Source organism: [Flexibacter] sp. ATCC 35208, from assembly GCF_001975825.1.
In the GTDB taxonomy this organism is placed as follows: domain Bacteria; phylum Bacteroidota; class Bacteroidia; order Chitinophagales; family Chitinophagaceae; genus Chitinophaga.
This window is the reverse complement of the sequence record NZ_MTKN01000017.1, coordinates 1-57,671: the sequence shown is the minus strand read 5'-3', so window position 1 is coordinate 57,671 and position 57,671 is coordinate 1. Positions and strand designations below refer to the sequence as shown.

The window sequence follows — 57,671 nt, the reverse complement described above, 5'->3', positions numbered from 1 at the left end:
GCGCGATGTATGCTTTGTTTTTGTAGAATGGAACAGGTTCTGCAACGGCTACGCCTTCTTTGTCAGCAGCAAGTTTGTTCAGGTTGCTGTTGATCTGGAGGAGAATTAATGCAACTACTGCGAGGATCAGGGTAATAATACCAAAAAGGAGGCTGTTGTTAGCGCTTCCTTCTTCAGGGTTAGTACCTGGATTGCCAGTTGGATTGGTAATTTTATCAGTAGTACCACCTTTAGCTTCTTCCTGCGCAATGAACGCCAGGATATCATCGATATCGGCGTCAGAGAAAGAAGGGAAAGCTGGCATCGCAATATTGTACTCTTTGTACAGAGCATTTGCATATTGGTCTCCAGAAGCCAGTACAGATGCTGAATTATGGATCCACTGGTGTAATAACTTCTTATCACTCCAACGGCCTTCAACACCCGCCAGGGCAGGACCAGTTAGTTTCTTTTGGACATTGTGGCAAGATGCGCAGTTATCCTTAAACAATGCTTTCCCTTTGGAAGGATCGGCCGCCTTTACAGAGAAGGAAGCAATCAGACCAACGCATAGGACAAGAACACTCACAAAATGCTTACGCATACGGATGGAAACACGACGATACACAGCCTATTTAGTTTAGATTTGACCTTAAGTTTCTTTAAAAAGTGCCAGCAAAAATAAGACACAATATTGACAATTTATCAACAATTATAAAAAAATCTTACTTGCTTCACTAATTCCTTTTCCCTATATATGACGCGGCAAAGCGCGTATTGATCAGATACTTTTACATAAGAAAAAACATGATAAATGTCATAAACTACACATTGGGTTCTTAGCTTCCTTGCAAACCTATATATTATCATGTATTGTAATATGGCATAGGGAGGGGATAAATTCCAGAGCTGTGTCTTGCCTTAATTAACCTCTTTTCCCTGTGAATGGTTCAAATATACTCCGAAAATTTTGGGATCAAAACAGGCCCTGCCAGACATCTGCCGATATTTATCTAATTTTGCAACTTCTTCCTTTAAAAAGCAAACAAACTTCAACTTGAAAAATATAGCCATCTTCGCTTCCGGTGCAGGTAGTAACGCGCAAAAGATCATCGACCACTTCAGAGGCTCCGACAAAGCCGCCGTTACACTCATCCTGTGCAATAAACCAGGAGCCGGTGTTTTTACAATTGCAGAGAATGAACACATTCCTTCTATATTAATAGATAAAGAAAGATTTTTCAAAAGTGATGACTATATTCAGACATTAAAGGAAGCAAACATAGACCTGATCGTACTGGCTGGTTTCCTCTGGAAAGTACCTGGCAACCTGGTACAGGCATTTCCAGAGCGTATTATTAATATACATCCGGCATTGCTACCGAAATATGGGGGCAAAGGCATGTATGGTCACTTTGTGCACGACGCCGTGATCTCCGCAAAGGAACCTGAAAGTGGCATTACTATCCATTTTGTCAATGAAAAATATGATGATGGAGCTACTATCTTACAGGAACGTTGTACCATCACCCCGGACGATACCCCGGAGACCCTCGCAAAGAAGGTACAGGTGCTGGAACACAAGTTTTATCCACTAATTGTGGAACGATTATTGACTTTATAATCAGTCATACTTTCAGCTAAGAAGCTGGTAACTAAACTTTATGAAACGACCACTGCTTGTTACATGCCTGTTACTCCTGGGGATGCTTTCAGCTATTGCCCAGGATAGCAAATCCCCTTTTCGCAGGTCTACCTATATCAAGGTAAACCCTACTACGCTTATTAATGAACTGGATGTATCGATCGAGCAGGAACTGAGCGAAAAGCTGAGCCTCGAAATCGGTGTATCAGCTATCTATACCGATTACCCGGATTATCTCCTGTCTAAAAAAATCGACGTCGGACAGAAAAAACCGGATATCACTACCGAGCAGTTTGTAGATGGGAGAGGACTGGGATTCAGGGCTGGCCTGAAGTGGTACCTGTTTTCTGCAAGAGATGGTTTATACAGGGCAATGGGTACTTACTTCGAACCCGTCTTCTTATATAAGAAGGTATTCTACCCCAACCAGGATGTAGCCGTCAATGACAATAATTATCAACGCTCTGCCAGCAAAAATGTATATGGCTTCCAGATCCTGCTGGGCCGGCAGATCACAAAAGATAAAATCGTTTTTGATCCATACATAGGACTGGGTATCCGTACCAAAGTCTATCGCTACCAGAATTTTTCAGATAATAATGGAGCTACCGAGACGAATGATGGCAGACTGGTGAGTGTACTGCCAAGCATTCAGCTGGGTATTAAAATTGGACTGAAACTTTAATACTGCAATTCCTACCTATATTATATATACCTGATCGCCCATTCGGCGAGGCAGCGAAATACTCGAAATATTTTAACCGGTTCATATTGGCCTGGTAAACCGTATTCAATACATTATCTACCTGGAAAAACAGGTCAAACTTTTTTGCAATGGTGCCGCCTGCCCCCATATTTAATAATACATACCCATCCGTCGCCGTCTCTGTATTGTCTACGCCGTAAAAGTGGTTTTGTCTTGCGTAGCCGTCTACTTCTATTTTACCATACATGTTCGGGAACACCGCTTTCCATTCTGAACGCGCATGCAACGGGGGAATAAAAGGAAGATACTTTGCCTGATCACCATGCTCCCTGATGGATGCTGCGTTTTGGTTTAAACCAACTGTATAGGCGAGGCTATTGTTAATTTTCAACCAGTTAATAGCACGGGGGTGAAGGTTAAGGCTGAATTCTCCACCATAGAGCCTTGCTCTTGATTGCTGGTATTGGTAGGTCGCATTGCCAGGTACGATCACCACATCATTGAGACGGGCCTGATAGATGTAATTGGTAATATTATTATTAAACAACTCCACACTGATATCCAGGTCGCCCAGGTAGGCGAGAAAGCCGATATCTTCCTGTAAATTGAATTCCGGGTTGAAACTGCGATTGCCTAAATACACAATGTGTGCACCCGGGTCGAGGCCATTTGAGCCGATCTCGGTAATGTTGGGAGCACGGTAGCCCCTGGCGATATTCGCTTTTAGCAATAACCGCTCGCTGAGATTATAGGTAGCGCCCACGCTGCCGGAGATACCATTATAACTATGCACGAATGCGGTAAACTGGCGGAAATCATCCCAGTGAATATGGCGATGGTCATATCTTATACCTCCGGATACATCCACAGGTCCGAAAGATTTTCTAAGGAAATAAAAGCCCCCGATGTCAAAGAGGTTGTAGTCAGGGATAGGGAAGTCGGTGGCATTCTGGCTACGGTTAGTCTGGTACATACCATTGACCCCGGCTGTCATTTCTATACCTTGTATAGTTGGGAGATTATAGCGAAAGTCGTAGTTCAGGGTATTTAATATCAGGTCAAGACCGGGTTGTTTGGGGGTGAGGGGGTGGTTGTATTCCTGCCGAACGCTTTGTTGCAAGGCGATATTAGAAAAGAAATTGCCGATTTTGGTACGATTGTATAGTCTGTAATGACGAATGTGCTGATGCAAATCGTTGATGGTGTAGGTTTTTAGTAAATGATCCGGAACGATCGGACGGTTTTTGATATCATCGTCAACCCCTTCGGTCACCTGCATGGTGAATTTGCGGGTGAGGGAGTCGCGGCTACCGTCAGGGATTTCCTGTAGATTATTATATAGGGTAGTGGCGAGCAGCGAATAGCCCCATTTTTTATCTACCCTGGCCATAGCTGTGCCATTCAATTCGCGGAAGGCCGTGCCGTATACATAGCCATCGGCGGCGTTGCGGTAATTATGCGCCAACTTACCGCTGAGACGAAAAACATAGTGCCAGTCGTTTTTATGATAGGAGAGGCCGAGGGAAGAACCGATCATACCATTGTTCGTCTGGTATTCTGAAATGAAGTTGCCTTTGAGTCTACCGTCTTCCCCGGTTGGGAGGTCGGGGATCATGTTTATCACGCCCGCGATGGCATCGGAGCCGTAAGTAAGACTTGCCGGGCCTTTTACGACTTCAACTCTACCTATACCATATTGATCTACTTCGATACCATGCTCATCCCCCCATTGCTGACCTTCCTGGCGAACCCCATCGTACAAGGTCAATACCCTGTTATAGCCGAGTCCCCTGATAAACGGTTTGGAAATATTGGGACCGGTGGTCACTGCGGATACCCCGGGAATGGATTTCGTAATTGCATCGATGAGATTGGTATTTAAATGAGTGGTCATCTCTTTTTTGGTAATGACGGAGATCGGGACGGGGTTCTTCCTGACGGTGGTGGCACGGGTCACACCGGTTACAATCACCTCATTGAGGTGAGTGGTCTGGAGCGAATCCGTTTGGGCAAAAGAAGCCATGCTACAGAGTATGAGCACTGCAGTTAGAAATCTAAACATGTATATTTAATTTTCACGAATGTATTTTTTTAATTTTTCATTACAAGAATTAATTTTTAGGCTTGCCTAAATTATAGGGTAATAAAGAAAACACCTACCTTTGCATTATATAAATAACAGATCGGCGATTATGTCTAAGAAGAACGTCTTTTTAATCACCTTTTTCGTGCTATTGGCCATAGCCTTCATGGGATACTCCGGCTACGTGATCAGAGGAGAACAGGGTGATTTCTTCGGCAGAGAAAAACTGCCAGTGCTGGGAACAAACGGCCATATTGTAGGGGGCTTTTCATTTACCAATCAGGAGGGCCGTACCATCACAGCCAAAGATGTGGAAGGCAAAATATACGTAGCAGAATACTTTTTCACCACCTGTACCGGCATCTGCCCAAAGATGAACAAGAACATGGAGAAAGTATATGCTAAATATAAAAACGAACCTAAGTTCAGAATCCTCTCCCACACCGTAGATCCTGAGAATGATAGTGTCCCTGTATTAAAGAAATATGCTGAAGAACACGGCGCCGACCCATCCAACTGGTGGTTCCTGACCGGTTCTAAAAAAGAATTATACAAACTTGCGAGACAAGGTTATCTTGTAGATGACGGTACCTATGCCGGAGACGAGGACTTTGTGCATACTCAATGGTTCGCTCTCGTAGATGGCGATGGTCGCATAAGGGGATTATACGAAGGCACTAAAGCCAATGATGTAGACAAGATGATCGTCGATATCGACAGGCTGCTAAAGGAATAATTATGGACATCACGCACAAAACACATATCACAGAACTGCTGAGATCGAGCAAACTCAGCATCACAGATACGCGGTTAAAGATCCTGGAGCTGTTCATGGAGAGTAATGGCGCACTGGAACATAGTAGTTTTGAAAAACTGGCCGGTCAGTCTTTTGACCGTGTGACCGTGTATCGCACTTTGCAAACTTTTCTTGATAAGGGATTGATCCATACCATTCCCACTACCGATACCAGTATCAGGTATGCCCTGTGCAAATCTGATTGTTCAGAACATGATCATCACGATCACCATATTCATTTCAGATGTGAGAATTGTGGGACTACGATTTGCCTGGATGAAACGGAGATACCTGTGATACAGCTACCGAAAGGATATGCTGCGCATAATGTAGATGTGGTGGTAAGTGGGGTATGTAAGGAATGTAAATAGCCGGCCGCAGGCCAGCTCTAAATAAAAAAAACGCTAATGCTTCAGGCATTAGCGTTTTTTTATTTGATCTAAATCTTTTCGATCTCGGACTGTACAAAATCTGCCAGTTCCTTCACATAAGCAGGAGAGAAGTCGAACTTTATCCCAGCTGCTTTATACAACTCCGGCAATGTCCGGGTACTACCCAGGCTCAACGCCTTCACATAGTTATCAAGTGCCTGTTGTTTGTTTTCTTTGTATTGTTTCCACATCGCAATCGCACCCAGCTGCGCAATACCATACTCAATATAATAGAATGGCACTTCAAACAGGTGTAACTGACGCTGCCAGCTAGCTGCCCTGGATTCTTCCAGTCCGGTGAAATCTACAGTATGGGTTGAGAACTCTTCCAGTATAGACACCCAGGCAGCTGTTCGCTCTTCCACAGTGTGCTGCGGATGCTCATACACCCAGTGCTGGAACTTATCGATGGTGGCAATCCATGGGAAAATCACAATTGCCCTTTCCAGCTGTTGCAGTTTTGCACGGCGCAGTTCATCGGGATTACTGAAGAAGATATTCCAGTGGTCCATCGTAAACAGTTCCATACTCATGCTGGCTACCTCGGCAATTTCCATTGGATATTCCTTGAAGAAGCTCATTTTCAGGTTATGGCTCAGGAAGGAATGTACCGCATGGCCACCTTCGTGTACCATGGTTGTCAGGTCCTTCATTTGTCCGGCTGCATTCATAAAGATGAAAGGCACACCGGTTTCAGCCAGCGGACAGTTATATCCGCCTGGTGCTTTTCCTTTGCGACTTTCCAGGTCCAGACGGCCCATTTTCTGCATCACACGCAAACAGTTGCCAAAGAAAGGGCCCAGTTCATCGAAGGTTTCAATGGCTTTATTGATCAGTTCTTCGCCGGTGTGGAAAGGTTCCAGTGGTTTCACACCTGCTGGTTCAGCCTCACTATCCCATGGTTTCAGCACATCAAGACCCAGTTTCTGGCGTTGTTTTTCCTGGAAGTTCTTTACCAGTGGCAGGATGTGCTCCTTTACAGCTGCGTGGAACTGGAAACAATCTTCCTTGGTATAATCGAATCTGCCCAGGTCTTCGAACTTATAATCCCGATAGTTTGCAAAACCGGCATTCTTCGCTACCTGGTCGCGCTTTTGTACCAGGGTGGTATACAGCTGATCCAGCTGATCCTTGTCCTGGAGGCGACGGGCAGAAGTTTTACGGTATACCTCTTCCCTGAGGGTGCGGTCGCTGCTTTCCAGAAAGCGGGCTGCCTGCTGCAGGGTATACTCCTGGTCATTTACATTGATAGTCATTTTGCCTACAATCGGACCATATTGCTGAGATTGTACGCTCAGTTCTGCCAGCAGGGGTACGTTTTCCTCCCGGAACAGTTTTACCTGTTTCTTTACGGAGCGCAGGTAGGTGGCATAGAGTTCCTGATCCAGTTGGTCCAGGTATTCGCTTGCCAGCAGTTTTTTGTTCAGGGCATCCGTATAAGGTTGTAACTGAGGTTGTATTTCCATGCAGAAGTAGGCGAAAGCCTCTTCCAGGGATTTATCTGTAGTGTCGCAGGTCATGCGGATCTGACGCCAGGCGACGTCTTCGCTGATCACTGCATCCAGTTCGCTGATGTCTTTCAGCCATTTTTCCAGCGTTGCCACACTATCTACCGGTCTTTCTAACAATTCGTCATAATATGGCTTCAATGCTTCCCACGTAGTCACCTTAAAGTCTTCAGACAGGAGTGTACGTGGCTGTTTATCAATATTTGCGTCTAATGTCTTCATAATACTAAAATAAGAAATTAATGTCAGAGCTATAGTGTGTCTTTACCATAGCTTCGCTGCTGAGAGGTCACTAGAAGGGCACTATAAGGTCACTTCAATATCCCCGGGATAATGAGGTGACCTATTGGTGATCCGTTGATGACCTGTTGGTGTCGAAGCTATAGTATAGCTTAGTCGAAGAAGCATCGAAGAAGCGTCGAACAAGCGTCGAACAAGACGTGGACTTATAACAATAAAAATGCCTGACGGAAAACGCGATTGCGCTTTCCGCCAGGCAATATTTTATTCCTGAAAGGAAAATACTATTCCTCGGTCTTCTTCTTCTTAGGAGCAGCCTTCTTTTTAGGTGCTTCTTCGCCTTCAGCAGCAGGAGTTTCTTCCTTCTTAGCCTTAGTTGCTTTTTTAGGTTTAGCAGCTGGTGCTTCTTCACCTTCAGCAGCAGGCTCATCGTCCTTAGCTGCAGCTTTTTTAGGCTTAGCTGCCTTTTTAGCAGGTTTTGCTGCTTCTTCTTCAACTGCTACAGTTTCGGCAGCTACTTCTTCAGCAACTGCTTCCTCTGCCTGCTCGTCGAATCTCAGCAGGTCATTGCTTTTGAGGATGGTATACCATTTTACCATCTTCTTCATATCACTCACATACACCCTTTCTTCATCGAATTCAGGGAATACGCTTTTGAAGTAAGCTTTGATCGCATTATTGTCAGCCTTAGCATCCACCAGGGCAGTTTTACCATCTTGCTCCTGCATAGCCTTGAATACTTCCGCCAGGTTTACGTTTTCGCCTGTGGTAAATACTTCAATGCTTTCCAGGGGGGTAAAATTATGGATGCGCGAACTCACAAAACGCGTACTCTTGTCTTCCAGAGATCTTACAATGGCACCATCCTGTTTGCTGGCGATCAACTGAAATAAACCGCCCAAACCGGTTACTGCAACTATTTCTCTATACTGCATGTTCAAATTTTTAAGAAGCGCAAATATAAAAAATCGTTTCTATCCGACAAATTGATCCTCCGTATACTTTCATTTTCTTCCTAATGATCAACTTTCCTGACTATTAATATATTAAAAAATTATTTGTCATTAGCAACTATAAATGTTGACAAAATCAGGCATTTTTTCTCTTTGCCAATACCAGCGGGAGCTTCCAGCGTTGCACATCTCCTTCAGGATCAAGGAGGGAAGCAAATACGACATATATGCCAGTTGGGGCTATATTGTGTAGATCATCTGTACCATCCCAGGTAAAAAATCCTTTTGGCGGGAGTAAAAAATTGTTGCAAATGGTTTTGACTAATCTGCCCGTAGCATTATATATAAAAATATCGGCTACTGATCCGGGACCAGTTAGTGCATAACTAATCAGTGCCACATCATCCATTCCATCATTATCTGGTGAAAACACTTCAGGGGTCAGGGTCAACTTGCGGGTCAAATCTACTGCGTTTAACTGCTGGGAATTTGCAATTCCCGGTGTCGCATATCCCACCGTGGAGGATGCAGAATGCCAATTAGAAATTTGTTGTGTGGGTGCATTTACATCGAGCCGTTCTAACGATACACCTTTTGTATTTTTTGCTAAAGAAAAATGCATGGCATCTGAATAGTGTAATACATCGATGGTATCGCCTTTACTATCCAATATAAAGATGGCTCCTTTTTCATTGGTCAATGCAGGCAGCGACATTTTATAAATATGATCAGGATACGTACAATGATATTGTATGCACAATGCATCGGGATCACTCGTAAATGCAGCATAACTACCCGGGGCTAATGTGCCTGAAGAAAATGTAACAGGATCAGTAAGCCCACCACTTGTTTTCTCTCTTATAATAGATAATTGTGAAAGTGACACAGGTTGTGTACCATTATTATACAACTCTACAAATTCAACATCACCATCGTATAATATTTCATTGATCACTACATGTATATTTTCAGTATCTGCAGGAGCATTACCAACAATGACATTATCAAAAATATGCTTGCCTGCAAATGAAGCAATGGATTGCCGCACTACAAATCCCATCACAGTAACAGCACGATAAGTACTATCTGTTGCAGTTCCTTCTACTACATCATTTACCTGTAGTGTCCATTTATATTGTTCACTACATGTCACCCGTACATTTAAAATATTAGTTGTATGGTCAGTGATGCCATCTCTGCCATCTATGAGTAATACAGGTGTTTTATGCGGATCTTTCCGGTATAAACAGACTTCATCTTTCGTGTTACCTACCCTTACGAAATACCCACTGATCAAGGAATCCATCAGGTCACGTTTATCTGCACACAAGTATGCATCTACATAATTTAAAGATGAAGTATTGAAGTTGAGTTGCATCCACCATTGCCAGCTATTGTCTGCAGGTAGTGAAGAAACAGTAGATATATAGAAATTACTATTAATCTGTTCGAAGCTACTTTTTAGTTGTCCATTTTGAATTATCCATGCGGAGTCGGTGCCACGCCATCGCGTTGCATCTTTCATATCTTGATAATTAAAATATTCTTCGAATTGGGCGTGAGAAGAAAGGGCATGCAAAAGCATGCAAACACAAACAATGGGAAACCTCATTTCTTAATTATTTACTAATGATAAGTAGTTAAAATTAGTGAATTTCTATGATTCATAGACATACATTGAAAACCGATAAGGTTGTAGTAAATTCGCATCTCCAAAAAATTAAAATGTAAATACAATGAAAGTTGCCGTAGTAGGAGCTACCGGACTGGTAGGCTCAAAAATGTTACAAGTGTTGACGGAAAGAAATTTCCCAGTTACAGAACTCATACCAGTAGCCTCTGAGAAGTCAGTAGGTAAGGAAGTAACATTTAAGGGCAAGCAGTATAAGGTAGTCAGCGCAGATACGGCAATTGCCATGAAGCCAGCAGTAGCCCTGTTTTCTGCAGGTGGTAGCACATCTACAGAGTGGGCACCTAAATTTGCTGAAGCAGGTATTACTGTTATTGACAACTCTTCTGCATGGAGAATGGATCCTACCAAGAAACTGGTAGTACCAGAGATCAATGGTAAAACACTGACTCCTGAAGATAAGATCATTGCCAATCCAAACTGTTCTACCATCCAGATGGTACTGGCATTAAATCCACTGCATGAGAAATATAAGATCAATCGTGTAGTAGTATCTACTTATCAGTCAGTAACCGGTACTGGTGTAAAAGCAGTAGAACAGTTAATGAATGAACGTAAAGGTGTAGAAGGACCTAAAGCTTACGCTCACCAGATAGATCTGAATGTGATTCCTCAAATCGATGTATTCCTCGAAAACGGATATACGAAAGAAGAGATGAAGATGGTGAAGGAGACTGTAAAGATCATGGGGGATAGTAACATTCGTGTCACTGCTACAACTGTTCGTATCCCTGTAATGGGTGGACACAGTGAATCTGTGAACGTTGCATTCGATAATGAGTATGAATTGAGTGAAGTACGCAGCATTTTAGAGCACACTCCGGGTATAATAGTAGTAGATGATCCTGCAAATGCAAAATATCCGATGCCAAAAGATGCACATGAGAGAGATGAAGTGTTTGTAGGTCGTTTGCGTCGTGATGAGACCCAGGAGAAGACTTTAAACATGTGGATTGTCGCAGATAATCTGCGTAAAGGTGCAGCTACCAACGCAGTGCAAATAGCAGAATTTTTACATGCACAGAAATGGATCTAATTAATCCATCCGTGATATTCGCTAACGTATATACGTTATAACATAAACTATTGAGAGCAAGTGACCTACCACTTGCTCTTTTTGTATCAATTAGTATTATTCTGATGAGAAATTTGTATCACCACAACAAAAATTACACAGAAGTAGTATTGATTAATGAAGGATAAAATTCAATTTTGGTACTAATAATCCTATGCCAACTTACTTCTGCCAAAAAAGTTCAAACTTAAAGAAAGTAAGGTGCTGACAGAACTAAAATTCACAAATCCGTAAACACCCTTAAGTCCTATGAAAACCAACGCCAATCGTGAGCTTTTATTGATGCACAAATTTACTGAAGAGTGGAGCAACAACTTTTCTTCACAAGTATCACGCATCATGAACATTGTGGATCAACATGATACACTGGATGGCATTATCCCAATCATTGAGGTAGCCAACGTGTATAACCAACGTTTTGCGCATACTAAAACGGACAAAGAAAACCTGTTGAAGAATCGCAAGGCAAGGCCATTTGAGTTCCTGATCCACAAAAACTAGCCAGCAAAGTATTCGTCCCGTATTTATCTGTTGGCCTTATTAACATGTGTATATGTCAGGTATACATATCCGGCAGATAGGACTACAGACGAGTCTATTTTGTGGTGGAGATTGTCTAAGAAATCGAAGAGTGTATTGTAGAAGAACGTTAATTGCCTGTGCTCCAAGTCATGCACAGGGTTAAAATTTTTTGTCCTACTGAAGACGGTGTTGAAAACGGAAAAAGGGCTGACTAAAAAGCCTATAACAGTCATTGCACAACAAGTGCAGCAACCATAGCTTTTTGGTCAGCCCGGAGATTGGGTTAAGATGGAACCATTATTCCAGGTCCAGTGCCCGATCCATGAATTTTACAAAAGGCTGCATGACAGCAAAGATTTTCAGAATTTCTCTAACAAGTGCAGGCTGTAAGGCAGCATCGTCCGAGATGTGGTGCCATACTGTGAAGCTTTTTAGTTTCAGGTAAGCTATGGCCGGATTGTCCGGCTGGTACCCCTGCGGCGCAGTTTTGAGTGCTTCTCCCTCTATTTTACCAAAGTAGCGGATGAAATCCTTATTGGATATAATCTGCTGGAATTCCTCAAAGTTGTAGTCTATTTCCTGTCTTACTTTCTTTAATACGGATGCTTCAGGCATCCAGAGGCCACCGCCTGCAAAGCTATTTCCACCTGGTTCCAGGTGGAAATAATAGCCCGGATGGGGTGTTTTGCGACCACCGGGGGCAAATGCAGCGCCCATATTTGTTTTGTAAGGTGTCTTGTCTTTTGAGAACCTTACATCTTTGTATATACGGAATGTACAGTCCTTTACCTGTAGTCCGATCAGTGCAGGATCCTGTTTGCACAGGCCATCCAGTATCTGCTGTACTACACTATCAAAGTCGGATTTGGCCTGTTGATAGTCCTCTTTATGGTCATCAAACCATGGCTTATTGTTATTCTTGTTCAGTGATTTCAAAAATTTCAACGTGGTGGGCTGTAACATGCATCAGATTTTGTACACAAAATATAAAATAGCTTTTAGAAATGGTACGTTGCAGCCACTAAAACGTTTGGAGAGGTGCTTACAGGCGCACCGTCGTGTTTGTTGAAAATATCTACTGATGCTTTGTCGAGTCTGAATTCAGGGATAATAGTCAGGTTGCCTACTTTATAGTTCACAGATACCGTACCTGCCATTACATGACCGCCGGTAGTACCAGCAAAGGTCTTGAGGCCATCGGCATCATCAAAGTACTCTCCCCTTAATGTTACACCCAGTGTCTTGTTGAAATCAATGTTCATGTATAAAGCCGATCCCCACCATTTGGCAGTGTTATCGATTGCTTCTTTTTCACGCGTATTCTTGTAGGTGCTCACAGTACCATTGTAACCAAATCCGATTGCATCACTCACATTATAGAGTGCTACGAAGTCTATCTGATGGTTCTGAATACCGGCAGTATCGCGGCCTTCCAGGTAGTTCAGGTAGAGTTTGAGTGGTGTAGTATTGGCACTGTAACCAATCTGTGCGCCGATATATTTGCTATTCGACCAGGAAGCCGATTTGAAATCAGTAGGATTGAATACACCAAACATTGCTGTCAGGTGCTCATTGATGGTGATATCTGCCTTTACACCAGTATTGAAGAAAGGACCATTGCTGAACATATAACTCATACTGTAGTTCCTGTTCTGATAGGCATCTACAAGCTCATAGCCAACGTGTGTGGCAAAGCTACCCATGCTGATTTTCAGTTTATCCAGCACCTGGTAACTGAGGTAGAGCTGTTTGACTGCCATTTCCATACTTCCCTTATCAGCGGGATGATCATTGTATGAAAACTCCGCAGCTCTTCTGCCAAATCCAAGATCGGCTACGATGCTACCTTTCTGGAATGTATGCTCTGCTTTGAGTGAGAACATACCCAGTTCAAAACTATTGTGCGAATTAGTGAAGCTTGTCTTATTGTCTGTGCTGTTACCGTTGAAATTATACTTGTAATAAACATCTGCTGATCCGGAGATATTCACTAATGGAGCTTTGGTAGAATCCACCGTTTGGGAATAGGCAAAAGAAATCTGGCTGACAGCGAAAGCTGTCAAAAAAAGTTTTTTCATGCAGTAAAATTTGGATGATAAAAGGAGTGTGCTAAATCTACGTGGTGGCTGCTTCTAACGATAAGGGCCAGTTAAGGCAATAAGAAAGAATAGCTAATAATTAACCTTGGGGAAGGAAAATTTTTACACGAAACAAATAAGAAATTGGTTGATAAAATATCTGGTTGATAAAATGTTGCTATCTACAATTTCCCGTGTTAATTATTAGCTATTCTAAATGTTTTGGGTATATCAAACTCACTATATAATCTTCATTAGTCTACGATTGGCTCTTCCTTGAGTGTGCCATTGTCGTATACGCTCATCATGTTTGGATGATAGCTTTCGTTGTGCTGTGTAGCATCCAGACCCAGTGCTTCTTCTTCTTCGCTTACGCGGAGTGGGTGGAAAGCATCAATCAGTTTGAAGATCGCGAAGGATACAACGAAACTGTATACTACTACGATTGACAGACCGATGAACTGAGTTTTGAACAGATCGAAGTTACCATAGAACCAACCATCTACTACGTTCACAGCTTTTGTAGCGAATATGCCTGTGAGCAGCATACCTACCATACCACCGATACCGTGACAAGGGAATACATCCAGTGTATCGTCGATAGCGGTTTTAGATTTATAATGAACCATCATGTTGGAAATAATCGCAGCAATGAAGCCCATGAAAATACTCTGTGGGATACCTACGAAACCTGCAGCAGGTGTAATAGCTACCAGACCAACTACGGCACCGATACAGAAGCCCAGTGCAGAAGCTTTACGACCACGAACCACATCGAAGAAGATCCAGGACAAACCAGCAGCAGCAGCAGCAGTGTTAGTAGTTGCGAAAGCAGATGCAGCCAGACCACCAGCTGATACAGCGGAACCGGCGTTGAAACCGAACCAGCCGAACCACAGCAAACCTGTACCTAACAGTACGAATGGAATGTTTGCAGGTTGCAATTCTTTCTTTTCAATATGATCTTTACGGCGTTTCAGTACCAGGGCACCAGCAAGTGCAGCACAACCAGCAGAAATGTGTACCACTGTACCACCTGCAAAGTCGATTACACCAAGCTTGAAAAGGAAACCTTCCGGATGCCATGTCCAGTGTGCAATTGGACAATATATCAGTAAGCAGAAGAGCACCATAAACAATACGTAAGATGTAAACCTGATCCTTTCAGCTGTAGCACCTACTACCAGAGCAGGCGTGATAATCGCAAATTTCAGCTGGAAAAGCGCGAACAACAGTAAAGGAATAGTAGGAGCACCAGACCATGGCGCGCTGGAAGATACCCCCTTAAAGAAGAAGAAGGTAGATGGATCACCGATAAAACCGTGATAAGATTTACCAAATGACAAGCTGAAACCTACAGCTACCCATAATATACTGATCAGGCCCGTAGCTATGAAGCTCTGCATCATGGTTGAGATCACGTTCTTGCGGTTCACCATACCACCATAGAAAAATGACAGACCAGGTGTCATGAAAAATACCAGGCAGGTTGATACCAGAATCCACGCGATGTCACCATAATTGTATTTTCCCTCAGTATCTACAAAAAGTGGCTCATTCTTCATGAATAAACCAATTATCGCCACCAATCCCAGAATAATAAAGGGTAAATAGTCTTGAAATGATGTTTTCTTCATAGCAATGCAATTTTAAATTTCTTCAATAAAAGTAGGGATAAATTTAAATTATCAAATAGATGGGGTCAAAAATAGAAATCATCTTATAAATACAGGCTAAAAAGGGTCAAATGCTAACTATATTATAATTAATAATAATATTAATAATAATTTTGGTCATTCTGTGAGTGGAAGAAATGATTATATCAAAATATAACTTATTGATATTGAGCTTATTATTTGGTACTTAAGTAGGAATTAACAATTTTCTAACACAGGGCTTTTGAGTATTACTGCATTTGGGAGATGAGGCTTGCAATTTTATGTAAAACAACTACATAAACATTATTTATATTTTGTTACGTTGTACGGATTTACTTTAAACCCAATATCATATATTAAAAATTACAATATTAATTTTACTACTTAATGGTTTCTTAGAGGAAGTGACTTTCATTTTTAGACACATTTTTTTGATCTTTTTATAATCTAAACCATGAAAAAAAAGGTTTTGCCAATGACAAAACCTTTTTTTCATGGAAGAAGGTTGAAAAATCAAAGGTTAAATGCCCTCAATCTTCATATTAAGATAATTTAATTATAATTCTTTCATAGCATCGAGCTCACGCTGCAAAGCAAACATCTGGTCGCGGAGTCTGGCAGCTTCCATGAAGTCCAGATCTCTCGCCGCCTTCTCCATATCCTTTTTGACTTTGGCGATTGACTTCTCCATTTGAGGAATGGTCCTGGATGCGGCTACCTGCTTGGCGTAGTCCACGGCATTTTCTGCTACCAGGGTTACCTCATCATGTACGGCCATCGGCGAATTCTCATCGAAGTTCTTGATTTCCAATACAGATGTCTGCCCCATGATCTGCTCCCTGCTCTTCAACACCGTTCTTGGGGTAATACCATGCAGTTGGTTGTAGGCAACCTGCTTTTCCCGGCGACGGTCAGTTTCGTCGATGGTACGCTGCATACTGTCCGTAATCTTATCTGCATAGAAGATCACCAGTCCATCTACGTTACGCGCCGCCCTACCTGCTGTCTGGGTCAGGGAGCGCTCATCACGGAGAAACCCTTCCTTGTCCGCATCCAGGATGGCGACCAGCGTCACCTCTGGCAGGTCAAGCCCCTCACGGAGGAGGTTCACACCCACCAGTACATTTATATTACCTAAGCGCAGATCGCGGAGGATTTCTATTCTTTCCAGAGTATCCACTTCGGAGTGGATATACCTTGACTTAATATTAATACGCTGCAGATACTTGTCCATTTCCTCGGCCATACGCTTGGTGAGGGTCGTGACCAGTACACGGCCGCCACTCTGCACACGCTTGTCTATTTCTTCCAAAAGATCATCTACCTGATTTATACTGGGCCTTATTTCAATAGGAGGCTCCAATAGACCGGTTGGTCTCACTACCTGTTCTACCACCACACCTTCTGTCTGACGCAGTTCATAATCACCAGGTGTCGCACTTACGAAGATGGCCTGGTTCACCAGGTTCTCAAATTCGAAAAAGTTCAGTGGGCGGTTGTCCAGCGCAGAGGGGAGGCGGAAACCAAAATCGACAAGAGTGAGTTTACGGGAACGGTCACCACCATACATACCGCCAATCTGAGGGATGGTTACGTGGCTCTCGTCTATTACTAACAAGAAGTCTTTCGGGAAGTAATCCAACAGACAGAATGGACGGGTACCAGGCGTACGTCTGTCCAGAAAGCGGGAGTAGTTTTCAATACCGCTGCAATAACCCAGTTCCCTGATCATTTCGAGGTCATAATTGACCCTTTCTGAGAGACGCTGGGCTTCTATATGTTTTCCTTCTGCACGGAAGTAATCTACCTGTGCTTTCAGCTCATCCTGTATCTCAAAAATGATCTGTTGCATCATATCTTTTGGAGCGAGGTAAAGATTGGCAGGGAAGATGGCGGCGTTGTCCATGGTGCCGATCCTTTTCCCGTTCTGTATATCAAAGCTTTCGATCTCTTCTACCTCATCACCAAAGAAGGTAATTCTGTAGGCATAGTCTACGTATGGCAGATTGATGTCTACCGTATCACCTTTTACACGGAAATTACCACGGTTAAAATCACCGGTGGTACGGGTGTACAAAGAGTTCACAAGACCATGTAAAACGGTATTACGACTAATGGTCTGGCCTTTGTGTAAACGGATGATACCATTTTCATAATCGGTAGGGTTACCCATACCGTATATACAGGATACACTCGCTACCACGATGATGTCTCTGCGACCGGAGAGCAGATTGGTAGTGGCTTTGAGACGCAGCTTATCCAGCTCTTCGTTGATGGCGAGATCCTTTTCTATATAAGTATCACTAACCGGCATGTATGCTTCAGGCTGGTAGTAGTCGTAATATGACACGAAATATTCGACAGCATTGTCGGGGAAGAACTGGCGGAATTCGCCGTAGAGCTGAGCTACCAGTGTTTTATTGTGGGTGAGCACGAGGGTAGGGCGCTGTACCTGTTGGATCACATTGGCGACAGTGAAGGTTTTTCCTGAACCTGTTACCCCTAGCAGGGTTTGGTAAGGAGCTCCATCCTGCACGCCTTCCACCAGTTCTTTGATTGCTCCCGGCTGATCGCCGGAGGGAGCGTAAGGTGAATGAATTTTAAATGGCATACCCAAATTTACTAAGAAATGGTTAAACGATCGCTGCTGCCTTCGGCAATAGCAATATAGGGTCTGCAGCCGGCAGCATGAAGGAATTGAGTCACTGGCTGGGAGTACGCCGGCATGCTTTTGATGGTTGCTGATGAGAATTGGATGACTGGTCAGTAGTATCAATGATAAGTCATTACCTTTACTTTTTAGTGACTTAACCAGCTCATTTATTTTTTTATGCTTAAGAAGTTATACCTGCTTGGTCTGGGCCTGATATTACCGCTCATACCACTATCTGTTTTTGCATGGGGCGTGACAGGACACCGCATTGTTGCTGAGATTGCTTACAGACACCTTACACCCAAAGCCTTAAAAGCCGTTCAGGCCATTCTTGGAAAAGAAAGTATGGCGATGGTATCTACATGGCCTGATTACATCAAGAGCGATACGACACATACTTATGATCATCGTTATAGCTGGCACTTTGTCGATTTTCCTGCGCATATAGATAAAGCAGGAATGGAAGCAACGTTGAAGACAGTGAAGAAAGAGAATCTGTATGATGAGACCGAAGCGTTGATCAGTGAATTGAAATCCCGTAAAGGTACTAAAGAAGAACAGTGGCTGGCAATGACTTACCTGATACATATGATCGGAGATATGCATCAGCCTTTGCATGTGGGTAGAGATGAAGATCAGGGTGGTAATAAGATTCAGGTAATGTGGTTTGGTAATCAGTCTAACTTACATAGAGTGTGGGATGAGCAGCTGATAGATTTTCAACAGCTGAGTTATACAGAGTATACAGCCGCGCTGGATACGGCAGATGCCGGACAGATAAAGGTGATGCAGAGTGGAAATGTGAAGGATTGGTTGTATGAGTCTAATCAGATGGCGGATAAGATTTATGATAAGACGCCGGCAGGAGAGAAGTTGAGTTATAAGTATAATTATCTTTTTGTGAAGGATCTGAATAGTCAGTTATTGAAAGGAGGGTTAAGACTGGCAGCTATCTTAAACGAAATTTATAAATAGCAAAAAATGAGGTTGTCATAAATAAAACCTCTGATAATCGAATAAATAGAAACCTGTATCCATTAGGTATCTGAATAATAAGAGCGTGTATCTTTCTTTTGATACACGCTCTTTTTTTTGGCAGGCACCTGCGGCGGGCTTTTAGTTGAAAACAATCGCAGCGGCTTATGCCCAAAAGATTTATTTAACTATACTAAATCAATATCGAAATTCACTAACTCTACAAACTGATCCAGTCTCGCTGTAATATCTTCCTGCGTAATTGTCTTCAAACGATCCGCACCAAACTTCTCCACACAGAAAGAAGCCATTGCAGAACCAACAATAATCGCAGTCTTCATATTTTCAAAAGAGATATCTTTTGTTCTTGCTAAGTGGCCAATGAAACCGCCTGCAAATGTATCGCCAGCACCGGTTGGATCGTATACATCTTCCAATGGTAATGCAGGTGCAAAGAATACATGGTTCTCATGGAACAACAACGCACCATGCTCCCCCTTCTTGATGATCAGGTAACGGGGACCCATTGTCAGGATCTTACGCGCCGCTTTTACCAATGAATATTCACCAGACAACTGACGAGCTTCTCCATCATTTACCAGCAGCACATCTACTTCTTTCAGTACTTTTTTCAGATCATCCAGCGCTACTTCCATCCAGAAGTTCATTGTATCCATTACGATCAACTTAGGCCTGGTCTTCATTTGTTTGATCACAGACATCTGTACCTGTGGTGTAAGGTTACCTAATATCAGGAACTCACTACCCTGGTAGTTATCAGGAATCACAGGGCTGAATTCAGCCAGTACATTCAGCTCAGTGATCAGGGTATCGCGGGTATTCATATCCATATGATACTTACCGGACCAGTAGAATGATTTTTCATCCTTCTTTACCTGAACACCTTCCAGTGCTACGCCCTTGGCCTCCAGGGATTCCAGTTCTGCTTCAGGAAAATCCCCGCCTATTACAGATACCTGGTTAATAGGTTGTACGAAATTGGATGCAGCCCATGCAATGTAAGTAGCGGAACCACCTACTATTCTTCCTGACTTTCCAAATGGGGTTTCTATATCGTCAAATGCCATAGTGCCTACAACTGTGAGCGACATGTGTTAATCGTTTTAAATGAGTTTAGTTAGATATTTTGAACACGCGCAAAGGTAATTAAACTTTTACCCGCTTCCACCATCCTTTTCTGAATATGATGATTGATGCTATAGCCATCACGGATTCTGCGGCCGCTATAGCCGTGAAAACCCCGGTAGGCCCCCAGTTCAGATGTACTGACAATACCCACGCCAGCGGCATCTGCAACATCCAGAAACCAAAGATATTGATGATAGTAGGAGTGCGGGTATCGCCGGCTCCATTAAATGCCTGCGACAATACCATGCCATAAGCATAGAAGATATAACCCAGACTTACTACCTGCAATGTCTGTGCACCATAAGCCACCACCGCAGCTTCCTTCGTGAACAACAGGATGATGGGCTTCGCTGCCAGTATGAAGAAGAGCGATACAAAACCCAAAAAGACCATATTGAAAAACGCCGCTCTCCACACAGAACGCTCTGCCCTCTCTGGCTGCCCTGCACCGAGGTTCTGACCCACCAGCGCTGCGGCCGCATTCGCCATGCCACTAGCCGGCAACAGGGTGAATATTACCACTCTGATAGCTACGGTATACCCTGCCACCGCCTCTTCGCCAAAGCGCGCAATCAGGCGTACCAAAAAGATCCAGCTGGTCGTATTAATGAGCAACTGAGCTGTACTACCCATGGCAATCTTCAGCAACCTGCCGATCAAAGGGAAATCAGGCTTTAAATGATGGGCAGATATTTTTATCAATCCCCTGCCACCAAAAAGATTATACAGTTGATACACTACGCCCACACCACGGCCTATGCAAATGGCCAGTGCCGCACCCATCAATCCCATGGCAGGTATTGGGCCCAAACCATTGATGAATAAAGGACATAAAATGATGTTCACAATATTCGCAATCCAGAGAGAACGCATCGCCATAGCAGCATCGCCCACACCTCTGAATATACCATTGATCAGGAACAACAATACGATCACCAGGTTACTACCCATGATCATACGGGTATAGATATTACCATGCTCTACCACCTCAGCAGGAGCGCCCATCAGCGTAAGCAGATCGCGGGCAAATACAACACCCAATATGCTGATCAGCACCGAAAAGCCCACAGCGATATACAATGACTGAACCGCACTATGCGCTGCCGCATCCGGATCCTTTTCACCTGTACGCCGCGCCACCACTGCCGTGGCCGCCATACTCATCCCGAACGCAATGGTGTATACCAGTGTCAATATAGATTCAGTTAAGCCTACTGTTGTGATGGCATGGGTACCCAGCTTGCTCACAAAAAATATATCTACTACTGCCAATAGTGATTCCATCACCATTTCCAGTATCATGGGTACAGATAATAAAAAGATGGCCCGGTTAATACTACCGGTCGTAAACTCAGTCTCTGTGCCTGATACTGCCGATATAAATAACCGGAATACCCTGCGCAGACGATTGTCAGCTACCTGCTGCATTGTCAAATTGTTATAGAAGTTAGCAATGAAAGTTGGTACGGATGTACCGCAAATTTGGAGGTCGAAAGAAGGATCACGGACATACCGGATCGGGAATTACATTTCCATAGTTCGTTGATTGAAGGATACTAAGGTAGTTTTTTTTCTCTTAAAGCTGGCTGGAAGAATAAATACAAGATAATCTTATAGCAATTGTAACTTTTTATACCCTATACCCGTTTCATGAAAACTAGCGAACCCCATTTAACCTATATTTTTATTCTAGCCCTGAAATCAATATACGGGGATCATGCTTTACACTTCATAAAAAATAATGGCCGGTCTTACAACCGGCCATTATTATGATGGTCCTCTTTTCGATAGGATATGGCTCCCACCTCGTGGTGGGTTTAACCTTCTTTATAGATTATTGCGATAACTGGGTTACGCGCAACACCTTGAACTCTGTTCTTCTGTTCAGCTGTCTTCCTTCCGGATTATCCTTACCGTTAGGCAGGGTATTCGGTGCAATCGGCCTGGTTTTACCATAACCTTTCGCAATCATACGGGATGACGGGATACCTCTGCTGATCAGGTAATCAACACAGGATTGTGCCCGGCGCTGAGATAATTTCATGTTATAATCATCCTTACCCTTACCATCTGTATGAGCGCTCATTTCAATGATAATATTCGGATTATCCAGCATAATAGAAACTACTGTATCAAGTACAATCAGTGATTGCGAACGGAGTGTCGCTTTATCAAAGTCGTAATAGATATCTTTCAGGATAATTGGCTTGCCTATTTCATAATGTTTCAGACAGATGGTAGGACTCTCCATGGAATCCACTTTCTCCAGCTGATCTGTATTGATAAAGATCGCTTTGGAGAAGTAATTTTCTTTCTCCGCCATGATCTTATAATTCATTCTAGGCGCTACTTCAAAACGGTAACGGCCAGTTTCATCCAGTGTTACCTGTTGCAGTACTTTTTGCTGAACGGTATCAATCAGGGTGATCTTTGCACCTGACAATGGCAGGTTGTTATCACAATCCATGACCATACCATGTATTGACTTGGAAATCCTCTTGATGTTAAACAATTCCAGACAACATACAGATTCTCTGTCAGAGCTGATGTAGCCACCATTCATAGGGTGCGACCAGTCAGACGTCGCGTAGTAGATATCATCTTTTGGAGAGTTCAGTGGTGCACCTAAGTTTTTAGGAACTGCCCAACTGCTGAAATCCCCCTCGCTGGAATAGAAATCCAGTCCACCCAACCCCACACGGCCATCGGAACTAAAGATCAGCATATGCCTGTCGCCATCATAAAAAGGGGCCTGTTCCTCATCGCGGGTATTGATACCAGTACCCATGTTTCTGGCAGGACCCGGGTTATTTTTATCCAGCATGCTATACCACAGGTCATTCTTACCCATACCACCTGGTCTGCCGGAAGCAAATAACAGGTACTTCCCATCTGCAGTTACAAATGGCTGCATAGAGCTATAGCCATCTACGTTTACGTTTGGACCTAATGCCTTTGGCTCTGACCAGGTGCTGCCACTACGGGTACTTGAATAAATAGCAGCAACTTTTACCCCGTTTTTATTTGTCCAGCGGGTCAGGTAAATGGTATTGCCATCAGGGCTGACCGCAGCTACACCCTGATCTATACCCTTTACTTCAGGTATGGCAAGGGGGCGGCTATTACTGAAGGAAGCATCCTTTCCATCGCCCTGAAATAAACTGTTGATATAAGGATTTTCCTTTTTCTTTTTTTCCAGTATTGTCGTATCAGGGCGGGAAGAAGTATACAGCAGAACATTTTTCCCCAGCAGGGAAGGAGCGTAGTTAGCACCTCCTACGTTTACATCGCCATTCAGTTTTGTAACGATGTAACCTGGTGTACGACTGGCTTCTGAGATCGCAAATTCACAACTGGCAGTTTCCAGCGCTACCCGCGCACTTATTTCATCTACCTTGGTATACTTGTCCTTAAACTGTTTGAATTGTTCAATAGCTTCGGGATACTTACCATTTGCACGCAAACATACGCCATACCAGAAGCGGGCCAGTGGAAACAATTCATTGTTGTTGTAGCTCACCACCTCTTCATAATACTTCTCTGCATTCCCAAAATCGTTATACATGCGGTAAGACTCTGCCAATCTATACTTCACAGTTTCATAATCTTTGATCTTACCTATATCTTTCCCTTTTTTGCCAGCCTGGTAGGGCAGCACTTCATTCGCATTTATTTTGAATGTACCCAGTGCTCTGTTGTAATACTGCGCAGCAGAATAATAGTCTTTGGCTTCGTAATACACATCGCCTGTCCGCTTATAATCGTAAACGTACTGTGCCTTTAGAGAGTGAACCGTAAATAAGCAGCAAACGATGGCCAGCCAATAGTGTGCAATTTTTTTCATCCGTTATTTTTTTGTTTTACAACCGTGGGCATATGAAGTATTCCTCTCCATACACTTTCTTCTTGCGGCTGACGAAAGACAGGGAAATTTCGAAACTGTTGCTGCCATTTACCAGTCTTCTCAGATTGGAGGCGTTTACATCATAACTGAGGCCCAGTACAAAGTTTCTGAAATGAAATCCGGCAAATGGAATAGAAGAATCATTCCAGCGGTAGTTACCACCTATGAGAAAATCGAAGTCTTCATTTACCAGTACGGATCCATACACACCTGCTACTATTTCTTCGGCATTGCCCTGTCGCAGGTACATACCATTTGGGGTAAGGCTAAACACATCATTTATCTTAATACGGCTACCACCATGTGCGAGGTAACGAACAGGCAGTTTCCTGTTAGCCCCTGTCACGAAAGGATCTACAGGCTGTGTAAGATGGCCCGCAGACACCCCTACAAATGGGTTAAACTGGTGATTAGGGTTACCATCAAAGAACATCGCACCGGCGGCGGCATCAAATACATTTGAGGAAGTAGTATTGATATTCTCTCCACTGGATTTTGTAGGGTCGAATCCAATTACAGGATCGTACTGGCTACCCAACTGCCATTTAGATGGATCAATACGGCGGTTGATCATACCTGCCTGCACACCGAATACCAGCTGACTGGTGCCCGTAGCGCCGAAACGTACACCCCTGTATGAGAAGCTGGCCATTCCATTGAAGTAATTGTAACCGGCATCACCTGCTTTCATGTTCGTCACATTGATACCAATCCCTACATTGTTCGCTGCTGCTGCATCAAATGAGAAGCCCATAGTAGAAAAAGGTTGCCCAATATTCACCCATTGGTTACGGTAATTGGCACTGGCTCTGTAGTCGCCGTCGATCACACCTGTCAGTGCGGGGTTGAGCCACAACGGATAAGCATAGTACTGAGAAAAATGGGGGTCAACCTGCGCCCTGGTTACTCCTGGCAGAAACGCTGCAGCCGCCATTAATGCAATAGCAAGTATATTCTTATTCTTCATCGGAAGAGGTTTATCGTTTGATATTAATAACCGGGATAGCGTCTGTCACTATCCCGGTATCTGTATTAGTTATCTTACAATGGTGACGGTACCTTTCTTGTTTACAATCGTACCATCCCGCAGCGTAGCTTTCAGTACATAGATGTACACGCCTACCGGCTGCTGAACGCCGCTCATCGTACCATTCCATCCTCTAGCCTGATCCCTGGTTTCGTAGATCAGCTGACCATACTGGTTGTAGTACATCATGACGATAGAGGCGACCTTATTGCCGTATACATAATGGATGTCATTGAAGCCATCTCCATTCGGTGTGAACACATTTGGAACAAAGATGCTGTTGCCTTGTGGGTTCTTCGATTCACCGGTTATGGCATTAGACAGGGCACTTGTTTCACAGCTTTCGCTACCCAGTGCTCTCACCTGTATCGTCACTGGCTGACCAGGCGTAAGGCCATATACTGTATGTGTAGTACCTGTGCTGCCAGAGCTTGGCGCAGTATAAGTCGTACCGTTGTTCGTGGTCACTTCATAACCGGTTGCACCAGCTACAGGATCCCATGTGAAGGTCACAGCATTCGTAGTCGTGAGCGCAGTGTCAACGCTTACTACCGGTGCACTGAGCGATTGCAGAACTGTTACGGTAGCTGCCACTCTGGTACCGCTTGTACAACCACCTGAAGAAGCAACTTCTACATAGTAAGTAGTGGTCGCGGTGATGGCAGGAGTGGTGAACGCTGCGCCTGTTGCTACTGCAGTTCCACCTGTTGCGGTGGTATACCAGCTAAAGGTTGCACCTGTTGTAGTAGATGTCGCTGTTAGCGTTGCACTCGAACCTGGGCAGATACCAGCTTCATTGCCGGATACAACTGCATTGTTACCAGGTGTGCCGATGGATACTGTTACAGCTGTGCGTGTATTGCTTGCACAACCATTTGGATTTTGTGCTTCCACATAGTACATGGTAGTGCCTGTTATAGCAGGAGTCGTGAAGGTAGATCCTGTGCCGGCTGCTGTTCCACCTGTATTGGTTGTGAACCACTGATAAGTGAGACTTGCATCCGGATTTTGTACCTGCAGTGTTGCAGTAGAGTTTGCGCAGGTTACGACTGCGGAATTCACTACTACTGGTGCAGCAGGTGTCGCATTCACAGTTACCTGTACCATGGTGCGGCTTACGCTTATACAACCACCGGTTGCTGCTTCCACATAATAAGTAGTATTAGCGGTGAGCTGTGGTGTGGTGAAGTTTGCACCTGTGAATACTGGTGTACCACCGGTTGCAGTTGTATACCATTTATAAGAGTAACCTGATACAGGACTTGTTACTGAGAGTACCACAGTGTTGCCTGCGCATACTGTCGCACCACTTGTAGCTACTGGTGCATCGATCGTGTTCACGATTGTTACCGTTACACCTCTGCGTGCCAGGCTGCTACAGCCAGAGCTGTTCAGAGCTTCTACATAATAGGTAGTATTCGTGCTGAGGGCAGCTGTTGTATAATCAGGGCCTGTAGAGAGCAGGTTACCACCAGATGGTGCATCGTACCAGCGATAGGTAAGTGATGCATCCGGATTCAGTACTGAGAGGGTAGCAGTACCACCTACACAAGTAGTTACATTGGTAGATACTACATCAGGCGTAGTAGCAGAGTTGTCTACCACGATGCTGCCTGCTGTACGGGTAGCGCTTACACAACTTGTACCGATCAGGGTCTGTACATAGTAAGTCGCATTTGCAGTTACTGCTGTTACATTGAACACAGGACCGGTGAATACCAGGGTACCGCCTGTAGCAGCATCATACCATTGGTAAGTAGCACCTGTCTGTGGATTCAGTACGGTCAACGTATCATCGTTTCCAGCACATACTTTCACGCTGCCAGACACCAGGGTTGGTGCATCAGGTGAAGTACCTACTGTCACTGTCGCACTTACTCTTGCGCTGCTGCTGCCACAACCGGATGTTGTATTCACAGCTTCTACATAGTATGTAGTAGTCGCAGTCAGTGTAGGTGTGGTGAAGGTTGCACCGGTGAATACAGGTGTACCACCTGTTGCTGTTGTATACCAGTTATAATCTACGCCGGTAGTTGTTGATGTCACACGCAGGGTGACGGTGGTACCGGAGCAGGTTGTTACATTATTTGATTCGAGTGTCGGAGTTGCTGCTGGTGTTGCAACAAGCACACTTACTCTTGCTCTTACTGCACTGGTACAATTACCATTGCTGGCCTCTACATAGAAATCAGTGTCAGTGTTGATGACTGAGGTCGTAAAGGTTGCGCCGGCGCCCAGTGAAGTACCACCAGTTGCTGTGCTGTACCAGCGATAAGTGAATGCTGCATTTGGATTCTGCACAGAGAGCGATGCAGTATTACCCTGACATACGCTTACTGAAGCAGCGGTCACTGTTGGTGTACCTGGAGATGCGATGGCTACCACACTCACTTTCGTACGACCACCCGTATTCACACATCCGCTTGCATTTACAGCTTCTACATAGTAGTCAGCATTCGCTGTTACATTTCTGATCGTGATAGAAGCACCTGAACCAACCAGGGTACCTGCTGTAGCAGCATCATACCATTGGTAGGTCACGCTGCCCTGTGGTGTAGATACAGACAATACTGCATCCTGACCTGTACATACATCTACGCTGGTAGCGGAAACTACCGGTGCATCAGGATTCAGCGATACATTGGCGGTCGCAGTTACTCTTGCACCACCGGCTGTACAACCAGATGCTGTGTTCACCGCTTCTACATAGTATACTGTAGATGTAGTGAGTGCACCTGTTGTATAAGTCGCACCTGTGAATACCGGTGTACCGCCAGTGAGGGTAGTGTACCAGTTATAAGTAATACCAGTTGTGCTGGATGTTACCGTAAATGTTGCCTGCTGACCTGAACAGATATTTACATTGTTCGCCGTCAGGGTTGGAGTTGGAGCACCTGCTCCGACAGTGACAGTGGCTTTCACTCTTGTTGCGAGTGTACAGCTGCTGTTGCTGGTTTCTACATAGAAGGCAGTATCTGCTGTGAGTGCATTGGTCACATATGTAGCGCCGGTGAACAACAGCGTACCACCTACAGGAGCGCTATACCACTTCGTCGTGATATTAGTACCTGTCACTGTAGCGGTGAGGGTAGCAGTATTTCCAGAACAGATATTCGCGCTGTTAACTGTAGGCGCGGTGAGCGCTGGTACTACATTCACTGCTACAGATACCCTGTTTGGATTCGCACAACCATTGGATGTACGTACTGTCTGTGCATAATAAGTAGTATTGGCAGTCAATACCGGTGTGGTAAAGGTCGGACCATCGCCTACCTTAGTACCCGTAGCATTGTACCATTCTATAGATGCTACAGCGCTGGCTGTTGCCGTGAGGGTAGCAGTTGTACCACTACAGATAGTAGTGCTTCTTACAGCAACCACTGGTGCAGATACCTGGCGGGAAGCGTAGTATACGCGGAGGGTCACCAGTGCGGAGATCACACCACCTCTGAGTTTCACCTGTACGCGGTCGTAAGCTGCACCTGGCGCAAAGGCTACGGTGAACTTATTGCTGCCGCTCAGCAATGATACTTTCAGGTTGCTGCTATTGAGCAGGAGTGCATCGTTGTTTGCAGTGGCGCCATTGTAGCTGGATATTTCTATCGCACCCAGTAATGAAGCGTCTAATACCTGTGCAGGCAGTTCCAGCACCAACCTTACGCTATCACCTGCGGTAGCAGCGTCTGGGAAGATGAGGGATTGCTGTACACTTCCACTACCAGCCGCCAGTGGCACTGACAGCAATGAATAGTTATCAGTATTTACATCTGTCGTATTTGCAGCATCCTGTACAGAACACAATACGCAGATAGCAGTTGTGCTGTTAGTTTGTGCATTTGCAAAGTCGCACGCAGTATTTGTTGCTACTGTTACTGTGAGCGGTACAGCGGTACGCTGACTGCCACAGGTAGCAGAATCTGCCACGGCTTCTACATAATAAATGATATCACTGGTCAGTGCACCTGTAGTGAATACATTGCCTGTGAATACAGGTGTACCACCTGCAGCATCTGTATACCAGTTGTAAGTAACACCCGTTGCTGCAGGAGATACTGTCAGCGTTGCTGTCTGGCCGGAAATTACCTGACCATTAGCTGGTGATACATTTACAGCTGGTGCACCGGGAATTGCATTCACTTTTACAGTGGCTGCAGTTCTGGTAGCACTTGCACAGATACCTGCTGCCGCTTCTACATAATAAGTAGTAGTGGTATTCAGTACCGGTGTAGTGAAGGTTGCACCTTCAAATATAGCTGTGCCACCTGTTGGTGTGGTATACCAGCGGAATACAACGCCATTGGTTGCAGCAGAAGCTACCAGTTGAACAGTGCTACCTGCACATACCTCAGCAGATCCTGGTGTTACCGTTACGACTGCTGGTTGTGTGATGACATTTGCAGTCACCATAGTGCGGGTAGTGTTGGAACAACCTGCTGCATTGGAAGCCTCTACATAGTATACTGTAGTTGTGTTTAAAGCAGGAGTGGTAAATGAATTACCGGTAGCAATAGCCGTACCACCTGACAATGCGGTATACCAGCGATAGGTCACGCCTGTTACCGGTTTCACATTGAAGGTAGCAGTGCTGCCACTGCACACGGTGATGCTCGTTGTATCCAGTGCTGGTACATCCGGAACAGGATCTACCACAGCAGTAACCGGTACCCTTACAGGATTAGGACAGGTCAGGCTTGTCTTCACTGCCTCTACATAATAAGTAGTGGTCGTGTTCAGCGCTGGTGTCTGATAGCTGGTGCCAGTGAAGATGGAGGTACCACCTACAGCTGTTGTATACCAGCGGAAGCTTACGTTGGATGGACCTGCTGCCAGCAGGGTAGCTCGGTTGCCAGCGCAGATAGTATCACCTGTTACAACCGGCAGACCTACCAGGCGGCTGGCATAGTGAATGTTCACTGCGCTCAGTGCGGTGGCCAGGCCAGAATTGAGGCGTACTACGATCCTGTCGAAGAGACCTTTAGGCTTGAAGCCTACCAATGCCTGTGAATTGCCACTGAGCAGACTCACATTGATACCTGCAGCATTCAATGCTACAAAGTCATTGTTGGAAGTAGATCCATTATAAGAACCTACCTGAATAGTACCTAACAGACCTACATCGGCCAGTGAGTTAGGGAAAGACAGGCTAATCTGTACGCTGTCATTCAGTTCGCTCACCTGCGGGAAGATCAGGGTTTGCTGTACATAGCCACCCGTCAGACCCAGTATTACATGCAGGGTAGAGTTGCTGGCAGTACTGTTGTCTACAGACAGGGCTGGGTTTTCTACATAGCAACCTATGCAGATACCATTGGCTGTATTGGTTTCTGATGTAGCGGCATCACAAGGGATATCGTTATTACCAGGAATCACGGTAGCGGTTACAGACACGCGGGATGCAGTCTTACAACCAGCAGCATTCACTGCTTCTACAGTGTAGGTAGCTGTTGCCGTAATAGCGCCGGTATTGAATACGGCACCGGTAAAGATAGAATCGCCGGCCGCATTGTACCATTTATAAATCAGGTTAGTTCCGGTAGCATGCGCGGTGAAAGAAGCGCTCTGACCACTGCTGATGGAAGTCCCCATCGGTGATACAGTAAGTCCGGTAGGTACTGCATTCACCGTCACAGCTACTCGGGTCCTTGTTGTGCTGATACAACCATTATTATCTGCTTCCACATAGAAAGCAGTATCGGCTGTCAGTGCGTTAGTCGTATAGTTTGGAGTAGATGCCAGCAGGGTGCCTCCTGTAGCAGCAGTATACCAGCGGAAGGTGGCTCCGGATGGCGCTGTTGCCAGCAGGGTTACCTGGTCGCCTGCGCAAATATTCTTAGCAGCAGCAGTCGGCGCCACAGGTGTATTACCTACGCTCACCATCACTGGTACCCTGGTTGGGTTTGCACAACCAAAGCGGCTGGCTGCTGCATAGTAAGTAACCGAAGCGTTGAGGGCTGCTGTAGTAAAGGTGTCGCCGGTAGCTACAGCAGTACCACCCACTGCACTGGTGAACCAGGCAATGTCCGCATCATTGGTAGATGTTGCGATAAGGGTTGCCGTATTACCGCTACATACATTCACAGTAGATGCAGATACATCTGGTCTTGGTGTCACTACCGCTGCGAAGTAAACATTCACAGTTGTCAGGGCAGTCAGCAGACCATTGATACTTACCATCACACCATTAAAAGTTTTGGTGGTAGGTATGGTCACTCTGAACTTGTTGCCAGTGTTCAGCAGGGTAAGACGGATCGGGTTATCACCGAGAGAACGCGCATCACCATTGGCAGTGGCACCATTATATGTTTCTACCCTGATACCACCCAGCAATGTAACATCCGCTACTTTGCCAGGAATTTCCAGATCCAGCGTGATGCTGTCACCGGCTGGGTAAGTATTGTTATACCTCAACAGCTGACCGATGTAACCAGCAGCACTTAAGGTAGCATTGATAGTGGAAGCAGAGTTTGCATTCTGATCTACTGCCAGTGCAGGATTGCTTACAGAACACAACAGACATACACCACTGATAATAGGACTTTGCTGTGAAGTAGCATAACTACAAGGGGTTGGCTCTGTAGGCAGGTTGATATCTACCCTTACAGCTGTACGGGTAGCGCTGGTACAACCATTCACCGGATCTTTTACTTCCACATAGTAGATAGCCGCTGCTGTGAGCGCACCTGTGGTGTAAGTGGTGGAATTTGATTTCAGCAGATTGCCACCTGCCGGTGCATCGTACCAGTTGTATTGATATGCCGGGTTTGGACTAAGCACCGTGAAGGTAGCCGTCTCACCGGAGTTGATAGTTTGTGTAGCCGGATTTACCAATGGCTGTGGTAAACCTACCATTACGTAAACTGCTTTACGCACAGGGTTTGCGCAACCACTGCTCGATACGCCTTCTACATAGTAGATCGCATTGGTTGTTGGTGTTACCGCATAGGTAGCACCGGTAGCCAGGGCTGTACCACCCGTAGGCTGGGTATACCAGCGGAAAGTAGTACCAGGACCTGTCGCCTTCAGGGTTGCTGTAGCACCCGCACATACATACACTGTATCTTTTTCTACGGTAGGCGTACCTGCAAAGATCTCTGCTGAATATACTTTCAGGGCTGTGAGTGCTGTAGCCAGACCACTCAACCGGATATTCACCCTGTCATAAGCAGCACCAGGAGCGAATGTATAAATCAGGTCTCTGTTACCATTCAGCAATTGCAGGTTCAGGAGACCACTGTTCAGAGTCACTGCATCGCTATTAGCAGTTGCATTGTTGGAAGAAGAGATCTCGATACCCGCTAATGCGTTCAGATCTGTCAGGCCTGTATTGAAGCCCAGCTTGATCCTGACGCTGTCTCCCTTCACACCAGGTGCAGGGAAAATAAGGGATTGCTGTACATAAGAACCTACCCCCAGGATAGTGTGGATCACAGAAGCAGTAGCAGTACTGTTGTCCACCGCAGAATCCTGTTTCTCTACATAGCAACCTACGCAGATACCACTGGTAGTAGATATCTGTGAGGTAGCACCACCACAATCAATATCCCCAACAGGGGCTGGACCGCCTGTACCATTCAGCGTGATAGCGACTGGTGTACGCAGGCTCTTACAGTTTGCATCGCTGAGCGATACAGCTTCTACATAATATGTAACATTCGCAGATACCGGAGGGGTAGTGAACTGAGATCCTACATATACAGGCGTACCACCGGTAGGCACTGTATACCAGTTATACTGGTATACAGCATTTGGCGATACAACATTGAAAGTAGGCGTTGCGCTTTCTGCTACGGAAGCAGAAGATGGCGTCACATTCACACTTGGCAAACCAACTTTCACCTGTACAGGTGTACGTTTTTCACTACCACAACTATCAGCACCAACAGCGGCTACGAAGTAGGTAGTGTCTTTAGTGACAACAGGTGTAGTGAAGGTCGTGCCATAACCTACCGGCGTACCACCCGTGTAGGAGGTATACCATTGATAAGTATAGCCAGTCGGACCTACAGCAGTCAATGTAGCAGATGAACCGCTACATGCATATATAGTGGATGCGGACACCTGAGCGATCGGGGTCACCACCTGTGCATAATAAATATTGTAAGAAGAGAGGGCGGCAAGTAAACCATTCAGGCGAATTTCGACCCGGTCAAAATCTTTGGTCGCCACAAAGGTGTAGGCCGATTGCTGTGCTCCACTCAGGAGACGAACGCTCAACAGCCCAGGAGACAATGCTACCATATCTGCATCAGCTGGACGCGCCCCATTCCCTGTACCTACGCTTAAACCAGCGAGCAAAGTTGCATCCAGCAGACCAGTGCTCGTACCAAGGCCAATACGGATAGAGTCACCAGCTTTTCCTGATTTAGGGAATACCAGATCCTGGTAAATAGTTGCACCCAGACCGACATTGATACGCATAGTAGAACCTGTTGTTGCAGATGCATCTACTGCATTGCCAGCGTCAGACACACCACACAACAGGCAGAGTAAACCGGTAATGCCATTGTTCTGTGTAGTAGCGCCGCTACAGCTCAGGGCACCATTGCCGGTAGTATCAGTTACATCGACAGTAACAGCTGTACGTTCTATACTGATCAATCCATCAGTCGGAGACACAGCTTCTACATAATAAGTCTTATCTGCATAATTGGGAGGTGTCGTAAAGGTACTACCTGTATGTACAGGTGCACCGCCGGTAGGCACATCGTACCAGTTGAATACCGCATTAGGGATGCCTGGTATACTGGCAGTAAGCGTAGCCGTCTGACCTGCATTTACATTGGCAGGACTGGGGGTGACCGTTACCGGTATCATCGCCGCTGCTTCATAAATATACAATGAGTTATCAGTAGCCACCAGGCTGCTGAGGTCTATTGTTGCTGCATCAAAATCCTTAGTAACAGGGATTGCCACGCGCACGCTGCTGATTGTATCTTTTGATAAGAAATCCAATGTTAATAATGGAGAGTTCAATGCCGTACGATCATTGTTGCTCACATTGTTCAGGGAAGTGGTTACCCCGATATTACCCAGCAGGGATACATTGGCAATCGGATCACCTTTCACACCCAGGATCAGGATAATGCTGTCACCAGGGTGATAAACACCAGGGAAGGTGATCTTCTGACCTACAGAAGTAGCTACACCCAGTGGCAGAGAAAGACGGGAAGCTGTAGTCGTATCACCGTCAATAGCCAGCAGCGGATTCTGTACACTACAGAGTGCACAGGCTACGCCGGTAGTAATAGGAGAAGTCTGGTCAGTGCCATATGTCCATAATGGGCCATTGCCGCCACCTATAGTGACAGGAACTGCGGTACGCACAAAACTGGTGGTGCCGGCAGGATCAAGTGCTTCTACATAATAGGTTGTATTGCGGATGAGCGCAGGACTTGTAAAGGCGCCAGCACCGCTGAATACCGGTGAACCACCGGTAGGAGTAGTGTACCAGTTGTAAGTAGGATTGGAGATCCTGATAGAAGGCGTTAAAGTAATGCCTGTGTTATAAGCAGTTTTTGCCGGATTAGGCGTCACTGATACAGGGATCATAGCCGCTACTTCGTACAGTTTGAGTGAACCGGATATACCCAGCAATCCGCCAAAGTCAACTTTCACACCATCGAAAGTATTGGTAGCAGGAATAGTGACTTTGAACTTGCGTGCGTTATTCAATCCTCTGCCGAGTACCTGCAATTTCACAACAGCATTGTCCAGTGTTCTGGTATCATTGTTAGATACCGCAGGACCCGCAATGCTATTCTGGTAAGTGGTTACAGTTACTTTAGGCAGTACTACTGTCGCAAGGTTTTCAGTAGGCGCTTCCAGGAAGAGGACGATGCTATCGCCAGCCTGATATACACCTGGCATTTTTACCAACTGGCCTATGGTAGACAATATACCTAATGGTACAGTCAGGGTAGAGGCAGTAGTGGTATCGCCATCTGCAGCCGATGCAGAATCTGTCACAGTACAACCAGCACAGGCCACGCCACCGGTGATAGGGCTTTCCTGATCCTGGCCATAACTCCAGATAGTTCCCGGACCGCCTGCTACCTTGATAGTGACAGGTGTTCTGACATAGCTGCTCAGGTTATTATTAGGATCATAGGCTTCTGCATAATAAGTAGATGTTCTGGACAGGGCAGCCGTTGTAAACGGATTACCAGTAGATACGGGAGCACCGCCAGTAGGAGTAGTATACCATTTAAAGGTTGGCGTGCTCACTCTTGAATCGATGTTGGCAGTCAGGGTTTCTGTGTTGCCGGCTGTGATAGTAGGTGCCGCAGGAGAAATAGTTACTGGAATCACGGCAGCTGCTTCATAAATGCGCAATGCACCAAAAGCAGTAAATGCAGTACCAAGATCGATTCTTACACCATTAAAATCTTTAGTAGCAGGAATCGTAACTCTGACTTTAGGTGTATTGCCCAGACCCAGACCGGATGCCTGTAAATGTACCAGACTATTATTGAGCTGGATCGCATCATTATTAGGAGTAATACCCTGATAGGTAGATATCTGGATAGCTGATAATGCAGCGACAGATATTAACTGGCCAGGTACGTCCAGGTCCAGCACGATATCATCACCGGCTTTGTAGTTGCCAGGAAATGCAATGTACTGCCCTACAGAGGACAATGCACCTACCGGCATGGAGAGGGTAGAGGCAGTGGTGGTATCACCATCTATTGCATTGTCCGGGTTGTCAACTACACAGCCAGCACAGGCCACACCATTCGTCAGTGTGCTGACTTGCCGGTCGCCATACATCCAGAGCAAACCAGCGCCGCCACCTACCAGTACTTGTACGGGTGTGCGTACAGGGCTTACCAAACCATCTGCAGGATTGGTAGCTTCTACATAGAAAGTAGTTGTGCGGTTTAATACAGGGGTTGTAAAATTAGTGCCACTGCCAATCGCAGTACCACCATCAGGTTCAGTATACCATTGAAAGGTAGCTCCTGGAATACGAGGCAAAGCCGCAGAGAGGGCGACTGTACCACCAGTGATGACTGCAGGGGTAGCAGGTGTCACTGTTACAGGCTGAAATGCGGTTACTTCATACACACGTAGTGTACTGAATCCACTTACGACTGCAGAGAGGTTCAGCTGCACTTCGTCAAAAGTATGTGAAATGGGGACAACCACCCTGACTTTTGGTGTACTGCCGATACCTAGTTCCAACAGGTTTAACCTCACCAGATTATTATTCAGCGAGATCTGATCGTTGTTACCCACACCTGCATTGAAGGTGCTAACAGAGATAGCACTCAGCAGGGAGAGGGAAACATTCTGGTCAGGAATTTCCAGGTCAAATGCAATCGCATCGCCTGATTGATAAGTACCGGAAAATGTGAGCTGAAGCCCAACACCGCCGACAACGCCGACAGGCAGGTTCATAGTTGCAGCAGTATTGGCGTTGCCATCTACAGCATTTGCTGCGTCACTCACACTACAGGTAGCACAGGCCAGACCAAAGGTGACTACATTCGGATTCCCTCCGGAACTCCAGAGGGGGCCATCAGCGAAATAAGTACCTGAAGTATACCAGGTTTGCCAGTGTGGTTGCTTTCGCAAAACAGGTGCATAGGGGTGTAGCGCTGCATACGCCTGCAACCATGACAGGGCGTTGTTGTTTTGAATGTCGTTGCTAAAGTCGGCAGCAACTGGCGCAGAAGTTTTCTTAGCAAAGGAAACTCCTGCCGGCAACCCAACCATGCAAAGACATGAAAAAATAGTAAGGATAAAAGCTCTTAGGGAGCCTTTAAGAGTAGCGTTAAGATGCATAGAAATCAATTGGTTCGGGTTATAAAGCGTGTATGTTTTTCACAGTTTTTGTTTTCACATTCGTTTTTCAAGGAATTCAGGTCAATTATGCATCACATTGAGTCTGGCGTCCATAGGCCACTCAGTAGGATACACAGCACACATATATTAATGTCTATGCATTGGCACGGTCATGAAGGGGAGTAGCAATAAATACGATATGGCTAAAACAGGGGTAGTCTGATTCGGTTGATATATACACGAACTCACATTTTTAAGAACCCATCGGTCAGAATACGGTACGAATGTAGGTTGATAGGGTGGGAAAGCAGCTGTTCTTTTCGTTCAGTATTTGAACGATATTCATTCTATTCATTTCAATATTTCATAAATCTTTTTATCCAGTTTTTTTCTACCAGACAACATATTTGTTGTAGTACTATGATTAACAACGTATTTAGTTGGCAGTGCTAATATGAAATCAAACCAATAAAATAAAAATTATTTTTAAATAGACATTGCCGCATTGTTATAAACAATTATTTTATATCCAATTTTAAATATCATTCATTTATATATGTTTCATTCATTTTGTTCATTTTTATAAGAAAAAATCTAAACTAAAAACCGCTACGTAAGTTTATCCTTGATTACCAAAATCCGATTACAAAAATCCATTTCTTGTCCCCGTATGATAGATCTCTCCTATGACTTTATCATAACTCTTCAGAAAGAAGTTTCGAGACGTTTTGGCGTTGACTCTGTAACGGCTAGTGACTGCAAACGATTGTCACTCGCCATATCCGATGTAACCGGCAAATTGGTTAGTGAGACAACTTTAAAGAGAGTTTTTGGGTTTGCTGTAACACAGCATAGTTTTTCGCGCTATACTTTGAATACCCTGGCGCAATATTGCAGTTATAAGGACTGGGAAGATTTTCAGACCAGACATTTCACGCAATCCACTCCCGGGGAAGTCGTAAAGGATGGTAAATGGGCAGAACTAAAAAGTAAAGGAGCTGCCGTATCCCATTATACCTTAGTAACACTGAAGAACCGCTCCGGCATTCCATTTCAGAATACTGTGTCAAGGGCATTCAGCGTTGCCCACATAGAGCGGTTCCTGGAAGGAACATATCCTGCTACTGCCCTCATTGCGCCAAGCGGATGGGGTAAATCCACTACGCTTGTACACCTGGTAGAACACTTCTGGTATAGCAAAGAAGCAAAGTATCCACACGACATATGCTGGTTCATCCACGCACACGCCGCAGGGAGCTTATTTCTGCGTGGCCTCAATCTTAGTAACTGGCTGGATGATCAACTCAGCCTCGGACAACGGGAAAATTTCAGGGAATACTTTAAAGCACATTTTGATAAAATAGGCGGTAGACTCATACTCATTATCGATGGCTTCGACGAAATCACGATGTCCAGCGATAAACTGAAACTGATGTATACCAAGCTGGAAGAATTTGTCTACTCCAATGATGAATTCCCGTGGATAAAAGTGATCCTATCTGTTCGCAGCAATACCTGGTCAGAAATATTTCACAATGATCAGCGCATGCCCCCATTCGGTCGCTATTGGTACCTGGGTCCTGAAATGGATGAAGAAACCAATATCAACATCCCCCGTATGACGGAACAGGAAGTAAAGTCCGTGCTCTATAACCATCGCATGGATCCGGCTGTAGTACGTACTTTCAGCGAAAGTTTCCTGCAAAAACTGCGATACCCTTTTTATCTGCAACTCTTTTGTCAGCTCAATACAGGTGAGAACTCATTTATCAATGAACACCTGAGCCTTTATGAAATGGTCTCGCGATTCGTGCAGATGAAAGTATTCAGCACGAACAATAACAATTTTAAGATCAACATCATTAATAAGCTCCTGGAGCTGCTCGACTATGGCAAGAAGGGGCAATATGTCGACAAGAGCGCACTCCTGAATAAGAATGCAGAATTATTCTCCGCGTACAAAGAACTCCTCTCTGAAAATATACTGGTTGAAGAAAATCTGAGTCAGGACATTATGTTCTACGTGAAGGTTCGTTTTGCCCATCAGTTCCTGATGGAGTACTTCATGGCCATGCACTTTGTGGCGCAGGGTCAGCACCAGACAGGAGAAGGGGTATTTATGAATGTGATCAGCCATCTGCCATCCTCCACCTTCCGTACGGGAATCTTCAAGTGGATGCTGCGCTACGCCATCAACAACGGGCAGCAGGAGAGCATCCGGCAGATGTTCCACCTTTCCTTATCCAATATTGAGAAATCACAATTGCTGGAATACCTTGCTGTACATTATCAGCAGGAAGGAAACAGGGAAATGTCGCTGAAATCCATCTTCCCGATGGGTTACTTTAAAAGGTATCCACTCAGCAAAATCCTGAACGACAACTTTATTCATTTTGGTAAGCGGAAAGTGCTGGTCGCCCTGTTAGACCTGGCAGAACTGCCGGAAGATAAACTGAAGATCAGAAGCATCCTCTTCATTATGTCGCTCCTGCAACTGGATGCAGAGCAATGCGAACAGGAACTGCATTTCATCAAAAAAATCGTTCAACGCGAAATGACGGAAGAAGAGCTGTGGGTCACCCCCTACGACCTCTTCCTCTTTATATATGAATACCTGAAATTTGGTATCGTCAACGAAAGCATCAAAGATAAGCTCTACAGTTATGGACGATATCTGAATGGAAGTACCAGACAGACACCCTCTGTGTCACATGAACTGGTATTCAGGTTTTCAGGGTTTGCCTTCGCACTGCTGCATGATTATGGCCATATGGCTAATTATTCCAAACGGATCTTTGAATGCTATCCGGCACTGGTGTATCAGAAGCACGATCCTGTCAGGCTTTCTTTGCTGAGCTGGCAGACCTATGCCGCTATTGGCCACCATGATCTTACCAGCGCCCTGAAAATCAGCAGGCATGCCGAGCTGTTGTTAAAAAACTATTCATTTGATCATACCAATGGCAGACACCTGGAAGTATTGCACAAACTGATGCAGGGATATGCCTGTATGCTTGAAAATGAATTAAATAAAGCCATACGACTGACAGAGACAGCCATGGAGATTTCCCAGAAAATGGATTTGAAGTTACTGATGATGATGGCAGTGCAATTATTACAAAAAATCTACACGGCCCTGAAGGCCGAAAAACAATTACATATTACACGGCAACAGCTGCAATTAATAGGCACCAGCACGTCATTCAAGCAGCTGGATAAGCTGTGGGGACAATAGACATTCAATTCTGCTTTTCATTATCTGGCATAATTTTGCGTTATTGCATTCCGTAATGGCCATAGATGAAAGTAAATATTCTGCTTTTCAGCAATTTCTGCTCAACCTGCTGAGCCTCTTGACAATCCTTCCGCTGGCACCATATCTGAACCGGTATATACCACCGCTGGTTGAGGATGGCTGGCACCTGGATATGCTGTTGGCCGTACTCTCCTCATTCCTGTTCACCCGTCTATTACTCTGGGTATTCAAACCGCTTATCATTCCTGCATTTGTATTAGTTGTCGGTATATTATCCTTCAATTATTTTGCTGATAACTATACCTTTACCAATGTGTTGAATGATTATAAAGGGATGGTACAAGGCAACTGGGGGGCAAAAAACTATAAACAACTGGATATCCTCAGTTTATACCCCCACCGCGTAGAAACCTACAGAGATAAAACAGTGCGTGGTATTCGAGACAAGGTCAACTATAAAGATTCCCTGGTACGTAATTTCTCCATTTACCATTCTGTAGAAGATTTTGATGAATATTTCCCAAAGTATGGGAAAGTAGCCCGTTATCTGGCGCTGTTCAAATACATCAATAAAAATTTCCGCTGGGTACCCGATACCCGTCGTGACGAATATTTTGCTACGCCACAGGAAACTATCCAGAATGGTATGGGCGGCGACTGTGACGACCATAGTATATTGATGGTATCCTGCCTGCAATCTATCGGAGCACGTTGTCGTATAGTACTGATTCAGGGACATGCTTATCCTGAACTCTACTGTGGCAATAAAGAAGATTTTGAAGTCATGAAGCAGGCAATTATTACACTGTTTCCTCATCCATCTATTAAGGAGGTCCACTACCACGAAATGAAAGGCGAATACTGGATAAACCTTGATTATTCTGCTCGCCACCCTGGTGGGCCTTATCTGAATGATAAGGTATATGCGTTGATTGAAATCTAATAAAAACCGATGAGTCAATTTAAAAACATAAAGAAGTTTCACTCGTTTTTGCGCTTTAAGCGAGATTTTGAGCGGTACAGTATGCGAAGGGTCCGAAGTTATGAGATCATCATTCACTGGCTGCACAGCAAAATGAACAGAAACCAGTTCCTTGTACTTTCAGGTATTCTGGTCGGCCTGGTCGCTGGTTTAGCAGGGGTGATCTTAAAAACCCTGGTCCACTATATCCACTATTTTATTACCTACAAAGTTCACTTTAGTACACAGGTCTTTTTCTACGCTATATTCCCTTTCCTTGGTATTGTACTGACTACACTCGTCGTTATCATATTTTTCAAGGGCCAGTCCCGCAAAGGGGTCGGGCTTATTCTTTACGAGATTGCACAAAACTCCAGCCTGATTCCACCGGTTAAAATGTATTCACAGATCCTGCAAAGTGCTCTGACAGTAGGTTTGGGAGGTTCCGCAGGTCTGGAAAGTCCTATTGCCGTAACAGGCGCCGCTATTGGTAGCAACTATGCACGCAATTACCACCTGGGGTATAAAGAAAGAACACTGTTACTGGCAGCCGGTGCCACTGCAGGTATTGCAGCATCTTTTAATGCACCGATTGCAGGGGTGATGTTTGCTTTTGAAATTTTGCTTACGGGAGTGGTGTTTTCAGATTTCCTGCCTTTGATACTGGCGGCGATATGTGGTAGTCTTTTGTCAAAGATCATTTTACAGGAGGAGGTGCTATTTCACTTTGAATCCAGGCAGGCATTCAATTATCACAACGTTCCATTTTATCTTATACTCGGATTATTAAGTGCTTTTTACGCACGTTACTATATCGTCATTTCACAGAAAGTAGAACACTTCTTCCATCGCCTTAAATGGAGTGCCCTCCAAAAGGCCGTACTGGGAGGAGTGATCATTTCCATCCTTTGCGTACTGATGCCACCACTGTTTGGAGAAGGATATTCAAGTATCAAACTGATGGCCAATGGACAGGCTGATGAAATCATCCGGAATAGTTTCTTCCGGTATATACCAGCTAAAAACTGGGTTTTACTGGCATTTCTGGGATGTACCTGTTTACTGAAAGTATTTGCTTCCTCCATCACCATTCAGAGTGGTGGCAATGGTGGTAACTTTGCACCCTCTCTTTTCGCAGGTGGTGTATTGGGATTCTTCTTTGCTATGCTGTGTACACAGCTGGGATTTCAGGATGTTCCTGTTACCAACCTTGTAATCGTAGGCATGGCTGGTGTAATGAGTGGTGTGATGTATGCCCCGCTTACCGCCATCTTCCTGATTGCAGAAGCCAGCTCCGGGTATGACCTGTTCATACCACTGATGATTGTTTCATCTACATCTTTCCTGCTGGCAAAATGGTTTTCCCCTATCTCGCCGGAACTCAAACAACTGGTAGATGAAGGCAAGATCTTTACAAAAGAACATGACCGGAATATCCTCTCCTTACTCCATACTGAAGAACTCGTAGAAAATACAATTCAACGAATAGATATGAACGCCAGTCTGCGTCAGCTGATTGAGCTGGTAAAAAGCAGCACCCGGAATGTGATCGCAGTCGTTTCTCCCGAAGGTAAACTGGATGGAGTCGTGACACTGGATCGTATACGTCCGATTATGTTCAACCAGCTGATCTATGACACCGTCACTGTGAAAGAAGTGATGCAGCAACCACCAGCATTGATCGGCCTACATGACAATGTGGTAGATGTAATTACAAAGTTTGATGAAGTCAAAGAATGGAACCTGCCGGTAGTAGATAATGATATACTGGTAGGATTTATCTCCAAATCAAATATCCTGAATCAATACAGGTTATTACTACAGGAATATTCTGGCGATAAAATATAGATTCTATGAATTATGTTTTACAAATCATCGATCTCCCTGATTTGTAAAACGTAATTCGTAATTTCCATCTTCTATGTCAAGAATTCTGATTCTATTCGCGCACCCGGCCTTCGAAAAATCAAGGGTCCACCATCAGCTGCTGGCCACTATCCGCGGTATGCAGGGGGTGACTGTGCATGATCTGTACGAAACATATCCTGATCTCAACATCGATGTAAGACAGGAGCAGGGGCTATTACTGCAACACGATATTATTTTATTCCAACATCCTTTTTACTGGTACAGTGCACCCGCCATGATCAAGCAATGGCAGGACCTCGTGCTGGAGCATGGCTGGGCCTATGGTCGTACGGGTACGGCTCTCCGGGGCAAGCGCATTACGAATGTAATTTCAGCCGGGACCATGGAGACCGCCTATCAGAAAGACGGATGGCACCAACATCCATTGACCGATTTTCTGTTGCCATTCAAACAGACAGCTACACTTTGTAATATGCAGTATCTGGACCCATTCGTGGTGTATGGCACTCACCAGATGGATGCCACCGTCATCAGTGAACAGGCAATCAGTTACAAACAATTTCTGGAAAACTTAAGGGACCGATAACTATGGAGCATTCATACTTTTTTATAACCATGATCTATCTGGCAGCGGCAGTGGTGTTTATTCCCATTGCCAAAAAGCTGGGCCTGGGCTCTGTACTGGGTTATCTGCTGGCAGGGGTAGTGATTGGACCTTCCCTCATGGGTTTTATTGGCAGTGAAGGACAGGATCTTATGCACTTCGCAGAGTTTGGCGTGGTGATGATGCTGTTCCTGATCGGGATAGAATTAGAACCTGCCTTGCTATGGAACCTGCGGGCACCGATATTGGGACTGGGGGGATTGCAGGTGTTGATCACTACAGCAGCGGTAGCGGGTGTAGCCTTGTTGCTGGGACAACCACTCAATGCTGCACTGGCATTGGGCATGATCTTATCCCTTTCTTCCACAGCGATTGTGCTGCAAAGTCTCAAGGAGAAAGGACAGTTGTCTTCTGCTGCCGGTCAAAGTGCATTTTCAGTATTACTGTTCCAGGATATCGCAGTTATTCCGATGCTGGCGGTTTTTCCACTGCTGGCAGGGACCTCTTCAGAGGGTGGCAGCCATAGCGAGTCATCATTAAGAGATAATTTACCAGCATGGGGACAAACGCTGGTGGTACTGGGAGCTGTGGTCGTGATTGTGGTAGCAGGGCGGTACCTGTTAAGACCCTTATTGCGCATTATTGCTGCGACAAGGGTAAGAGAGTTGTTCACAGCATTTTCTTTATTGCTGGTAGTGGCTATATCTGTGCTCATGTCGCTGGTGGGATTGAGTCCGGCACTGGGTGCCTTCTTAGGTGGCGTAGTACTGGCGAATAGTGAGTATCGTCATGAACTGGAAAGTGATATTGAACCATTCAAGGGGTTGCTGCTGGGACTGTTTTTTATGGCCGTAGGCGCGTCTATCGACTTCAAGCTGATACTGAGTATGCCTTGGGTGATTTTAGGGCTTGTAATAGGCTTAATGGCACTAAAGTCCCTGATACTGTTAGGGTTAGGCAAGATCTTCAAGGTCAAATTTGAGCAAAACCTGTTGTTTGCCATCGCTTTATCGCAGGTTGGAGAATTTGCCTTTGTATTGTTATCATTTTCCAACCAGAATAATATTCTGCCACAGGCTACTGTGAGTATACTCACGGCGGTGGTAGCGATCAGCATGGCGCTGACACCATTACTGCTACTGGCTTATGAAAGGTTGATACAACCCCGGTTCAGTGTGCAGCCTGCGAACACGCGGGAGGCTGATGAGATACAGGAAAAACATCCGATCATCATTGCCGGCTTTGGCCGTTTTGGTAATATAGTAGGCCGTTTTCTCAGGGTAAATGGAGTGAAAGCTACCATTCTCGACCTGGATTCTGACAGGGTAGATGCCCTGCACAACCTGGGCGTGAAGGTATATTATGGCGATGCAGCCCGCAGAGACATGCTGGAATCAGCAGGGGCTGCAGAGGCCAAAGTGATCATTGTAGCGATGGATACAGTAGAGCAGACGCTGGAAGTAGTACGGGTAGTGAGAAAACACTTCCCTCACCTGCAAATGTTGGTGAAGGCAGAGAACATACCGGATACTTTTGAGCTGATGGACCTGGGTGTACTACACATCTACAGAGAAACCCTGGATACTTCCCTGCGTATGGGAGCAGATGCCCTGCAGATGCTGGGTATCAGGGCATACCATGCATACAGGAATGCAGGCACCTTCCGTAAGCAGGATGAAAAAGCCATGAAAGGGCTATCTGCTATACGCGATGATAAAAAGCTGTATATCAATACTGTGAAGGAACGTATTGAGGAGTTGGAGAAACTGATGTCCGGCGAAAGAACAACCCGGTTTAATCCGTCTGGTTTGGGATGGGACGAACAGTCACTGATAGATGAAGCAAGGCAGGACGAGTAAGGAACCCTTACCCAGCCAGCGCTTCTTCAATCTTTTCAGCAATAAAGGCAATGAGTCCGTGATCTACTGATTTGGAGGAGTGGGGCACCTCACTGATAGCACGCAAGCGACCTTCTTCATCCTGTTCAAATATGACTTCGTGTTCTTCTACGGTAACTTTAAATGCAATCTTATAAGTCTGTACCCATGGCCGCACTTCGATGATGTGCGGTTTTCCTTTGTACTCAAATTTCAGAATAAAATTAAAATCCTCCATCGGACTATTTCCCAGTGTTTTTAATAATGGCGTCGGTTAACAAAGGTCAGCGGCCGGTTACACATCGATGCTTCCATCTATATCCATACTACGGTTGCGCATTCTTACTTTTTCATCTCTTGAGAGCTGATGTATGAACATCAGAGAGAAGAATGCAGCCGCACTAATGATGAAGATGTAGCCTATAAAGCCCAGGGTGTGAAATACCCGGAACCAGGCCCAATCGTTTGTGATAGCATATTGTGCTAATACGGCGAATACTGTTCCTATGGTAGCAAACGCAAATGCAATTCTCTTCATAAAGGTAAATTTTGGGATCCGGTTTTGATCTTTTTCCTTTTGGTTTTTTACAATACTGTCCAGATGCTGTTAAACAATGACAATTCCGATGCTAATATTTGGGGCAAACCCAATGCCACTGCATTAGGTAGCATAAAGGTACTATACCCAGGTATATCTTCGAGTATTTTTTTCCACATTTGTGGCAAAAAATGAAAATGTGAATAACTATTGTTGGCAAATTGTACACATATGCATATAGAAAATAATATATTGGCAACGGACATAAGAAAGCCGGAGTAAGAATACTCCGGCTCATTACCTAAACCTACAACTGTTACACTGTTAGTAACATATCTTTAATATCTTTTAGTGCATTGCACTTGCGTCTAGTTTACCTTGTTGTTTGTTGCTCTTCACCATGAGTACGAATGGTACACAGACGAGGAACAGGATGCCGAGATACAGGAACACATCCATATAGGACATTACTGTCGCCTGTTTCAATACGCTGTACTCAAGTCCCTGATAAGCACTACCCAACGCTGATTTCGTATCCATGCCCTTGCTTGCCCAGGAAGCTGCAGCGGAATGGACTCTGTTCATAACTTCAGGATTGTTGGTATCCAGCTTGCTCACCAGGTCCATACGGTGCAGCTCATTACGTCTTGACACGAAGGTCGTAATCAGTGCCACCCCGAAGGAACCTCCCAGCTGACGCATCATACCCGTGAATGCAGCACCCTGACCAATCTGTTGTCCTTTCAGGGTAGAAAGAGACAGTGCTGTGATCGGGATAAACAGCATACCCATACCAATACCACGTACGATCAGCATCCAGAAGAAATCATCTTTACCTGTATCGGGAGTTATGATTTTGTATCCCCAGAAGCTATATACAAAGAACAGCACCATACCTGCGGCTACCAGATACTGATTAGGTATCCCTTTTTCCAGCAGCTTACCAATCAGTGGCATCATAACAGCGGTCATCAATGCCGCCGGTATCATGAGCATACCTGACTGAGTTGCGGTCCATCCAAGCAGTCCCTGCGTATACAGTGGAATGATGAAAGTAGATCCGTACAGACCGAAACCTAACAGGAAGGATAGTAATGTACCTACCCGGAGGTTTGGATTCGCCAATACCCTTAACTCTACGATCGGATTTTTATATACCAGTTCTCTCCATATAAAGAAGAAGAAACCTAATACCGCAGCCACACCTAATACGAGGATGGTTGTATCGTTGAACCAGTCATCTTCCTGTCCGCGTTCCAATACATATTGCAGCGAACCAACGGCCATTGCCAGGAAGCCAATACCCCACCAGTCAATTTCACTCGCTGACTTCTTCTCTGCATATTTAGGACTACGTACGAACTGCAGTGTAAGCAGTGTAGCAATCACCCCGATTGGAATATTAATGTAGAAGATATATGGCCACGCGAAGTTATCTACGATATAACCACCCAAAGGAGGACCGAGGGTAGGTCCGATGATCACACCCAAACCATAGATGGCCTGTGCCATACCACGTTTTTCAGGAGGGTAGCTTTCAGTGATAATCGTTTGAGAAGTTACCAGCAGTGCACCACCACCTAAACCTTGTATAAAGCGGAACAATACCAGTTCCCACAATGTGTGTGCGTTACCGCAAAGGAAGGAGGAAATGGTAAAGATTATTATAGAAACTGCAAAGTAGTTACGTCTACCGAATTGTTGTGACAACCAGCTGGTCATCGGAACCACGATTACGTTACCAATCGCATACGCTGTGATCACCCAACCGATCTCACTCAAGGTAGCTCCCATATTTCCGCGCATGTCATTCAGGGCCACGTTCACGATGGTGGTATCCACGATCTCCAGCAAGGCGCAAAAAATGGCAGTGATTGTAATGATGACCCTGCGGGCACCATATTCTACCAGATTCTCTTGTTGCATGATGTTGAATTATTTTATAGTGATCAATCCGCAGATGTTCAATTACGAATTACAGCCAAGCGATATTTATATCCAGTCTGAAGTACGAATGTGAGTCCTTTCCCGTAATTCGTAATTGATCACCGGCGATTGAAAAATTAGTCGAGGTGAACATCCACCAACACGTTCATACCTGGGCGGAGTTGTTTAACTTCTGGCTGTGAAGATGCATTTTCGAATTCGATCTTTACAGGCAGACGTTGCACCACTTTCACGAAGTTACCAGAAGCGTTATCTGGAGGCAACAGTGCGAAACGAGCTCCGGTAGCAGGAGAGAAGGAAGCTACTTTCGCTTTCAGCGTTTTACCTGGAAAAGCGTCTACATGTACTTCTACTTCCTGACCTGGTTTCATTTTATCCAGCTGAGTTTCCTTGAAGTTAGCAACTACCCATATATCGTTGGATAATACTACGCTGAACAGGGATTGACCAGCCTGCACCAGCTGACCTGGCTGTACATAAATTTTTGACAGTTCACCATCTTCAGGAGCGAGGATGATAGTATAGCTCAGTTGCAGTTTTGCATTGTCTATTTCTGTCTGACGTTCTTTGATGATCGCTTTGGCAGCATTGATAGATTCAGCAGTAGCATTTGCCTGGGAACCAACAGCGCTGGTCTGGCGGGAAGCTACTTCTTTCTGCTCCTGCAATACTTTCAGCTGACGTTCAGCAGTTTGCTTTGTAGCCAGTGCCTGCTCATATTGTTGCTGAGTGATAGAATGATCTTTGATCAGGTTGTTGTAACGTTCGTAGTCCTGGTTTGCACGCCATACGTTTACTTCAGCAGCTTTGATCTGTGCATCTACAGCACCGATGTTAGCAGAAGAAGAAGCGATGTTGGAACGGGCAGCAGTAGTATTAGCAGTAGCTACAGATACCTGTGCTTCTGCTGCAGCCAGAGCGGCTTCAGCCTGTGCCAGTTTGATCTTCAGATCACTGTCATCGAGGATAACGAGGGTGTCGCCTTTCTTAACTTTCTGGTTATCTTTTACACGTACTTCTTTCACATAACCGGTTACACGAGGGATAACAGGGCTCACATTTGCTTCAACCTGAGCGTTATCTGTTTCTTCGTGGTGTTGACCATGAATATATTTAGTGATACCAAATGCACCACCACCTATTACCAACACGGCCAAAACGATGATGAAGGTGGAGTTCTTTTTCTTAGGCGCTTGATTTGATTGCGTTTCCATATAATGCGATATATGATATTAATAAGTTGTTACTGAGATAATTATTTACCGGTTGTAGTTGTGGTACCGGTCGTTGTAGTTCCTTCTGTACCTGCTTCGTTCAGCACACCTGCTGTTTCCAGTAATTTGGAGTAAGCAACCATTGCATCTGCTTTTGCGAACGCATAGTTCAGTTTTGCCTGGATATTAGCGACGTCAGCTTCGAGCAGATCGGTAGTCGTAGCGAGGTTATTTTCCTGCTTGTTCTTTACGATCTTGTAGTTCTCTTCGGCCTGGTCGATGGCTTTCTGGTACATATCGATCTTCTTCTGGTTTACCAGGTAGTCCTGATAAGCTCTGTTGATACTGATGTGAATGTTATCCTGCAGCATCTCTTCATTTACACGTACCTGCGCCAGCTGAATCTTAGCATCATCAACTTTCACACTGTTTTTCCAGAGGGAAGAAATATTATATTTCACACCTACACCTGCATTCACAGCATTGGTTACTGAGAAAGCATTAGGAATAGTCAGTGCTACATAACCACCAGTAATTGCTACGGAAGGATAGTATCCACCTTTTGCAGCTTTAACACCTGCGGTAGCAGCTTTTTCGCGAGCCTGTAGTGCAGCGTTATCTGTGCGATTGGTCATTGCTACCTGCTCCCATTCTGCTACACCTTTACCATTTGCTACCACCCCCTGGTCGTAAGTATCGGTTACCGCTTCCAGGTCAGTGCTTTCCGGAATACCCACCAGCAGGTCCATTGTGATGCTTGCAATTTTCAGGTTACTTTCTGCTTCCAACAGGGACACATCTACGTTTGATTGTTGCAGTTGTACTTTCAGCAGGTCGTTTCTTGCTACCAGCCCGTTCTTTTCGAGGTTGGTAAAGTCTGTTACACGCTGTTCCTGTTGTCTCAGGTTTTCTTTTACCAGTGCTACAGCCTGCTGTGCTTTGTACAGGTTGCTGTATGCATTGATAGTATTCTGGATAACTGCTTCACGATCTTTCACTGCATCCAGTCTTGCTGCTTCTGCCAGGTATTTGGCAGATTCTTTCTGGCTCTGGATCATGAAACCGGAGAAAACCGGGATGGATACATTGGCCAAAGCGTAGGCGAGAGAGTTTACTTTAGGAAAAGAACTACCGCTACCAGAGCTATCGCTGCTACCCCCCAGGAGTGGACCGTATATGTTTGGTGAGTTGATTCTGAGGTAGGAACCAGATACACTGGCTTCGGGTAATTGCGCGTTTTTAGCTTCTTTTACTGAGGACAAAGCCGCATCTATTTTGGTTTGGCTGAGCTTCAATTGTTTGCTGTTCTGAATACTAAGCGATATGGCTTCCTTCAATGACAGGGTTCTCTTTTCCTGCGCCTGACTGCCAAGGTATGACAGCGTCAACAATACTCCCACTGTCAGAGACCATAATCGCCTGTATGTGCTATTAAGCTTCATGGATAAGAATGGCTTTTAACAATTTTTTTAAATGATTACTGATATGTATAACAAGATGCTGCTGTAATTGATCATCTGTAAGATGCTCAAGCCCGGAAATTCTGGCAAAATGATGCCTGGTGGACATTATATGGTTGGTTGTACCTATCATAGTATTGACCATCATCAATATGTCGACCCCCTCATTGAACACCCCTTTTTCCTGCCCTGCCTTGATAAAGGAACTGATGATACCATGCACTTCCATTTTATTCTGGTGGATCAGGTCGTTCACCCCGAGATCAGCCTGAATCTGCGCGCGCATCATCATCAGATTAAAACAGGGATTATTGAAGATCCGTCCAACATATGTATCCACCAGCCTGTCAAAGCGGGTTTCGAACGTAAGTGACTCATCCGTCAGCACAGTTTCCAAAACTGATTTCCACCCCACGATCCTTTTCAGAAAAATCGCTTCAATCAATTTCTCCTTTGAACCGAAGTAGTAAGAAATCATCGCGATGTTCACATCAGCGGCATGAGCAATATCCCTGACAGAGGTTCCGTGAAACCCCTGGGAGGCGAACAGCTGTTCTGCTGCATCCAGGATTGCTAATTGCTTGTGATTGTATTCCATCTTCTACCGAATTGTGGGCACAAAGTTAAACAAACATTTAATTTAATCAAACGATCGTTTAAATATTTGGTAAAAAAGTGCGTTTTTAAGCTGATTTTAAGGTTGTCAAGGAAAATGTAGGTTAATATAATATGATCAGGCACGCGTGAATAAACTGGCAAGATGAAAATCAAAATGAACAAAATGGTTTAGTTGAGTCTGGTTAACTTAGGTAAAACAGCTTATTTGAACATATTGTCCATTGTTATAAGTTCTTTCTTAGAACATCCAAGATTGAACGTGCCAACTCCGGAGCATTGTCCAATGCTCTGGCTTTTTAACTGAAAATCATTAATATGTGCCAGCTTAACAGAATAATCATGAAACCGTATCAAGTTGCCTGCTTCGGAGAAATATTATGGGATATACTTCCAGATAAGAAATTGCCAGGTGGAGCCCCTATGAATGTGGCTTATCACCTGCAGAAACTGGGAGTACCAGTCGCGATGATATCGTCGACGGGGGATGATGCAGATGGAGATGACCTCCGACAGGTCATGCAACAGCTACAGTTGGATACCACCTTTATCCAGAGAGATCCGGCACACGAAACCGGAAAAGTGTATGCCCGCCTGGCAGCTACAAATGAAATGCAATACGAAATTGTACAACCAGTAGCCTGGGATTTTATACAGCCTTCTGCTGGCCTGCAGGAAATTGCAAAAACACCTGGATACCTGGTATTTGGGAGTCTGGCTTCGAGAAATGAGGTAAGCAGAGAAACCTTGCTGTCACTGCTGAATGGTGATCGTACACTGGTATTGGATATCAACCTGCGCCCGCCTCATTTTACACAGGAACTGGTGGAATTGCTTTTACAACAATGCCAGATCCTGAAGATCAATGAAGCAGAACTGAAACTGATAGGAGACTGGTACCAGTTTCCGGCAGATATGGAAGAAAGAGTCCTTGCATTTAGTCAGAAATATGACATACCTACCATCATCGTGACACTGGGTGATAAAGGGGCGGCTTTACTCGAAGACAACGTCTTTTATCAGCATCCGGGATATCGGGTAACGGTCGCAGACACGATTGGCAGCGGCGACGCATTCCTGGCTGGTTTCCTTTACAACAGGATTATCAATACACCACCAGCAATCACACTGGCTTACGCCTGTGCATTGGGGGCACTGGTAGCCTCGTACCATGGCGGTTGTCCGGCATATAATCCGGATGAAATCATTGCCCTGATCCAACAGGTAAAGTGATAGAATATTCTTAATTCATCAACAATTCATACCATCCATTGAGTTTACTTGAAAACCCCAGTTGACTTTTATTATATTTAACTCATGTCTCAACTTATCCGTCATGTGATTGCAGGATTGGGATTGGCCTGTCTGAGCCTCCCTTCCTATGCACAAAAGAAAGCAGCCTATCTGGCTCCCAGACAATATCAGGTTTATCAAACCACCACACCCATTAAGCTGGATGGAAAACCAGACGAAGCAGCCTGGCAAAAGGCTGAATGGAGTCAGGATTTCACAGACATAGAAGGGGATAAACAACCTGCTCCTGCTATGCGCACCAGACTCAAAATGCTGTGGGACCAGGATCATTTGTACATTCTGGCTGAACTGGAAGATGCCAATATATGGGCCACTCTCCACCAGCATGATACCATCATTTACCATGACAATGACTTTGAAATATTCGTAGATCCGGATGGCGATACCCACCAGTATTTTGAATTAGAGATCAATCCATATAATACGGTGATGGATCTGTTCATGCCCAAGCCTTACCGTGAAAACGGAGATGCCCTTATGAACTGGGATGCACAAGGCATGCGCACCGCTACACATATCGATGGCACACTGAATAAACCTGGCGATAAAGACAAAAAATGGACGGTAGAAATGTCTATTCCATTCAGTGCATTTGGTTTCTTTAACCAACATATCAGAATGAAAGACAGTACCATATGGAGAATCAATTTTTCCAGGGTAGAATGGGATACTGATATCGTGAATGGTAAATATGTAAAGCGTAAAGATAAAATTACCGGCAAGCCATTGCCAGAACATAACTGGGTATGGTCTCCACAGGGCATCATCAATATGCACGCACCAGAGAAATGGGGCTACCTGTTCTTCGTACAAAAACCGGTAGGCAGCACACCAGTTAAAATAGCTATCCCTGCTATCGAAGAAGCAAAGGAAAATCTCTGGGAAGTATATCATCAGCAAAATGCTTACCACCAGTCACACGGACGTTATGCTTCATCACTAAGTGACCTTGGTATCACTGAAACGACATTTACAGCCTATGGTATTACATATACATTGTCTATGGAAGCAATTTCAGGACAATTTACCGCTACGATCAGCGACAAGACAGGCGCGCACAAAGCCAGTATAGATCAGGAAGGAAAAGTAACAACCAAAAAACACTAACAACATTATTACAGGTCCAACACTATGAACAAACGTAATTTCCTTAAATCAATCGGCCTTGGCAGCGTAGCCATCATGGGGGCCGGACTTCCTGCTATCGTAAAAGCAGAAAAAACAGCTGATGCAGATGCTGCTGCTACCAAAATCAAACACCGCGTTTGGATCAATCCAGATGAAAAGGATACTGATGCAGACATTCGTCAGCGCTATGCGGCTTATAAAAAAGCAGGTATCGGTGACATCATGTTTGAAGCAGACAGCGAAAGACATTTCAGAATTGCAAAAGAGAACGGTATCAAAGCACACCGCTGGATCTGGACCATGAACAGGGGAGAGAAGGAGTTGCTGGAAAGCCATCCGGAGTGGTATGCGCAGAACCGTAAAGGTGAAAGCTGTGCTACACATCCTCCTTACGTAGGCTATTATCGCTGGCTCTGTCCAAGCAAACCTGAAACTGTTAACTATCTGAAAGAGCAGGCGGAAGCAGCATTGTCAAAAGATTATGTAGACGGATTACACCTGGATTATGTAAGATATTGTGATGTGATTCTGCCCGTAAACTTATGGAGTAATTATGGTATTGATCAGTCAAAAGAATTACCGGAATACGATTTCTGCTATTGCGAAACCTGCAGAACTAAGTATAAAGATCTGTATGGCAAAGATCCGCTGGAGCTGCAACATCCAGACCAGAGTCCTTCCTGGCGTAAGTTCAGGTATGACCGCATTACAAACGTTGTGACCAACCTGGCGGATGTAGCGAAAAAACATAAGAAACCTATTTCAGCAGCAGTATTTCCAACACCTGAAATTGCGAAACGCATTGTAAGACAGGATTGGACTAACTGGCCATTGAATGCAGTATGTCCCATGATATATCATGGATTCTACCAGGAAGGTGTGGGCTGGATAGGCGACGCAGTAGCTGAAGGTATCAGGGGATTGGATGGTCGTTTCCCACTGTATGCAGGTTTGTACTTGCCGGATTTCAATGGTAACATGGCTGACCTGGAGAAGGGTATCCGGCTCGCGATACAGCATGGTGCATCTGGTGTATCACTGTTTGGTGGTGTGACACCTGAGGTATTGCAGGCATTGCAAAAAGCGACTGTATAAACATTTCATTTTGCATTTGGTAAACAATAGTTCGGTAGTTTTTAAAACTTGGTTTCCAAAAGTGTGGATAAAAATAACTTTTTACAAAAGATATTAACAGGAGCAAAAAGAGAAGAAAAAAGGCAGTAAAATTTGGTGTGAAACAAATTATACAACCATTTTAATTTTTCACTCATGACGGTATCATTAATGAAGCTAACCTGTTGGGCCAGTTTGCCGGATAAGGAGCATACTCCTTTCTCCATGCGCAGTATCAAAACATGGTTCTATAACAAGCATCTGACCGAAACTATTTTTTCAAACTTAGGACTGGAGCTCAATTGCAATAAAATAAGAAAACTATACTCAAAGTGCCTAAATATTCGATCCATGGCCGCTTAATTATTACCGAACCATTGAATGATTGGTACCTAATCATAATTAGCACCTTAAGAACACGACAAAGCCAGAATGAAATGCTGTAAAAAAGAACCATCATGGGCCGGGCACCAACTGGTGCCCGGTCATAACTAGTCAGTTACTTCTTTATAATCAAATGAGCCAGTTCCGGATCATTCATAATGTGCATATATTCGGCATCTACCAGTTCCTGAATGTCGGCGCGGATATGCAGGAAATTCCGGTCCACCATTTCCTGCGTTACATCCCTAACTTCAGGTATAGGTTTGTAAGCAGCTTCCTCCGCCTGCAAAGCACAGGAACGCGAAAGTACGGCGGGTAGTATGGGTGGTAAGCCTCTTGGATATTTTCGTCCCCGTGGCTATTTCTTATAAATACAAATTATCGTGTTTAAACAAACTGGTAAAACTATACCGACAAACCTGGGTAATGCGCTAAAACCAATTATTAGCATTATGCACATCCTGACCATAAGCAGAATTCATCATTTGGTATAATTCTGCCTCTTCCGTCATTAAAATTGCATCAATAGTCTGTTTTTTAAAAAATATATTTGTTGACGTGGGGCACAACTGCCCCCTTTCATTCTTTATATATTGGGACAACATATACCCAACATCTTAAGATTAATACGTTTAACCCACTATGAAATCTTTAAGAACCTAATACCATGAGTTTTATATTAACCTAAATACAATTAAAATGAAAAAAAAGTACCTGGCATTTGTGTTTGTTATGGCAACATTTGTAGCATGTAAGAAGGAAGCCAACAACCCAGATCCACAAACTTCAAATTCCTCTACCATTGCCACTCTTGAAAGCAATTTTAATATTGCGAATCCTACAAAAGAAGGTTTAGTAAGTATTATAAAGTTCCTGGATAAAGCAAGTGTTGATGAAAGAAACAAATTATTGAAGAACATTTATCCAACGACTGAAACCAAAACGAACAGCAAAACTGCCAGTACTGAAAGCTATTCAGCATATGATATGGCAGGCACTATGTATCCTCTGGAAAATCCAAACTTTGATCTGGATGCCTATTATGAAACTGGTTATGGTCCTTATGGATTTTCTTTTATTTACACTTGGACCGTTTTAAAAAGTGCGATTTCTGCCTACATTGTGCAAGCGAAAGAAAGATGTGAAATAGCTGACTCAGGTCCAGTTTATGACAATCTTACAAGATATACATTTCAATCTATAGTACATCAGGGATCTGCTATTGTGGGTGTGACATTCGGCACCGGATGGGCAGAGACTGCTAGTGATATATATATGGGCGTTCATAATGCCTATTCAACAGTACATGGTAATCTTCAAGGTATTGGTTTTGTTCTTCCAAAGGAAGGAACCAGAGTTTTCAATGTTGGCGCTGTAATGGCATCAAACGGCGTTAGTGCAATGTAATAATGTAATATATCATTACTTATGTTTTTTATTAGGTTATTTCTGTCTGTATTATTAGTTTTTCCGCTGTTTGTTAATGCGCAAACAGCAGATAATGGTGTATTTGTCTATACGGTATGGTATAAACACACTCCTACTCAACAGATGAACATATTACTATCAGACACTATATTTGTTTATAATAAAATTGGTGTTGAAAAAGTAATGAGGAGCGTTGATACTGTTATGAATAATGAATTATTATCCAGAAAAACCACACTTGAGAAATATTATCGAATCAATTTCGACAAACGTGAATTTCAAGATCTTGGAAAGGAATTAACTTATAAAAAAGACGCAGGACTTCCATTTACCTCCCCCAAAGTGGGAATCGACTTCAGATACAAGTATTATAACGGTGAAAAATATGTAGCAACTGATACAACTATCGACCACAAATCCTGCAAAGTAATCAGATATGTGGCAAATTCGGATAGTCCGTTAAACGGAGGCAGAATAACTATTGTTTTATTAAAAATGAGAAACAAGTTCATTCATATAATACCTAATCTTGAAGACACTTTCAATGGCAGACTATTAAAATTTGACGCTATTGATAATAACAATGGAAGAATTTTTCTCATTATGGATCACATACCGCAGCTAAGTGACTATTGGAAAAAAATAATAAGCCGATAGAAAAGAAATTATAAAGGAAGGATCCCTATAATTTGGGGCTAAGCTGTGGCCCGGAAAGAAGGGCCTGACTAAAAAGTAAAACGAAGGCGTTCAGAATTGCGTAAAAGCAATTTCGGCTCCATTACCTACCCGAGAGGGGATAACCTTTTTGGTCAGCCCCTTTTCAGCAAACTATCCCTGATAAATTTTTATATGTCTTGAACTGCTACCCGCAACATCTTCTATTGATTCTCTAAATACTACACTTTATACAACCATTTTAATTTTTCACTCATGACGGTATCATTAATGAAGCTAACCTGTTGGGCCAGTTTGCCGGATAAGGAGCATACTCCTTTATCCATGCGCAGTATCAAAACATGGTTCTATAACAAGCATCTGACCGAAACTATTTTTTCAAACTTTGGACTGGAGCTCAATTGCAATAAAATGAAGTTGTTTACACTT

General features: G+C 44.5%; 38 protein-coding genes (1 of these 38 running past the window's edge). 17 read left to right on the top strand and 21 right to left on the bottom strand.

Annotated features, from left to right (window positions below; all coding sequences use genetic code 11):
- Nucleotides 1-607, bottom strand: partial view of a c-type cytochrome gene (locus BW716_RS12730; protein WP_235643644.1) — the 5' portion only. It extends 668 nt beyond the left edge of the window; the window shows 607 of its 1,275 coding nt (coding positions 1-607); it begins with the start codon at nt 605-607; the stop codon falls past the left edge of the window.
- Between the two features lie 429 nt (nt 608-1,036).
- On the opposite strand from BW716_RS12730, the gene purN reads away from it, so the two are divergent.
- Both purN and BW716_RS12720 read left to right on the top strand, forming a co-directional pair.
- On the top strand, nt 1,037-1,603 hold the full coding sequence (purN, locus tag BW716_RS12725; RefSeq protein WP_083723010.1) for a phosphoribosylglycinamide formyltransferase: 567 nt from the start codon (nt 1,037-1,039) through the stop codon (nt 1,601-1,603).
- 40 nt (nt 1,604-1,643) lie between these two features.
- Nucleotides 1,644-2,309 carry a hypothetical protein gene (locus BW716_RS12720; protein WP_143708840.1) on the top strand — a complete coding sequence of 222 codons (666 nt, stop codon included), beginning with the start codon at nt 1,644-1,646 and terminating at the stop codon, nt 2,307-2,309.
- On the opposite strand, the gene BW716_RS12715 is transcribed toward BW716_RS12720, so the two are convergent.
- Nucleotides 2,287-4,392 carry a TonB-dependent receptor gene (locus BW716_RS12715; RefSeq protein ID WP_083722939.1) on the bottom strand — a complete coding sequence of 702 codons (2,106 nt, stop codon included), beginning with the start codon at nt 4,390-4,392 and terminating at the stop codon, nt 2,287-2,289. The genes BW716_RS12720 and BW716_RS12715 overlap by 23 nt on opposite strands.
- A gap of 130 nt (nt 4,393-4,522) precedes the next feature.
- On the opposite strand from BW716_RS12715, the gene BW716_RS12710 reads away from it, so the two are divergent.
- Together BW716_RS12710 and BW716_RS12705 are read left to right on the top strand one after the other, a co-directional pair.
- Nucleotides 4,523-5,149: an SCO family protein gene (locus tag BW716_RS12710; protein ID WP_083722938.1), complete on the top strand. Its 627-nt coding sequence runs from the start codon at nt 4,523-4,525 to the stop codon at nt 5,147-5,149.
- Nucleotides 5,150-5,151: 2 nt separating this feature from the next.
- Complete coding sequence (locus BW716_RS12705) at nt 5,152-5,580, top strand: Fur family transcriptional regulator (RefSeq protein WP_083722937.1); 429 nt, start codon at nt 5,152-5,154, stop codon at nt 5,578-5,580.
- Nucleotides 5,581-5,648: 68 nt separating this feature from the next.
- Here BW716_RS12705 and BW716_RS12700 read toward each other — a convergent pair whose 3' ends face one another.
- From BW716_RS12700 to BW716_RS12690, 3 genes are all read right to left on the bottom strand, one after another.
- Nucleotides 5,649-7,370 carry a M3 family oligoendopeptidase gene (locus BW716_RS12700; protein WP_083722936.1) on the bottom strand — a complete coding sequence of 574 codons (1,722 nt, stop codon included), beginning with the start codon at nt 7,368-7,370 and terminating at the stop codon, nt 5,649-5,651.
- Nucleotides 7,371-7,672: 302 nt separating this feature from the next.
- Nucleotides 7,673-8,323: a DUF5606 domain-containing protein gene (locus BW716_RS12695; RefSeq protein ID WP_083722935.1), complete on the bottom strand. Its 651-nt coding sequence runs from the start codon at nt 8,321-8,323 to the stop codon at nt 7,673-7,675.
- Nucleotides 8,324-8,477: 154 nt separating this feature from the next.
- Nucleotides 8,478-9,866 (bottom strand): lamin tail domain-containing protein, encoded by a 1,389-nt coding sequence (locus tag BW716_RS12690; protein WP_179091111.1) that lies wholly within the window; start codon nt 9,864-9,866, stop codon nt 8,478-8,480.
- A gap of 211 nt (nt 9,867-10,077) precedes the next feature.
- Between BW716_RS12690 and BW716_RS12685 the strand changes: the two genes are divergently transcribed.
- The gene (locus BW716_RS12685) at nt 10,078-11,067 is read left to right on the top strand and encodes an aspartate-semialdehyde dehydrogenase (RefSeq protein WP_083722933.1); all 990 of its coding nucleotides are present in this window, start codon (nt 10,078-10,080) and stop codon (nt 11,065-11,067) included.
- 288 nt (nt 11,068-11,355) lie between these two features.
- Nucleotides 11,356-11,607 (top strand): hypothetical protein, encoded by a 252-nt coding sequence (locus BW716_RS12680; protein ID WP_143708839.1) that lies wholly within the window; start codon nt 11,356-11,358, stop codon nt 11,605-11,607.
- A gap of 318 nt (nt 11,608-11,925) precedes the next feature.
- Here BW716_RS12680 and BW716_RS12675 read toward each other — a convergent pair whose 3' ends face one another.
- The 4 genes from BW716_RS12675 to uvrB form a co-directional block, all read right to left on the bottom strand.
- The gene (locus tag BW716_RS12675) at nt 11,926-12,591 is read right to left on the bottom strand and encodes a DUF2461 domain-containing protein (protein ID WP_083722932.1); all 666 of its coding nucleotides are present in this window, start codon (nt 12,589-12,591) and stop codon (nt 11,926-11,928) included.
- Nucleotides 12,592-12,626: 35 nt separating this feature from the next.
- Nucleotides 12,627-13,706 (bottom strand): porin, encoded by a 1,080-nt coding sequence (locus BW716_RS12670; protein ID WP_083722931.1) that lies wholly within the window; start codon nt 13,704-13,706, stop codon nt 12,627-12,629.
- Nucleotides 13,707-13,960: 254 nt separating this feature from the next.
- Nucleotides 13,961-15,343 carry an ammonium transporter gene (locus tag BW716_RS12665; protein WP_083722930.1) on the bottom strand — a complete coding sequence of 461 codons (1,383 nt, stop codon included), beginning with the start codon at nt 15,341-15,343 and terminating at the stop codon, nt 13,961-13,963.
- 577 nt (nt 15,344-15,920) lie between these two features.
- Complete coding sequence (gene uvrB / locus BW716_RS12660) at nt 15,921-17,975, bottom strand: excinuclease ABC subunit UvrB (RefSeq protein ID WP_083722929.1); 2,055 nt, start codon at nt 17,973-17,975, stop codon at nt 15,921-15,923.
- Between the two features lie 219 nt (nt 17,976-18,194).
- Between uvrB and BW716_RS12655 the strand changes: the two genes are divergently transcribed.
- Nucleotides 18,195-18,992 (top strand): S1/P1 nuclease, encoded by a 798-nt coding sequence (locus tag BW716_RS12655; protein ID WP_083722928.1) that lies wholly within the window; start codon nt 18,195-18,197, stop codon nt 18,990-18,992.
- A 188-nt stretch (nt 18,993-19,180) separates the two neighbouring features.
- On the opposite strand, the gene BW716_RS12650 is transcribed toward BW716_RS12655, so the two are convergent.
- The 5 genes from BW716_RS12650 to BW716_RS12630 all read right to left on the bottom strand — a co-directional run bounded on the left by BW716_RS12650 (nt 19,181) and on the right by BW716_RS12630 (nt 36,790).
- Complete coding sequence (locus BW716_RS12650) at nt 19,181-20,104, bottom strand: PfkB family carbohydrate kinase (protein ID WP_083722927.1); 924 nt, start codon at nt 20,102-20,104, stop codon at nt 19,181-19,183.
- Nucleotides 20,105-20,159: 55 nt separating this feature from the next.
- Nucleotides 20,160-21,569, bottom strand: coding sequence for an MATE family efflux transporter (locus BW716_RS12645; protein WP_083722926.1), 1,410 nt, complete (start codon nt 21,567-21,569; stop codon nt 20,160-20,162).
- A 406-nt stretch (nt 21,570-21,975) separates the two neighbouring features.
- Nucleotides 21,976-23,985 carry an OmpA family protein gene (locus tag BW716_RS12640; RefSeq protein WP_083722925.1) on the bottom strand — a complete coding sequence of 670 codons (2,010 nt, stop codon included), beginning with the start codon at nt 23,983-23,985 and terminating at the stop codon, nt 21,976-21,978.
- A gap of 16 nt (nt 23,986-24,001) precedes the next feature.
- Complete coding sequence (locus BW716_RS12635; protein WP_083722924.1) at nt 24,002-25,012, bottom strand: PorP/SprF family type IX secretion system membrane protein; 1,011 nt, start codon at nt 25,010-25,012, stop codon at nt 24,002-24,004.
- A 69-nt stretch (nt 25,013-25,081) separates the two neighbouring features.
- Nucleotides 25,082-36,790, bottom strand: a complete 11,709-nt coding sequence (locus BW716_RS12630; protein ID WP_083722923.1) for a gliding motility-associated C-terminal domain-containing protein — start codon at nt 36,788-36,790, stop codon at nt 25,082-25,084.
- 739 nt (nt 36,791-37,529) lie between these two features.
- Between BW716_RS12630 and BW716_RS12625 the strand changes: the two genes are divergently transcribed.
- The 5 genes from BW716_RS12625 to BW716_RS12605 all read left to right on the top strand — a co-directional run bounded on the left by BW716_RS12625 (nt 37,530) and on the right by BW716_RS12605 (nt 45,408).
- Nucleotides 37,530-40,094 carry an NACHT domain-containing NTPase gene (locus BW716_RS12625; protein WP_143708838.1) on the top strand — a complete coding sequence of 855 codons (2,565 nt, stop codon included), beginning with the start codon at nt 37,530-37,532 and terminating at the stop codon, nt 40,092-40,094.
- Nucleotides 40,095-40,149: 55 nt separating this feature from the next.
- Nucleotides 40,150-41,058, top strand: coding sequence for a transglutaminase-like domain-containing protein (locus BW716_RS12620; RefSeq protein WP_083722921.1), 909 nt, complete (start codon nt 40,150-40,152; stop codon nt 41,056-41,058).
- Between the two features lie 81 nt (nt 41,059-41,139).
- Nucleotides 41,140-42,924: a chloride channel protein gene (locus BW716_RS12615; RefSeq protein WP_235643642.1), complete on the top strand. Its 1,785-nt coding sequence runs from the start codon at nt 41,140-41,142 to the stop codon at nt 42,922-42,924.
- Between the two features lie 73 nt (nt 42,925-42,997).
- A complete protein-coding gene (locus BW716_RS12610) occupies nt 42,998-43,531 on the top strand; it encodes an NAD(P)H-dependent oxidoreductase (protein ID WP_083722919.1) in 534 nt (177 codons plus the stop codon).
- A 2-nt stretch (nt 43,532-43,533) separates the two neighbouring features.
- Complete coding sequence (locus tag BW716_RS12605) at nt 43,534-45,408, top strand: monovalent cation:proton antiporter-2 (CPA2) family protein (protein WP_083722918.1); 1,875 nt, start codon at nt 43,534-43,536, stop codon at nt 45,406-45,408.
- Nucleotides 45,409-45,415: 7 nt separating this feature from the next.
- Here BW716_RS12605 and BW716_RS12600 read toward each other — a convergent pair whose 3' ends face one another.
- The 6 genes from BW716_RS12600 to BW716_RS12575 form a co-directional block, all read right to left on the bottom strand.
- On the bottom strand, nt 45,416-45,664 hold the full coding sequence (locus BW716_RS12600; protein WP_083722917.1) for a hypothetical protein: 249 nt from the start codon (nt 45,662-45,664) through the stop codon (nt 45,416-45,418).
- A gap of 57 nt (nt 45,665-45,721) precedes the next feature.
- The gene (locus tag BW716_RS12595; protein ID WP_083722916.1) at nt 45,722-45,964 is read right to left on the bottom strand and encodes a hypothetical protein; all 243 of its coding nucleotides are present in this window, start codon (nt 45,962-45,964) and stop codon (nt 45,722-45,724) included.
- Between the two features lie 348 nt (nt 45,965-46,312).
- Nucleotides 46,313-47,890 carry a DHA2 family efflux MFS transporter permease subunit gene (locus BW716_RS12590; protein WP_083722915.1) on the bottom strand — a complete coding sequence of 526 codons (1,578 nt, stop codon included), beginning with the start codon at nt 47,888-47,890 and terminating at the stop codon, nt 46,313-46,315.
- Between the two features lie 137 nt (nt 47,891-48,027).
- A complete protein-coding gene (locus tag BW716_RS12585; protein ID WP_083722914.1) occupies nt 48,028-49,125 on the bottom strand; it encodes an HlyD family secretion protein in 1,098 nt (365 codons plus the stop codon).
- Nucleotides 49,126-49,166: 41 nt separating this feature from the next.
- Nucleotides 49,167-50,567: a TolC family protein gene (locus BW716_RS12580; protein ID WP_083722913.1), complete on the bottom strand. Its 1,401-nt coding sequence runs from the start codon at nt 50,565-50,567 to the stop codon at nt 49,167-49,169.
- Nucleotides 50,557-51,183, bottom strand: a complete 627-nt coding sequence (locus tag BW716_RS12575; protein ID WP_083722912.1) for a TetR/AcrR family transcriptional regulator — start codon at nt 51,181-51,183, stop codon at nt 50,557-50,559. The genes BW716_RS12580 and BW716_RS12575 overlap by 11 nt, the downstream gene beginning before the upstream one ends.
- Before the next feature lie 359 nt (nt 51,184-51,542).
- Here BW716_RS12575 and BW716_RS12570 point away from each other — a divergent pair, with 359 nt between their 5' ends.
- From BW716_RS12570 to BW716_RS12560, 3 genes are all read left to right on the top strand, one after another.
- Nucleotides 51,543-52,433, top strand: coding sequence for a carbohydrate kinase (locus tag BW716_RS12570; protein ID WP_083722911.1), 891 nt, complete (start codon nt 51,543-51,545; stop codon nt 52,431-52,433).
- 84 nt (nt 52,434-52,517) lie between these two features.
- Nucleotides 52,518-53,621, top strand: coding sequence for a carbohydrate-binding family 9-like protein (locus tag BW716_RS12565; RefSeq protein WP_083722910.1), 1,104 nt, complete (start codon nt 52,518-52,520; stop codon nt 53,619-53,621).
- Between the two features lie 24 nt (nt 53,622-53,645).
- On the top strand, nt 53,646-54,737 hold the full coding sequence (locus BW716_RS12560; RefSeq protein WP_083722909.1) for a family 10 glycosylhydrolase: 1,092 nt from the start codon (nt 53,646-53,648) through the stop codon (nt 54,735-54,737).
- A 517-nt stretch (nt 54,738-55,254) separates the two neighbouring features.
- On the opposite strand, the gene BW716_RS36750 is transcribed toward BW716_RS12560, so the two are convergent.
- Nucleotides 55,255-55,428 (bottom strand): hypothetical protein, encoded by a 174-nt coding sequence (locus BW716_RS36750; RefSeq protein WP_179091109.1) that lies wholly within the window; start codon nt 55,426-55,428, stop codon nt 55,255-55,257.
- A gap of 410 nt (nt 55,429-55,838) precedes the next feature.
- Between BW716_RS36750 and BW716_RS12555 the strand changes: the two genes are divergently transcribed.
- Both BW716_RS12555 and BW716_RS12550 read left to right on the top strand, forming a co-directional pair.
- Nucleotides 55,839-56,546: a hypothetical protein gene (locus BW716_RS12555; protein WP_083722908.1), complete on the top strand. Its 708-nt coding sequence runs from the start codon at nt 55,839-55,841 to the stop codon at nt 56,544-56,546.
- A 144-nt stretch (nt 56,547-56,690) separates the two neighbouring features.
- Nucleotides 56,691-57,224 (top strand): hypothetical protein, encoded by a 534-nt coding sequence (locus BW716_RS12550; RefSeq protein WP_143708837.1) that lies wholly within the window; start codon nt 56,691-56,693, stop codon nt 57,222-57,224.
- The last annotated feature ends 447 nt before the right edge of the window (nt 57,225-57,671 follow it).

Coding starts and splice junctions, on each gene's coding strand:
- BW716_RS12720 (WP_143708840.1), top strand. CDS start 1,644: ATGAAACGACCACTGCTTGTTACATGCCTGTTACTCCTGGGGATGCTT.
- BW716_RS12715 (WP_083722939.1), bottom strand. CDS start 4,392: ATGTTTAGATTTCTAACTGCAGTGCTCATACTCTGTAGCATGGCTTCT.
- BW716_RS12710 (WP_083722938.1), top strand. CDS start 4,523: ATGTCTAAGAAGAACGTCTTTTTAATCACCTTTTTCGTGCTATTGGCC.
- BW716_RS12705 (WP_083722937.1), top strand. CDS start 5,152: ATGGACATCACGCACAAAACACATATCACAGAACTGCTGAGATCGAGC.
- BW716_RS12700 (WP_083722936.1), bottom strand. CDS start 7,370: ATGAAGACATTAGACGCAAATATTGATAAACAGCCACGTACACTCCTG.
- BW716_RS12695 (WP_083722935.1), bottom strand. CDS start 8,323: ATGCAGTATAGAGAAATAGTTGCAGTAACCGGTTTGGGCGGTTTATTT.
- BW716_RS12690 (WP_179091111.1), bottom strand. CDS start 9,866: ATGAAAGATGCAACGCGATGGCGTGGCACCGACTCCGCATGGATAATT.
- BW716_RS12685 (WP_083722933.1), top strand. CDS start 10,078: ATGAAAGTTGCCGTAGTAGGAGCTACCGGACTGGTAGGCTCAAAAATG.
- BW716_RS12680 (WP_143708839.1), top strand. CDS start 11,356: ATGAAAACCAACGCCAATCGTGAGCTTTTATTGATGCACAAATTTACT.
- BW716_RS12675 (WP_083722932.1), bottom strand. CDS start 12,591: ATGTTACAGCCCACCACGTTGAAATTTTTGAAATCACTGAACAAGAAT.
- BW716_RS12670 (WP_083722931.1), bottom strand. CDS start 13,706: ATGAAAAAACTTTTTTTGACAGCTTTCGCTGTCAGCCAGATTTCTTTT.
- BW716_RS12665 (WP_083722930.1), bottom strand. CDS start 15,343: ATGAAGAAAACATCATTTCAAGACTATTTACCCTTTATTATTCTGGGA.
- uvrB (WP_083722929.1), bottom strand. CDS start 17,975: ATGCCATTTAAAATTCATTCACCTTACGCTCCCTCCGGCGATCAGCCG.
- BW716_RS12655 (WP_083722928.1), top strand. CDS start 18,195: ATGCTTAAGAAGTTATACCTGCTTGGTCTGGGCCTGATATTACCGCTC.
- BW716_RS12650 (WP_083722927.1), bottom strand. CDS start 20,104: ATGTCGCTCACAGTTGTAGGCACTATGGCATTTGACGATATAGAAACC.
- BW716_RS12645 (WP_083722926.1), bottom strand. CDS start 21,569: ATGCAGCAGGTAGCTGACAATCGTCTGCGCAGGGTATTCCGGTTATTT.
- BW716_RS12640 (WP_083722925.1), bottom strand. CDS start 23,985: ATGAAAAAAATTGCACACTATTGGCTGGCCATCGTTTGCTGCTTATTT.
- BW716_RS12635 (WP_083722924.1), bottom strand. CDS start 25,012: ATGAAGAATAAGAATATACTTGCTATTGCATTAATGGCGGCTGCAGCG.
- BW716_RS12630 (WP_083722923.1), bottom strand. CDS start 36,790: ATGGTTGGGTTGCCGGCAGGAGTTTCCTTTGCTAAGAAAACTTCTGCG.
- BW716_RS12625 (WP_143708838.1), top strand. CDS start 37,530: ATGATAGATCTCTCCTATGACTTTATCATAACTCTTCAGAAAGAAGTT.
- BW716_RS12620 (WP_083722921.1), top strand. CDS start 40,150: ATGGCCATAGATGAAAGTAAATATTCTGCTTTTCAGCAATTTCTGCTC.
- BW716_RS12615 (WP_235643642.1), top strand. CDS start 41,140: ATGCGAAGGGTCCGAAGTTATGAGATCATCATTCACTGGCTGCACAGC.
- BW716_RS12610 (WP_083722919.1), top strand. CDS start 42,998: ATGTCAAGAATTCTGATTCTATTCGCGCACCCGGCCTTCGAAAAATCA.
- BW716_RS12605 (WP_083722918.1), top strand. CDS start 43,534: ATGGAGCATTCATACTTTTTTATAACCATGATCTATCTGGCAGCGGCA.
- BW716_RS12600 (WP_083722917.1), bottom strand. CDS start 45,664: ATGGAGGATTTTAATTTTATTCTGAAATTTGAGTACAAAGGAAAACCG.
- BW716_RS12595 (WP_083722916.1), bottom strand. CDS start 45,964: ATGAAGAGAATTGCATTTGCGTTTGCTACCATAGGAACAGTATTCGCC.
- BW716_RS12590 (WP_083722915.1), bottom strand. CDS start 47,890: ATGCAACAAGAGAATCTGGTAGAATATGGTGCCCGCAGGGTCATCATT.
- BW716_RS12585 (WP_083722914.1), bottom strand. CDS start 49,125: ATGGAAACGCAATCAAATCAAGCGCCTAAGAAAAAGAACTCCACCTTC.
- BW716_RS12580 (WP_083722913.1), bottom strand. CDS start 50,567: ATGAAGCTTAATAGCACATACAGGCGATTATGGTCTCTGACAGTGGGA.
- BW716_RS12575 (WP_083722912.1), bottom strand. CDS start 51,183: ATGGAATACAATCACAAGCAATTAGCAATCCTGGATGCAGCAGAACAG.
- BW716_RS12570 (WP_083722911.1), top strand. CDS start 51,543: ATGAAACCGTATCAAGTTGCCTGCTTCGGAGAAATATTATGGGATATA.
- BW716_RS12565 (WP_083722910.1), top strand. CDS start 52,518: ATGTCTCAACTTATCCGTCATGTGATTGCAGGATTGGGATTGGCCTGT.
- BW716_RS12560 (WP_083722909.1), top strand. CDS start 53,646: ATGAACAAACGTAATTTCCTTAAATCAATCGGCCTTGGCAGCGTAGCC.
- BW716_RS12555 (WP_083722908.1), top strand. CDS start 55,839: ATGAAAAAAAAGTACCTGGCATTTGTGTTTGTTATGGCAACATTTGTA.
- BW716_RS12550 (WP_143708837.1), top strand. CDS start 56,691: ATGAACATATTACTATCAGACACTATATTTGTTTATAATAAAATTGGT.